Source organism: Micrococcus sp. FDAARGOS_333 (assembly GCF_002206575.2).
GTDB classification, from domain to species: domain Bacteria; phylum Actinomycetota; class Actinomycetes; order Actinomycetales; family Micrococcaceae; genus Micrococcus; species Micrococcus lylae.
Window position 1 is genome coordinate 2,279,248 of sequence record NZ_NJFJ02000001.1, and the last position, 56,044, is coordinate 2,335,291.

At 69.7% G+C, this 56,044-nt stretch carries 55 protein-coding genes, 2 pseudogenes and 1 riboswitch (2 of these 58 running past the window's edge); of the genes and pseudogenes, 33 read left to right on the top strand and 24 right to left on the bottom strand.

All coding sequences use genetic code 11. The features are described 5' to 3' along the window. On the top strand, positions 1–391 hold the 3' portion of the coding sequence (locus CEQ11_RS10050; protein ID WP_153052699.1) for an FAD-dependent oxidoreductase. The gene continues 947 nt to the left of window position 1, outside the view; 391 of the gene's 1,338 nt are visible here — the last part of the coding sequence; its start codon lies beyond the left edge, outside the window; it ends in the stop codon at positions 389–391. A gap of 44 nt (positions 392–435) precedes the next feature. On the opposite strand, the gene CEQ11_RS10055 is transcribed toward CEQ11_RS10050, so the two are convergent. The 5 genes and pseudogenes from CEQ11_RS10055 to CEQ11_RS10075 form a co-directional block, all read right to left on the bottom strand. Then, positions 436–765 (bottom strand): hypothetical protein, encoded by a 330-nt coding sequence (locus CEQ11_RS10055; protein ID WP_088478507.1) that lies wholly within the window; start codon positions 763–765, stop codon positions 436–438. 747 nt (positions 766–1,512) lie between these two features. Continuing rightward, positions 1,513–1,950: a hypothetical protein gene (locus CEQ11_RS10060; RefSeq protein WP_088478508.1), complete on the bottom strand. Its 438-nt coding sequence runs from the start codon at positions 1,948–1,950 to the stop codon at positions 1,513–1,515. 139 nt (positions 1,951–2,089) lie between these two features. Beyond that, on the bottom strand, positions 2,090–2,896 hold the full coding sequence (locus CEQ11_RS10065) for an AAA family ATPase (RefSeq protein ID WP_088478509.1): 807 nt from the start codon (positions 2,894–2,896) through the stop codon (positions 2,090–2,092). Then, positions 2,897–4,291 carry a Mu transposase C-terminal domain-containing protein gene (locus tag CEQ11_RS10070; protein WP_088478510.1) on the bottom strand — a complete coding sequence of 465 codons (1,395 nt, stop codon included), beginning with the start codon at positions 4,289–4,291 and terminating at the stop codon, positions 2,897–2,899. Position 4,292: 1 nt separating this feature from the next. After that, positions 4,293–4,892 (bottom strand): annotated as a pseudogene (locus CEQ11_RS10075) (recombinase family protein). 331 nt (positions 4,893–5,223) lie between these two features. Between CEQ11_RS10075 and CEQ11_RS10080 the strand changes: the two are divergent. The 4 genes from CEQ11_RS10080 to CEQ11_RS10095 all read left to right on the top strand — a co-directional run bounded on the left by CEQ11_RS10080 (position 5,224) and on the right by CEQ11_RS10095 (position 9,221). Beyond that, positions 5,224–6,723: an MFS transporter gene (locus CEQ11_RS10080; protein ID WP_088478512.1), complete on the top strand. Its 1,500-nt coding sequence runs from the start codon at positions 5,224–5,226 to the stop codon at positions 6,721–6,723. Between the two features lie 17 nt (positions 6,724–6,740). Beyond that, positions 6,741–7,313 (top strand): TetR/AcrR family transcriptional regulator, encoded by a 573-nt coding sequence (locus CEQ11_RS10085; RefSeq protein WP_088478513.1) that lies wholly within the window; start codon positions 6,741–6,743, stop codon positions 7,311–7,313. Next, on the top strand, positions 7,310–7,639 hold the full coding sequence (locus CEQ11_RS10090; protein WP_042329407.1) for a DUF3817 domain-containing protein: 330 nt from the start codon (positions 7,310–7,312) through the stop codon (positions 7,637–7,639). The genes CEQ11_RS10085 and CEQ11_RS10090 overlap by 4 nt, the downstream gene beginning before the upstream one ends. Before the next feature lie 511 nt (positions 7,640–8,150). After that, complete coding sequence (locus CEQ11_RS10095; protein ID WP_088478514.1) at positions 8,151–9,221, top strand: GNAT family N-acetyltransferase; 1,071 nt, start codon at positions 8,151–8,153, stop codon at positions 9,219–9,221. 24 nt (positions 9,222–9,245) lie between these two features. Here CEQ11_RS10095 and CEQ11_RS10100 read toward each other — a convergent pair whose 3' ends face one another. Then, positions 9,246–10,121 carry an ArgP/LysG family DNA-binding transcriptional regulator gene (locus tag CEQ11_RS10100; RefSeq protein ID WP_088478515.1) on the bottom strand — a complete coding sequence of 292 codons (876 nt, stop codon included), beginning with the start codon at positions 10,119–10,121 and terminating at the stop codon, positions 9,246–9,248. Positions 10,122–10,192: 71 nt separating this feature from the next. Between CEQ11_RS10100 and lysE the strand changes: the two genes are divergently transcribed. After that, positions 10,193–10,807: an L-lysine exporter gene (gene lysE, locus CEQ11_RS10105; RefSeq protein WP_036381373.1), complete on the top strand. Its 615-nt coding sequence runs from the start codon at positions 10,193–10,195 to the stop codon at positions 10,805–10,807. A gap of 29 nt (positions 10,808–10,836) precedes the next feature. On the opposite strand, the gene CEQ11_RS10110 is transcribed toward lysE, so the two are convergent. The 7 genes from CEQ11_RS10110 to CEQ11_RS10140 form a co-directional block, all read right to left on the bottom strand. Next, positions 10,837–11,424, bottom strand: a complete 588-nt coding sequence (locus CEQ11_RS10110) for a PIN domain-containing protein (protein WP_088478516.1) — start codon at positions 11,422–11,424, stop codon at positions 10,837–10,839. Continuing rightward, complete coding sequence (locus tag CEQ11_RS10115) at positions 11,424–11,936, bottom strand: helix-turn-helix domain-containing protein (RefSeq protein WP_088478517.1); 513 nt, start codon at positions 11,934–11,936, stop codon at positions 11,424–11,426. The genes CEQ11_RS10110 and CEQ11_RS10115 overlap by 1 nt, the downstream gene beginning before the upstream one ends. A 75-nt stretch (positions 11,937–12,011) precedes the next feature. Next, positions 12,012–12,353: a luciferase family protein gene (locus tag CEQ11_RS10120; protein ID WP_010080039.1), complete on the bottom strand. Its 342-nt coding sequence runs from the start codon at positions 12,351–12,353 to the stop codon at positions 12,012–12,014. 195 nt (positions 12,354–12,548) lie between these two features. Further along, entirely contained in the window at positions 12,549–13,580 is a 1,032-nt protein-coding gene (locus CEQ11_RS10125; protein WP_088478518.1) for a methionine synthase, read from the bottom strand. Beyond that, on the bottom strand, positions 13,577–14,623 hold the full coding sequence (locus CEQ11_RS10130) for a putative oxygenase MesX (protein ID WP_088478519.1): 1,047 nt from the start codon (positions 14,621–14,623) through the stop codon (positions 13,577–13,579). The genes CEQ11_RS10125 and CEQ11_RS10130 overlap by 4 nt, the downstream gene beginning before the upstream one ends. Continuing rightward, the gene (locus tag CEQ11_RS10135) at positions 14,620–15,930 is read right to left on the bottom strand and encodes a cystathionine gamma-synthase (RefSeq protein WP_088478520.1); all 1,311 of its coding nucleotides are present in this window, start codon (positions 15,928–15,930) and stop codon (positions 14,620–14,622) included. Before CEQ11_RS10135 ends, CEQ11_RS10130 begins: the two co-directional genes overlap by 4 nt. Before the next feature lies 1 nt (position 15,931). Then, entirely contained in the window at positions 15,932–17,284 is a 1,353-nt protein-coding gene (locus tag CEQ11_RS10140) for an O-acetylhomoserine aminocarboxypropyltransferase/cysteine synthase family protein (RefSeq protein WP_088478521.1), read from the bottom strand. A gap of 7 nt (positions 17,285–17,291) precedes the next feature. Next, a riboswitch (SAM riboswitch) is annotated at positions 17,292–17,404 on the bottom strand. A 306-nt stretch (positions 17,405–17,710) separates the two neighbouring features. Between CEQ11_RS10140 and CEQ11_RS10145 the strand changes: the two genes are divergently transcribed. The 14 genes and pseudogenes from CEQ11_RS10145 (at position 17,711) to CEQ11_RS13495 (ending at position 31,355) form a co-directional block, all read left to right on the top strand. Next, positions 17,711–18,088, top strand: a complete 378-nt coding sequence (locus tag CEQ11_RS10145) for a hypothetical protein (RefSeq protein ID WP_255397901.1) — start codon at positions 17,711–17,713, stop codon at positions 18,086–18,088. A 266-nt stretch (positions 18,089–18,354) separates the two neighbouring features. After that, the gene (locus CEQ11_RS10150) at positions 18,355–20,283 is read left to right on the top strand and encodes a nucleoside-diphosphate sugar epimerase/dehydratase (protein WP_088478522.1); all 1,929 of its coding nucleotides are present in this window, start codon (positions 18,355–18,357) and stop codon (positions 20,281–20,283) included. Then, positions 20,280–21,428 carry a DegT/DnrJ/EryC1/StrS aminotransferase family protein gene (locus CEQ11_RS10155; protein WP_088478523.1) on the top strand — a complete coding sequence of 383 codons (1,149 nt, stop codon included), beginning with the start codon at positions 20,280–20,282 and terminating at the stop codon, positions 21,426–21,428. Before CEQ11_RS10150 ends, CEQ11_RS10155 begins: the two co-directional genes overlap by 4 nt. Then, on the top strand, positions 21,425–22,459 hold the full coding sequence (locus CEQ11_RS10160; protein ID WP_088478524.1) for an ATP-grasp domain-containing protein: 1,035 nt from the start codon (positions 21,425–21,427) through the stop codon (positions 22,457–22,459). Before CEQ11_RS10155 ends, CEQ11_RS10160 begins: the two co-directional genes overlap by 4 nt. Beyond that, a complete protein-coding gene (locus tag CEQ11_RS10165) occupies positions 22,446–23,303 on the top strand; it encodes a sugar transferase (protein WP_088478525.1) in 858 nt (285 codons plus the stop codon). Before CEQ11_RS10160 ends, CEQ11_RS10165 begins: the two co-directional genes overlap by 14 nt. Positions 23,304–23,305: 2 nt before the next feature. Next, positions 23,306–24,616, top strand: coding sequence for an ATP-grasp domain-containing protein (locus tag CEQ11_RS10170; protein ID WP_193763017.1), 1,311 nt, complete (start codon positions 23,306–23,308; stop codon positions 24,614–24,616). A gap of 32 nt (positions 24,617–24,648) precedes the next feature. Beyond that, on the top strand, positions 24,649–25,614 hold the full coding sequence (locus CEQ11_RS10175) for an NAD(P)-dependent oxidoreductase (RefSeq protein WP_088478527.1): 966 nt from the start codon (positions 24,649–24,651) through the stop codon (positions 25,612–25,614). Next, positions 25,611–26,918 (top strand): glycosyltransferase, encoded by a 1,308-nt coding sequence (locus tag CEQ11_RS10180; RefSeq protein ID WP_102957519.1) that lies wholly within the window; start codon positions 25,611–25,613, stop codon positions 26,916–26,918. The genes CEQ11_RS10175 and CEQ11_RS10180 overlap by 4 nt, the downstream gene beginning before the upstream one ends. Then, complete coding sequence (locus CEQ11_RS13190) at positions 26,915–28,240, top strand: oligosaccharide flippase family protein (protein ID WP_088478529.1); 1,326 nt, start codon at positions 26,915–26,917, stop codon at positions 28,238–28,240. Before CEQ11_RS10180 ends, CEQ11_RS13190 begins: the two co-directional genes overlap by 4 nt. Beyond that, positions 28,237–29,739, top strand: coding sequence for an O-antigen polysaccharide polymerase Wzy family protein (locus tag CEQ11_RS10190; RefSeq protein ID WP_227718917.1), 1,503 nt, complete (start codon positions 28,237–28,239; stop codon positions 29,737–29,739). Before CEQ11_RS13190 ends, CEQ11_RS10190 begins: the two co-directional genes overlap by 4 nt. Positions 29,740–29,815: 76 nt before the next feature. After that, positions 29,816–29,926: pseudogene (locus CEQ11_RS13490) on the top strand (sugar O-acetyltransferase); the annotation flags it as partial. A gap of 317 nt (positions 29,927–30,243) precedes the next feature. Continuing rightward, entirely contained in the window at positions 30,244–30,417 is a 174-nt protein-coding gene (locus tag CEQ11_RS12945; RefSeq protein WP_193763018.1) for a hypothetical protein, read from the top strand. A gap of 3 nt (positions 30,418–30,420) precedes the next feature. Further along, positions 30,421–31,062: an amino acid permease gene (locus CEQ11_RS10200; protein ID WP_088478533.1), complete on the top strand. Its 642-nt coding sequence runs from the start codon at positions 30,421–30,423 to the stop codon at positions 31,060–31,062. A gap of 53 nt (positions 31,063–31,115) precedes the next feature. After that, a complete protein-coding gene (locus CEQ11_RS13495; protein ID WP_369804940.1) occupies positions 31,116–31,355 on the top strand; it encodes a hypothetical protein in 240 nt (79 codons plus the stop codon). A gap of 155 nt (positions 31,356–31,510) precedes the next feature. Here the strand turns inward: CEQ11_RS13495 and CEQ11_RS10210 are convergent, their stop codons facing one another. Together CEQ11_RS10210 and CEQ11_RS10215 are read right to left on the bottom strand one after the other, a co-directional pair. Further along, positions 31,511–33,019, bottom strand: a complete 1,509-nt coding sequence (locus tag CEQ11_RS10210; protein ID WP_127913488.1) for a phenylacetate--CoA ligase family protein — start codon at positions 33,017–33,019, stop codon at positions 31,511–31,513. Between the two features lie 86 nt (positions 33,020–33,105). Further along, on the bottom strand, positions 33,106–34,437 hold the full coding sequence (locus CEQ11_RS10215) for a polysaccharide biosynthesis tyrosine autokinase (RefSeq protein ID WP_088478535.1): 1,332 nt from the start codon (positions 34,435–34,437) through the stop codon (positions 33,106–33,108). Between the two features lie 319 nt (positions 34,438–34,756). Between CEQ11_RS10215 and CEQ11_RS10220 the strand changes: the two genes are divergently transcribed. Further along, positions 34,757–35,350, top strand: a complete 594-nt coding sequence (locus CEQ11_RS10220) for a low molecular weight phosphatase family protein (protein WP_088478536.1) — start codon at positions 34,757–34,759, stop codon at positions 35,348–35,350. Positions 35,351–35,407: 57 nt separating this feature from the next. Here the strand turns inward: CEQ11_RS10220 and galE are convergent, their stop codons facing one another. Further along, entirely contained in the window at positions 35,408–36,457 is a 1,050-nt protein-coding gene (gene galE / locus CEQ11_RS10225) for a UDP-glucose 4-epimerase GalE (RefSeq protein WP_088478537.1), read from the bottom strand. 174 nt (positions 36,458–36,631) lie between these two features. Here galE and CEQ11_RS10230 point away from each other — a divergent pair, with 174 nt between their 5' ends. Both CEQ11_RS10230 and CEQ11_RS10235 read left to right on the top strand, forming a co-directional pair. Then, the gene (locus CEQ11_RS10230) at positions 36,632–36,775 is read left to right on the top strand and encodes a CopG family transcriptional regulator (protein ID WP_088478538.1); all 144 of its coding nucleotides are present in this window, start codon (positions 36,632–36,634) and stop codon (positions 36,773–36,775) included. Next, the gene (locus tag CEQ11_RS10235) at positions 36,772–37,344 is read left to right on the top strand and encodes a hypothetical protein (protein WP_088478539.1); all 573 of its coding nucleotides are present in this window, start codon (positions 36,772–36,774) and stop codon (positions 37,342–37,344) included. The genes CEQ11_RS10230 and CEQ11_RS10235 overlap by 4 nt, the downstream gene beginning before the upstream one ends. Positions 37,345–37,475: 131 nt before the next feature. Here CEQ11_RS10235 and ychF read toward each other — a convergent pair whose 3' ends face one another. After that, positions 37,476–38,561: a redox-regulated ATPase YchF gene (ychF, locus tag CEQ11_RS10240; RefSeq protein ID WP_088478540.1), complete on the bottom strand. Its 1,086-nt coding sequence runs from the start codon at positions 38,559–38,561 to the stop codon at positions 37,476–37,478. Positions 38,562–38,606: 45 nt separating this feature from the next. On the opposite strand from ychF, the gene CEQ11_RS10245 reads away from it, so the two are divergent. The 7 genes from CEQ11_RS10245 to CEQ11_RS10275 all read left to right on the top strand — a co-directional run bounded on the left by CEQ11_RS10245 (position 38,607) and on the right by CEQ11_RS10275 (position 46,206). Further along, positions 38,607–39,092 (top strand): hypothetical protein, encoded by a 486-nt coding sequence (locus CEQ11_RS10245; RefSeq protein WP_227718843.1) that lies wholly within the window; start codon positions 38,607–38,609, stop codon positions 39,090–39,092. 81 nt (positions 39,093–39,173) lie between these two features. Then, a complete protein-coding gene (locus CEQ11_RS10250; protein ID WP_088478541.1) occupies positions 39,174–40,160 on the top strand; it encodes an ABC transporter ATP-binding protein in 987 nt (328 codons plus the stop codon). Between the two features lie 76 nt (positions 40,161–40,236). Beyond that, a complete protein-coding gene (locus CEQ11_RS10255) occupies positions 40,237–41,091 on the top strand; it encodes an ABC transporter permease (protein ID WP_369804923.1) in 855 nt (284 codons plus the stop codon). After that, the gene (locus CEQ11_RS10260) at positions 41,088–42,281 is read left to right on the top strand and encodes a sensor histidine kinase (protein WP_193763019.1); all 1,194 of its coding nucleotides are present in this window, start codon (positions 41,088–41,090) and stop codon (positions 42,279–42,281) included. Before CEQ11_RS10255 ends, CEQ11_RS10260 begins: the two co-directional genes overlap by 4 nt. Continuing rightward, positions 42,278–42,898 (top strand): response regulator transcription factor, encoded by a 621-nt coding sequence (locus tag CEQ11_RS10265; RefSeq protein WP_227718844.1) that lies wholly within the window; start codon positions 42,278–42,280, stop codon positions 42,896–42,898. Before CEQ11_RS10260 ends, CEQ11_RS10265 begins: the two co-directional genes overlap by 4 nt. A gap of 197 nt (positions 42,899–43,095) precedes the next feature. Next, entirely contained in the window at positions 43,096–44,352 is a 1,257-nt protein-coding gene (locus CEQ11_RS10270) for a DNA recombination protein RmuC (protein ID WP_088478543.1), read from the top strand. A 156-nt stretch (positions 44,353–44,508) separates the two neighbouring features. Further along, on the top strand, positions 44,509–46,206 hold the full coding sequence (locus tag CEQ11_RS10275; protein WP_070637637.1) for a DASS family sodium-coupled anion symporter: 1,698 nt from the start codon (positions 44,509–44,511) through the stop codon (positions 46,204–46,206). A 326-nt stretch (positions 46,207–46,532) separates the two neighbouring features. Here the strand turns inward: CEQ11_RS10275 and CEQ11_RS10280 are convergent, their stop codons facing one another. Both CEQ11_RS10280 and CEQ11_RS10285 read right to left on the bottom strand, forming a co-directional pair. Continuing rightward, positions 46,533–47,630, bottom strand: a complete 1,098-nt coding sequence (locus CEQ11_RS10280) for a 4-hydroxy-3-methylbut-2-enyl diphosphate reductase (RefSeq protein ID WP_088479013.1) — start codon at positions 47,628–47,630, stop codon at positions 46,533–46,535. Between the two features lie 54 nt (positions 47,631–47,684). Then, a complete protein-coding gene (locus CEQ11_RS10285; RefSeq protein WP_088478544.1) occupies positions 47,685–48,737 on the bottom strand; it encodes a hypothetical protein in 1,053 nt (350 codons plus the stop codon). Between the two features lie 102 nt (positions 48,738–48,839). Between CEQ11_RS10285 and xseA the strand changes: the two genes are divergently transcribed. Together xseA and CEQ11_RS10295 are read left to right on the top strand one after the other, a co-directional pair. Continuing rightward, on the top strand, positions 48,840–50,168 hold the full coding sequence (gene xseA / locus CEQ11_RS10290) for an exodeoxyribonuclease VII large subunit (protein WP_088478545.1): 1,329 nt from the start codon (positions 48,840–48,842) through the stop codon (positions 50,166–50,168). 95 nt (positions 50,169–50,263) lie between these two features. Further along, on the top strand, positions 50,264–50,587 hold the full coding sequence (locus CEQ11_RS10295; protein ID WP_088478546.1) for an exodeoxyribonuclease VII small subunit: 324 nt from the start codon (positions 50,264–50,266) through the stop codon (positions 50,585–50,587). Positions 50,588–50,730: 143 nt separating this feature from the next. Here CEQ11_RS10295 and CEQ11_RS10300 read toward each other — a convergent pair whose 3' ends face one another. From CEQ11_RS10300 to CEQ11_RS10320, 5 genes are all read right to left on the bottom strand, one after another. After that, positions 50,731–51,318, bottom strand: coding sequence for a type 1 glutamine amidotransferase domain-containing protein (locus CEQ11_RS10300; RefSeq protein ID WP_088478547.1), 588 nt, complete (start codon positions 51,316–51,318; stop codon positions 50,731–50,733). Positions 51,319–51,393: 75 nt separating this feature from the next. Continuing rightward, positions 51,394–52,317, bottom strand: a complete 924-nt coding sequence (locus CEQ11_RS10305) for a PPK2 family polyphosphate kinase (RefSeq protein ID WP_369804924.1) — start codon at positions 52,315–52,317, stop codon at positions 51,394–51,396. 31 nt (positions 52,318–52,348) lie between these two features. Further along, positions 52,349–53,590 (bottom strand): pyridoxal phosphate-dependent aminotransferase, encoded by a 1,242-nt coding sequence (locus tag CEQ11_RS10310; protein ID WP_088478548.1) that lies wholly within the window; start codon positions 53,588–53,590, stop codon positions 52,349–52,351. An 80-nt stretch (positions 53,591–53,670) separates the two neighbouring features. Further along, positions 53,671–54,918, bottom strand: a complete 1,248-nt coding sequence (locus CEQ11_RS10315) for a hypothetical protein (RefSeq protein ID WP_102957522.1) — start codon at positions 54,916–54,918, stop codon at positions 53,671–53,673. Next, complete coding sequence (locus tag CEQ11_RS10320; protein WP_088478550.1) at positions 54,915–55,397, bottom strand: NUDIX hydrolase; 483 nt, start codon at positions 55,395–55,397, stop codon at positions 54,915–54,917. The genes CEQ11_RS10315 and CEQ11_RS10320 overlap by 4 nt, the downstream gene beginning before the upstream one ends. Positions 55,398–55,645: 248 nt before the next feature. Between CEQ11_RS10320 and CEQ11_RS10325 the strand changes: the two genes are divergently transcribed. Beyond that, on the top strand, positions 55,646–56,044 hold the beginning of the coding sequence (locus CEQ11_RS10325; RefSeq protein ID WP_088478551.1) for a hypothetical protein. Its footprint extends 1,530 nt past the window's final position; only the first 399 of its 1,929 coding nucleotides appear in the window; its start codon is at positions 55,646–55,648; its stop codon lies off the right edge, out of view.

Sequence of the window (56,044 nt, forward strand, 5' to 3'; positions counted from 1 at the left end):
AATGCTCTCCGAACTCCGCCTGGCCCTGGACCCGGCCGTCGAAGCACCGTCCCAGCTGGGGCCGCTGATCGATCCCGAGTTCCACTCCTGCGGATCCGTCGAGCCTCACGGTGAGCGAGTCCTCGCCCACCCGGAGACGAACTTCTACATCGTGGGGATGAAGAGCTACGGCCGCGCCCCCACCTTCCTCATGGCCACCGGCTACGAACAGGTCCGCTCCATCGCGGCAGCCCTGGCCGGCGACCGCAAAGCAGCCGACGCAGTCCACCTCGAACTACCCGAGACCGGCGTATGCACCACCGACCTCGGTGGCAGCTGCGACGCCCCAGCCCCAGCCGGCGACGCCTGCTGCAGCAGCCCGCAACTGATCGAGCTCTCCGTCGGCCGATGAGCAAACAGCGGGACGGCACGACGTTCTGTGCCGCCCCGCTGGGGTTATACCCGCCTGGACGCCGCCCAGCCCGGCGCGCTCGGCTCGAATACCTGGAACTGCAATGCATCCAGGAGCACCGCCTCCAGGTCCCCCTCGCACTCGGCCAGACGCATCCCCAGGTCTGTGCGGTGCCCGATCGCCCCTCCCGGGTCCGCTGGGGACGGGCCGGCCTGCCAGGCCACCACCGTCAGCACACCCCCGCTCACGTCGGCGTCGAGGAGACGCGCGTGAGTCTCACGGCTGAAGTACCTCTGGACCAGTGCGGACATCACCCGGCGCACCTCAGGCGTGGACGGCAACTCTGAGGGCGGCAGGGCATCCGGTGCAGTCATCGCCCCAGGGTAGGAACGAGTCCTCGTACCCGGATAGCCCCTCTGGGGACAGCTGCGCCCTGGCGCCGGCCCCTTGCGGTTGCAGGCTCACTCACACCAGAACGGCGCCGGGCGGACTTCACACGCCTCTCGCTCCACCAGGCCGATCCCTCCCACCAGGACAGGCCAGGCGGCCAGCACCAACAGAGCAACCACCGCGGCCGTCCAGCCCCACCGAGAGCGAGGGGATCTGGATCGACGAACCGGACGCCGCAGACGGCCGCGCATGCGACGGCGAGGAGCTGCCCCACGCTGACGAGCAAGGAAGGCGCCCCCATGGGAGCGTGGCTGCCCTGGGCGAACTCCGCGACGGCGTAGGCGGCCATGAAGACGGCTATGGCCACGGGAACGATGAGCACCAGCAGCACGAGCCCCAGGACCACTTGCGGTGCGGACCGCCCCGAGACCCGGCCAGCTGGGGTGGATTCGATCATCGGGTGATCTCCGAAGCTCAAGGGCGGATGGGTTGGGCCCGAGAGCCCAGCTACGAGGGCTCTACGAGTACGCCAAAAGAAACCTAGACCACGACCGATCCACCGGCGACCCCTGCCCATGAAGACTGAAGCAGCACCCACACCCAGCGCCCCGGCACAAACGGTCATTTGTGGCAGACCGCAGCCCCGCCACAACGCTTGTCACCAGTACATGGTGCCGGGGCAGACAAGGCCCCCCCACCCTGCTCATACGGCCCACCGCCGCACGAGGCAGTCAGCGACTGGTCCGTTGCAGCGGCACCGGTTCTGGCCGGGGCTGCACCTCAGCCGTCGTCGTCGCCGCAAGGATGCCGTGCGCAGCCGCCGCCAGGACCGCGCCCAGCACCCCGGACACCACGGCCCGGAGCCCAGCGTCCCCGATGACGCTCAACACCAGGCCCGGAATGACACCGGCCCGCATCAACAGCAGCACCCATGCCGTGCTGCCAGCCCCAGCGTAGAAGACACTGCGTCGAGCCTGCGCAGGATTGACCCGGTGATGCACCCCCCGCAAGGCGACCAGCACCCCAAGGACCGCCACGGCAAAGAGCGTCAGCCCCCATGCGAGGCCGAGCTCCTGCCGCAGTCCCCCGACGACGCCGGCGGCCCCCACTAGTGCGGATGCGGCACCGACCCGCCACCGCCACGCCCGTTCAGTTCCCTTTCGCCTCATGTCTCCATCCTCCCTCACGCCCTTCACAGTCAAGCTGGCGCGTCTTATACGGTCGTTTATGACAAGGGGCCCCGCCATGCGCCGTGTGCGCTGTGAAGCTGATCAGTAAATGGCGTGCTTCTGGCGGGGGTGAGTGGCGTTAGCTGGTGATGAGGGTGCTGGCGGCTGCTTCGATGACGTCGTCGGTGATGGTGTCGAGTTGGTTGATCTTCAGGACGCGTCCGATCTGGGGGAAGAGGCGTTCGAGGAGGCGGAAGTTGCCTCGGGTGATGCGTTCGATCGCGGCGATCGCCTGGGCGTCGGTGAAGTCTTCGGGGTCGAGGGTGCGGCCGAGGCGTTTCCAGTGGCGGGTCAGGACGAACAGCAGTTCCTCGCGTGCGAGGGCGCGGTAGCGGTGGGAGAACCCGAGGCGGCTGTAGAGCTGGGGGTAGTGGCGGAAGCGTTGGTCGATGCCGGGCATGCCGATGAACATGAGGGCGACGTGGTGACGGTCGTGGAGGTCTCGGAGGAGTTCGAGTGAGGTTGGCGTGAGTCGTTCGGCTTCGTCGATGATGATCAGCTCGGTGAAGTCGATGGTGCGGGGAACGTCGGTGGTCGTGATCTTCCCGATCGCGCAGAGATGCTCGTAGATCAGCACTCCGACCTTCCCGCGGTAGAACTCGATGTCGCGCAAGAGATCGCGGTGCTTGGCGAGGACCTCGGGGGTGTAGAACACGGTGCGGGAGCGGTGGGCGGCGGCGTAGTGTTTCAGGTCGGCTTCGCTGCGCGGTCCCCAGGTGTGGATGAAGGGTTCGAGGGTGTCCCAGTGCGCGTACCGGCGGGCGGACTGCGTCTTGCCGACCCCGGCCTCGCCGTGGCAGATGCCGATCGTGACGTCCTTGCGGATGGCGCCGGCGAACTCTGTGAAGCGGCGGTGTTCCTTGGTGACGATGAAGTCGCGGTTCATCTACTCGTCCTCTTCGTAGGTCTTCAGGCGCTTCCTGGGCCGGCGTGCGGGAGCGGACGGTGTTGGTGCTTCGTCAGGGGGTCGTGGAGTCGTGGGGATTCGGTCGTTGATGTCCTTGCGCAGCTGTCGGCGGCGGGCTCGTCGGGCGGTTTCGATGTCGTGGAGGCTGTAGCGCTGGTTGGGGTGGGCTTCATCGATCGCTGTGCACACGAAGGTGTCGTGGTCGTAGACCCGGATCTCGGACAGGTCCCGGGGGTCGTAGCGGATGGTGACCGTGCGTCCGACGAACGAGGCGAGCGTGGGCGAGAGATAGCGCTGACCTTGGAAGCGGATCCCGTCGCGCTGGACGGTGCGATGCTTGGAGACCCGCAGAAGCAGCCCGTCGAGCTCCTCGAGACTCTCAGGGAGTCGCGGCAGCCATCCCTCAGCGATCCAGGCCGCCTTCGGGCTCGTGCGGATCGCAGTGTGCGTGCGCTGGTTGTACTGGCTGACGAACTCCCCGACGGCCCGGTCAAGACCAGGAAGGTCCAGCACCGGCACGGGGTGTGGGTGTCCAGGGGTGAGGCGCCCGGGCAGGGTCGCGAGCAGTTCGGTGTTGACGGTGTGGAAGAACCGCTCGATCTTCCCCCTGCCCTGGGGGCGGGCGACGGCGGAGTGGATGACGCGGATCTTCAAGGCGATCGCGGTGTACTCGAGATGATGGCTGGTGAAGTCGCTGCCGTGGTCGACGTAGAGGACGTCTGGGATGCCGCACATCGGCCAGGCGGGGTCGCTCTTGGGCCAGATCGCTTGGCGCAGCGCCAGTGCGGTGTTCATCGCCGACGGCGCGCCCTCGAAGACCATGTACCCGCAGATCGCCCGCGAGTAGTCGTCCATGACCGTGGTCAGCCAGGGCCTGGATGGTCTCCCGCTGGGGTCCTTGATGAGGATGTCCAGCTCGGTGTGGTCGACCTGCCACAGGGCATTGGGCCGCTCAGCGCGATGACGGAAGACGAGCTCGTGGCGATTCCGGTAGGACACTGGCCCCTCGAGCGCGAGCGTCACCATCCCTGGATCCAGCCCCTGCACGATCGACCGCACTGTCGCGTAGCTCGGCGTACTCACTCCTCTTCGTGCAGCCTCGGCTACGGCCAGGCGATGCAGCGTCGCGATGCTCGGGCGAGGCCTGGTCAAAGCCAGGTGCTCCACGAAAACCACCAGCTCAGGCGCGGTCCGCCGCACGCCGGCATCGGCGCGCTGCGCCCGCTCAAGAGCCGAGATACCGCCTGTCCGGTAGAGGCTGTGCCAGCGCGAGAGCGTTCGCTCTCCCACCCCGGTCTCCCGGGCGAGGCTCGCCAACGGGATACCGTCTTCGACGTGGAGCCGCAGGATCTTCCACTTCTGCGACCCGTCCACGTCACGCCTGCGCGATGCTCTCGCGAGCGGCGGCGTCCCGCTGGTGGCGGTAGAGCGTCGCCCTTGACCACCCCACCAGGCGCGCCGCCTCCTCAGCGGTGCGACCCTTCGCTCTCTCCTCGGCAGCGATCGCGAGCTTGCGATCCACGACCTCCGGGTTCACGGGCGGCCGGCCAAACTTCGTGCCCTGGGCCCGGGCTGCTGCGATTCCAGCGTTAACGCGCTCGGTGATCAGCTCGCGTTCATACTCCGCCAGCGTTGCCAGCATCCCGAGCATGAGCCGGCCCGATGGCGTCTCGGGATCGATCCCGTCGGAGACTGACTGGACCTTCACGCCGCGGTCCCGCAGCAGGTTCACGGTGTTGAGCACGTCGATCAGCGACCGGCCCAGTCGATCGATCCGCCAGACCACCACCGTGTCCCCAGGCTCCGCGTAGGCCAGAAGGTTCTTCATGCCCGGACGCTCCGCCGCGCTCTTCGCCCCGGACGTCACGTCCGAGAACACATCCCGCTTCTGCACACCGGCTGCAAGCAGAGCGTCAAGCTGTAGCGCCGGATCCTACCCCGCCGTCGACACCCGCGTGTACCCCAGAAGCCTCATCACCACATGATGCCTCACAAACCATCCGAGTCGGAAGATCTGAGACGAAACACGGTGCGACGACTTCACGAGACGCCGGGGCGCACTATCGACCCAGCGCGACACGGGCTCTCCGTCGCTAGACCGTGTGTCTCATAAAACTGTACCCAACTGAGGCACCAGCTCGTCCGGTTTTGCCTGCATCGAAGTGCCGCGCCTTCGCTCTAAAACCTTCCAAGCTTCGCCGCCCGCACGCCATGCATAGCGCGCGCCGTGAGTCTCTCCCTCCGTCGACTTAACTACACCATCCATCCGGTACAGTTATGTCGTTCACGACGAAGGGAAGACGCGCATGTCCGCGATGACGAAGAGGCGACGCTGGTCGCTGCTGGTGACGGTTGGAGCAGGTCTGCTGCTGATCACCTTGGATAACTCGATTCTCTACACGGCCCTGCCGACGCTGACTGAGGAACTGCAGGCTTCGAACACACAGAACCTCTGGATCATCAATGCCTACCCCCTGGTGATGGCGGGGCTGTTGCTGGGCAGCGGAACCCTGGGGGATCGCATCGGCCACACGCGGATGTTTGTTGTCGGTCTGGTGATCTTCGGACTGGCTTCCCTGCTGGCAGCGTTCGCTCCGTCACCCGAGGTCCTGATCGCTGCGCGTGCTGTGCTCGCTGTCGGTGCGGCAGCGATGATGCCGGCCACCCTGGCGCTGATCCGCACCACTTTCACGGTCGAGCGTGAGCGCAATATCGCCATCGCGGTCTGGGGAAGTATGTCGGTCATCGGGTTCGCCCTCGGCCCGATTATTGGCGGCACACTCCTTGAGTTCTTCTGGTGGGGCTCGGTGTTCTTGATCAACGTGCCCGTTGTGGTGCTGGCGCTGGTCGCTACCTGGCTGATCCGCCCGGCCAACGACCCGGATCCCTCGAAGCGATGGGATGCCATCTCCTCGATCTTGGTGATGATCGGGCTTGTCGGAACGGTGATGGCCATCAAAGAGATCGGCCACGCGCCGCCCTCGGCAACGACCACCATTGTTGCGCTGCTCGTTGCTGCCATCGGGTTCTGGCTGTTCGTGCGCCGTCAGCGAGGTATGGAGCAACCTCTGTTGGAGTTCTCCATCTTCGGCAACCCGGCGTTCACTGCCGGAGTGCTGGCCGCGTCGTTCGCGATGTTCGCGATCGGGGGCATCCAGCTCGTCACCACGCAGCGATTCCAGCAGGTCGCCGGATTCAGCCCGCTGGAAGCTGGGCTCTTGGTCGCCGCGAGCGCCGTGGGCACGTTGCCGACAGCGCTCCTGGGGGGCGCGTTCCTGCACCGCACCGGACTGCTCGCGCTCATCACCGGCGGTCTCGCCTTCGCCACCGGCGGCGTCGTGGTGACGGTCATCGGATTCCAGTCGTCCTTCGGCGTGCTGATCCTCGGACTGCTGTTGACCGGAGCTGGTATCGGAGCCGCCTTGGCGGTCGCCTCCACCGCGATTATCGGGAACGTGCCGGTGCGCCGAGCAGGCATGGCCGCCTCGATCGAAGAAGTCTCCTACGAGTTCGGCAGCCTCATTGCAGTGTCCGTGCTCGGGAGCCTGCTCACGGCTATCTACGGCGCACGCGTCGTTCTACCCGACGGCGCCCCGGACGCGGCTGGCAACAGCATCGCTGAGGCACAGGCTGCTGCGCAGGGTGACGCAGAGATCCTCCAGGCGGCGGCGACGGCTTTCGACTCCGCCTACCTCGTTGTGATGCTGGTCGTCGCAGTCGTTCTCGCGGTGGGCGCAGTCATCACCGGAGTGCTTCTGCGCCGGTACCTGCCTGGCACCCAGTCACAGCTGCACTCCGAGCACTGACCGAGAAAGGACCGCCCATGCGGACCAGTAGACGGGACACGATCCTCAAGGCCGCCCTCAGTGTTGTCGAGACCGACGGCGTCACGGCGCTCACGTACGAATCCGTCGCCGCCGCCTCCGGACTCACCAAAGGCGGGCTGCTCTACCACTTCCCCTCGAAGGACGCCATGATGCTCGCGCTGCACGAACATCAAGCCCAGCACTGGGACGAGGAGATGATCCACGCACTGGGCAAGGACCCGGATGAGGCATCGCAGGATGAGCGACTCGCCGCCTATGCCCGAGTCAGCGCCCGCGGCGCCACCGGCGCGGAGTTACTGCTTATGCTCGAAGCGAGCACCGACAGCGAGCTCAGCAAGCCGTGGAAACGAGTCATCACTCGCTGGGTCCCCGACCCCGCCAGCATCGACCCGACCGACCCTCGGGCACTGCAGAAGATGGTCGCCTACCTCGCTGCCGACAGTCTTTGGCTCAGCGAATCCGTCGGCGCGATCCCACTACCCCACCAGCTGCGCGCCGCGCTGGCAGAGCACCTCGCCCGCTCCGTCGCGGACGCAGACGAACTCCCGAGCAACGAGGCGAACCAATGAGCGCAAGCACCCAGCAGCGTTATGGACTTCCGCTTGTGGCAAGAGTCTCCATCGTCGCGGCCTTTCTCGAAGCCTTCACCTGGGCTGGTCTGCTCGCGGGGATGTTCCTCAAGTACGTGACGGGCACAACCGACGTCGGTGTCAGCATCTTCGGCGCCCTGCACGGCGGCATGTTCCTCATCTACCTCGCCATAGCGCTCATCACCGCCATCACCCTGCGGTGGCCATGGCGGGTCACAGCTCTCTCGATCATCGCCGCGGTACCGCCACTGACGACCATTCCCCTGGAGATCTGGCTACGTCGACGAGGACACCTCAGCTGCTGACGATGACACTGCCGCCCTCGCATCGGCGGCAGGACTCTCGACCACGGACGGCCAGACCACGCTTGTCATCGGTACCACCAACTAAAGCCGCCACGGAGCATCGACAGAACACCGCCATTTACCGGCGAAGGTCACATGTGCGCCCCCTCCGGCCCTGTCCGCCCGCCGCACGGCTCGCCACAACCAACCCGCCAGAGCGGCAGCCGCTCGTGCGTTTCTGGCGAGCCCTGGGGCGCGCGGGGGGCGCCCACCTGGACACCCAGTTTTCGCGCCGACCGGATCCCGCCCGATATGCGAAGAGTTCCCCGCGCGTCAGGTGGAATCCGCGCTGCATCTCGACGACAAAGGCCCTTGCCCACCGGTCCGGGTCGTGAAACAGTTCACCCCATGATGCAGCAGCAGTGACCCCGGGGGTCCGACGACCCACCACCGGCCTCCCCGCGCGCCCGTCTCGAGCACGGCTCGACGGGCGCCTCTGCGCCCGCCCCTTTCTTCAGAGAGCAGTCACCGCATGCCTGACATCATCGAATTCCCCCTGCCCGCCTCGTCGGACGACCCCCGCTGGCGGGCCTACTGCCAGCTCGGCAACGAGTACAACAACGAGCTGATCGGCACGACCGAGTGGGACGAGACCCCCACGGACGCGCTCATCCAAGCCGCCGCCGAGACCGACCACACGCAGCGCCGCTACCTGGCGTACGTCGACGGCGAGGCGGTCGGCTACGCCCGCGCCCTGATCAACCACGTCGACGACCCTGACGCGGCCGCCCTCAACGTCTACATCCACCCGCGGCACCGCGGACGCGGCCACGGCCGCGCACTGGCCGAGCGGCTCGTCCTGGACACCGCCGGCCTCACCCGTTTCGAGACCTGGCCGCTGACGCCGCGGCCGGTGGCCGGGCAACGGGCGCTCACCCCGCCCAACGGCGCCGGCGCGGTGCCCGCCGAGCATCCGGGTGTGCGTCTCGCCCAGTCCTACGGCTTCGCGCTCGTCCAGATCGAGCGGGTGAGCCGGTATGACTTCGCCGATCCGGGGATCGACCCCGCCGTCGCCCTGGCCGGGGCCGAATGCGTCTCGTCGGACTACGAGCTCCACGCCTGGGAGGGCGCGGCCGACGCGTCCCTGCAGGACGACCTCGCCATCCTCAAGGCCCGCATGGCCACGGACGTGCCCTCCGGGGAACGCACCGTGGTGGAGCAGGTCTGGGACGCGGCCCGCGTGCGTCGCATGGACGAGCAGATCCTCACGACCGGCCGGCTCTTCCGCGCGGTGGCGCGGCACCGTGCCACCGGCCGGATCGTCGCCCTGAGCGAGCTGGTGGCGCCCCGCTCGCGTCCCGACGGGCTCATCGACCAGTGGGACACCATCGTGCTGCCCGAGCACCGCGGCCACCGCCTCGGCATGCGCGTGAAGGCGGCGAACCTCATCGCCGTCCGCGACGCACTGCCCGAGGCCCGCGCGATCATCACGTGGAACGCCGAGGAGAACCGGCACATGCTCGACGTCAACGAGGCGCTGGGCTTCCGGCCCGTGCTGGTCGAGGCCTCCATGGAGGCGCCGGCACCCCTGCGACGTCGCTGACGGCCCGCGACCCGCGGCGCCGCCTCACCCCCGCTCGAGCGTCCGCTGGGCCGCCTCCCGCACCGCCCGCGTGAGCCGCACCAGGCGCGTCACGGGCAATGTGGCCGCCTGCCAGTACAGGGGCACGAGGACGTCGTCGAGCCCGGGCACGCGGACCAGCCGGCCGGCGCGCACGTCCTCGACGGCTTGGTCGTCCACGAGCATCCCCCACCCCAGGCCGGCCCGGACGGACCGGTGGAACCCATCGAACGACGGCGCCAGGTGCGTGGGCGGGGCGACGTCCAGCCCGGCGCCGCTCAGCGCGAGGCGCTGCAGGTCGTCCTTCGCGTTGTAGCGCATCATGGGCATCGCGCCGAGGTCGACGACGTCGCCCGCCGCGTGCCGTGCGAGCAGGGCCGGCGCCACGAGCGGGACGTAGCGCATGCTCCCCAGCGGCTCCGCCGCGCACCCCTGCACCGGCTGCGGCTCCGTGGTGACGGCGGCCAGCACCTCACCGCGGCGCAGCAGCCGGGCGCTGTGGTCCTGGTCCTCGACGTGCAGGTCCAGGACCGTGTCGTCCCAGTCGGCGGCCTCCGCCAGGACCGGCCCGAACCACGTGCCCAGCACGTCGGCGGGCACGGCCAGAGAGGTGACGCTGCGCCCGGCCGCCGTGCGGCCCAGCCCGGCCCACGCCTCCTGTTCGAGCACCCGCATGTGCCGGGCCACGCGCACCAGGCCGACGCCGGCCTCGGTCGGCTCGCAGGGCGCGCCGCGCCGGAGCAGCACCTGGCCCACCTCCCGCTCCAGGGCGCGGATGCGCTGGCTGACCGCGGAGGCGCTGACGCCGAGCTCGTACGCGGCCGCCTCGAACGAGCCCTCGTCCGCGATCGCACGCAGCGCCTGCAGCTGATCCAGGTTCATGAAGCAGAGCTTAGGTGCCTGCAGTTCTCTTCGTTTGGCTCAGGCCGGGCCGCGCCCTAGCGTCCTGATCCATGTGGACCCTCGCCGGCACCGGCCTGCTCACCGGACTCGCCCTCATCGTCGCCATCGGCGCCCAGAACGCCTTCGTGCTCCGCCAGGGCGTGCGCCGGGAGCATGTGGGCGCCGTCGTGCTGGTGTGCATGGCCTCGGACGCCGTGCTGATCCTGGCCGGCACCGCCGGGGTGGGCGCGCTCGTGCAGGCCGTGCCGTGGCTGCTCGAGGTGCTGCGCTGGGGCGGCGCCCTGTACCTGCTCTGGTTCGCGGTCTCCTCCCTGCGTGCCGCGCTGCGCCCGCAGGGGCTCGTGGCCGAGCAGGCGCCGCGCACCGCGGGTTCGGTCATCGCCACCACACTCGCGCTGACCTGGCTCAACCCGCACGTCTACCTGGACACCGTGGTGCTGCTGGGCAGCCTCGCCAACCAGCACGGTCCCGACGCGCGGTGGGTCTTCGCCGCCGGCGCCGTCGCCGCCTCGATCCTGTGGTTCACCGCGCTCGGCTACGGCGCGCGCCTGCTGGCCCGGGTGCTCGCCGACCCGAAGGCGTGGCGCGTGGTGGACGTGGTGATCGCGGTGGTCATGGCGGTGCTCGCGGTCCGGCTCATCGCCGGTTCCGGCGTGTGGGGGTGAGCCGATGCCGGCTCTGGCGTCGGGCTGAATCAAGGTCGCTCAACGTCGACCCGCCAGAGCTGGGCTCGTGCGGCCTCCGCGAACAGGGGTGCACCGCACGGCACCAGCCGCTCAAGGACGTCCCTGACGGTCAACGGAGGATTCCGTGTCGCGCTCGCTTGTGCTGCGAGAGCCGTCATCACTCGAGCGGGGTCCAGGTCGAGCTGGTTCATGAAAAACTCGTCCGGACTCTGCACCTCGATGTCGAAGGACCCAACGACCTCACGCGGGAAATCCTTCAGATTCGCCGTGACGATCAGATCAGCACGTCCCTGGATCGCGGCGGCGACCACATGCCGATCATCGGGGTCCGGAAGATCAATCCCGGGCACGAGCTGTTCCCACCCCTCGACCCGCGCGTCGTCGAAGGCGGCGTCCATGACCCCGGCACGGTGACGCGCCGCCCCCGACGCACGCATGTCTGGATGCATCGCCTCCAGTGTGCGCACTGTCTCGTCGAGGATCCGCCCGCTCCATACCGGCCGATAGAGGCCCGCCTCGGCCAGATGCAGCAAGGTGTCCGCTTGGGCGATGGGCACGAGGACGCACGCGTCGAGCACCGCGCTGAAGCGAGCCACTACCCGCGCTCACCCCGGAGGTCGGCGCGAGCCTGCCGCAACGCCTCGCGGTAGGACTCCGCATTCTGGCCGTAGAGCCCTGCAGACGAGGCCTCCCCTACGAGGTCGCTCAGCGCGGCACGCCGCTCCCCACGCTTCCGCCGCTGATAGGACACGACGTCTTGGAGCCGGATGCGTCGGTGCCGACCACCGGTCGTCCTCTCGTACGGCAACGCGCCCTCCTCGAGCAGCCTCACCAGCGTGGGACGACTGATGCCGAGGAAGTTCGCCGCCTCCTGCGTCGTGAGCAGCTGGTCGACGGGTGCCACCGTGATGGCCTTGCCCACCCGCATCGCCTCGACGACGTCCCGCAGGACGTTGAAAGCCTCTGGCGGCAGGGGAACCTTCTGCCCATCAGGGCCGACCAGGGCGGCCGGCTGCGTCAGGCCGTCGAGGAACCTGCCGACGTCGAGCATCTCCTCGAGGTCCGTCGGCGGCAGCACCGTGTGCTTGTCATTCACCGTCGCAGTCATGGAGCAAGACTACCCGCGAAAACGAAAAATTCGCAGCCCCCTCCCGCCTCCGCTTCCCCGCCCCGGGCCGCTGTGTCAGCCGCGCGCGTAGGCGAGCGACTCCTCGATGATCCCGACGACGACGGCCAGCTCCGCCTCGTCCCGCGGACCGTAGAGCATCCACTCCGTGCCGAAGTCCGCGTAGCCATGCGGTTCGAGCCATCCGAGCTCGGCCAGACGAACGCCGCGCTCGGGCGCCAGGACGAGGTGCACTGACGTGTCGTCCACCCCATGCAGGTGCACCGGCTCCCAGCGCCGGCCTGGTGAGAGGTTGACCTCCGGGGTGCGCTCCTCCGGCCGGCCTGTCAGGTGGACGGCGCGCGACGTTGCTGGCGAGACGGTGCTGTGGCCCTCCTCGACGCCGTCGAGGGCGAACACCGCAGCGATCAGACGGCCCCACAGCTCCGGCGACGATTGCTGATCAAGCTGTCGGTGGGGCCCCTCGGTCGACGTCGCGGGACGACCGCCCGGCCGGGGATCGTCAGCGGTGAGCCGGGCACGGGGGCTCGCATCAGGATCCATGCAGACGATCCTGACGAGGCCCCACCGGCCAGGCAAGGCCACCAGGCCCCCTCACTCCCCGCCCAGCTCCTCCCGGAGGATCCGCGCGCCGGCCACGAGCGCCGCCGTCTTGTCCCGCGCCACCGAGCGAGCCAGCGGCGCCATGCCGCAGTTGGTGCTCGCGATCAGCTTGTCCGCGTCCACGAACTCGAGGGTCTCCCGGAGGGTCGCCGCGACCTCCTCGGGCGTCTCGATCTCGTCGCTCGCCACGTCGATCGCGCCGACCATCACCTTCTTGCCGCGCAGCAGGCCGATGAGCTCCGCCGGCACCCGGGAGTGGTGCCGCTCCAGGGCGATCGTGTCGATCGTGGACTCGCGCAGCAGCGGGAACGACGTCTCGTACTGGCGCCACTCCTCCCCGAGCGTGGCCTTCCAGTCGTTGTTCGCCTTGATCCCGTAGCCGTAACAGATGTGCACGGCCGTCTCACACGTCAGGCCCTCGGCCGCACGCTCGAGCGTCGCCACGCCCCAGTCACGGACGTCGTCGAAGAACACGTTGAACGCGGGCTCGTCGAACTGCACGACGTCGACGCCCACCGCCGCCAGCTCCCGCGCCTCCTCGTTGAGGATGCGCGCGAACTCCCACGCGAGCTTCTCGCGGCTGCCGTAGTGGCGGTCGGCGAGGGTGTCGATCATGGTCATCGGCCCGGGCAGGGTCCACTTGATGGGCCGGTCCGTCCGCGCGCGCAGGGCCTTCGCGTCGTCCACGAACACCGACGACGGTCGGCCCACCTCCCCGACGACGGTCGGCACGCTCGCGTCGTACCGGTCGCGGATCCGCACCGTCTCGCGGCGGTCGAAGTCCACGCCGCCGAGGTGCTCGATGAACGTGGTGACGAAGTGCTGGCGGGTCTGCTCGCCGTCGCAGACGATGTCGATGCCCGCGCGCTCCTGGTCGGCCACGGCGAGGGCGAGCGCGTCGAGCTTGCCCTCGCGCAGCTGCTCCCCCTCGAGCTTCCAGGGTGACCAGAGCGTCTCCTCCTCGGCGAGCCAGCCGGGCTTGGGCAGGCTGCCGACGAGCGTGGTGGGGATCAGGGTGGTCATCGGGTCTCCTCGGTGTCTCGTGCGGCGTGGGCGGTGGCCCAGCGCTCCAGCAGGTCGCAGTGCGGTCCCACGAAGTGCTCCTGCGTGTACTCCCCCTGCTCCCGGCCGAGGCGGGCCCGCTCCTCGCGGTCGTAGGCGATCCGGGTCTGCGAGAAGTCGCCGTGGTCCAGGCACGGCCGGTAGACCTCGCCGGCCCTGGTGTTCGCGTTGTAGATCTCCGGCCGGTAGATCCGCTGGAAGGTCTCCATGGTGGCGATCAGCCCGGCCAGGGAGAGGTTCGCGTGGTCGTTGAGCAGGTCGCCCCGCGAGTAGAACGCCAGCGGCGCCACGGCCCCGCGCGGCAGGAAGCACCGGATCCCCAGGCCCATCCGGCCGAAGTAGCGGTCCGTGCGGGAGGGCTCGTCCTGGCGGTACTCGACCCCGAGCACGGGGTGCTCGTTCGTCAGCCGCCGGTAGGTGCGGCTCGTGGACACGCTGATGCAGATCACGGGCGGATGCGGGAACCGCTCCCGGTACGCCTGCGAGTCGAGCAGGTGCCGGAACAGCCGCCCGTGCAGGTCGCCGAAGCCATCTGGCTCCTCGGTCCCCGGCGACGTCGCCGCGTGCGCGGGCAGCACCACGGAGAAGTCGTGGTCGCGGACGTAGGAGGAGAAGTTGTTCCCCACACTGCGGCCGAGCACGGCGCCCGTCGCGCGCTCGACCACCCGCACGTCGAGCATCTCCATGAGCGGGAAGTCGACGTCCGCGCCGTCGTCGGCGGTGAAGTGCACGTCGATCGAGACGATCTCGATCCGCGCCGTGTAGCGGTCCCGCTCCGGGTTGTCCCAGGGGGCGAGGTCGTTGAGGCGCCCGTCGATCATGGCCAGGGCGGCGCGCAGGTTCTCCCGCCGGTCCGCGCCGCGGGCGAGGTTCGCGAAGTTCGTGGTGGCGCGCGTGCTGGTGGCGGGCGTGTAGTCCTCGTCGAACGGCGTGGTGTGGACGCTGAACGTCAGGTCGTCCACGCGGGTGGGCGCGGTGCTCGGGACAAGTGTGGCGTGGCTCATCGGGTCCTCTCCGGGGTGCGGACGCGGGTGGTGCGGTGGTGGGCGGGTGCGGGACGGGGCACCGCGGACGACGACGGCGCCCCGCGGCCGGCGGCGACGCGTGCGGCGCACTCGAGGCCGGCCTCGAGGTCCGCCTGCAGGTCGGCCACGTCCTCGATGCCGACGGAGAGCCGGACCAGGTCCGTGGGGACGGCCAGGGGCGTGCCCCGCACGGAGGCGTGGGTCATCTCGGAGGAATAGCAGAGCAGCGATTCGACCCCGCCGAGGCTGACCGAGAGCGCGAACAGCTCGGTGGCCTCGGCGAACGCGCGGGCCGCGGCCTCTCCCCCGGCCAACCGGATGGAGACGATGCCGCCGAAGCCGTCCATCTGCCGCGCGGCGAGCGCCTGGCCCGGGTGGTCGGGCAGCCCGGGGTAGAAGACCTGGGCGACCTCGGGGCGGCCCTGCAGCCAGCCCGCGAGCGCGGCGGCGTTGGCGCCGTGCCGGTCCATGCGCAGGCCGAGCGTCTTGAGGCCGCGGGCGGCGAGGTAGGAGTCCTGCGGGCCGGCGACCGCACCGGCGGCGAACTGCTGGTAGGCCACCGCCTCGGCCAGCGCCCGGCCGCGGAACTCGCGGTCGGCCACCACCACGGCGCCGCCGAGCACGTCCGAGTGCCCGCCGATGTACTTGGTGGTGGAGTGCACCACCACGTCGGCGCCGAGGTCCAGGGGCCGCTGGAGGTAGGGCGAGGCGAACGTGTTGTCCACGACCAGCAGCGCGCCGGCGTCGTGGGCGATCTGCGCCCAGGCGGCCAGGTCCGCGATGCCGAGCAGCGGGTTGGAGGGCGTCTCCACCCACAGCAGCGCGGTGCGGCCGGGGCGGACGGCCGCGGCGACCGCCGTCGGGTCGGTGATGTCCACGGGGGTGTTGGACACGCCCCACGGCTCGAGGACGGTGGTGATGAGGCGGTGCGTGCCGCCGTAGCCGTCACCGCCCATCACGATGTGGTCGCCGGGGCGCAGCACGGCCCGCAGGAGGGCGTCCTCGGCGGCGAGCCCGGAGGCGAACGCGAACGCCCGGTCGCCGTGCTCGAGGGCGGCGAGCTGGGTCTCGAAGCCGTTCCGGGTCGGGTTGGAGCCGCGGCTGTACTCGTGCCCGGCGCGCAGCTCGTTGATGCCGTCCTGCACGAAGGTGCTGGTCTGGTAGATCGGCGGCACCACGGCGCCGGTCAGCGGGTCGGGCTCCTGGCCGGCGTGCACCGCGGTGGTGGTGAAGCCGCGGACGGCGGGACGGGAGACGGAGCGGGTGGTGTGGTGGACGGCGGTCATCTCAGCGCACCTCCTGGGTGACGGCGGTGGTCTCGGGGACGGCGGCGGGCGTGGTGGCTGGGACGGCCGGCCCGGCGGCGGTCACCACGGCCAGGGCACGGTCCAGGTCCGCGATCAGGTCGTCGGGACACTCCAGCCCGATGGAGAGCCGGACGGTGGTCTCGGCGATCCCGGCGGCCTCGCGCTGCTGCCGCGTCAGGCGACAGTGCGTCATGGTCGCCGGGTGCGAGACGAGGGACCGGGCGTCGCCGACGTTGACCACCAGCTGGAACAGCTCGAGCGCGTCGAGGAACGGGGCCACGGCCTCGGGACCGCAGGCCAGGTCGAAGGAGAACACCGATCCGACGCCGTCCGGGAAGTCGCGGGCGGCCAGCGCCGCGCTGGGATGCCCGGCCACGCCGGGGTGGTGCACCCGCGCGACGGCGGCGTGCCCGGCCAGGTGTTCGGCCACGGCCAGGGCGGTGGCGGTGTGGCGGGCCACGCGCAGGTCGAGCGTCTCGAGCCCCTGGATGAACTGCGCCGCGCTCGCGGGGGCGAGGGTGGGGCCGAGGTCGTGCAGGAACTTGCTGCGGGCCAGCGTCAGGTAGGCGCCGCGGCCGTGCCGCTCGACCAGCGTCTGCCCGCCGTAGCGGGCCTTGGGTCGGGCCAGCTGCGGCCACCGGTCCGGCGCCGCACCGTAGTCGAACGTGCCGCCGTCCACGATCGCGCCGCCGAGCACCGCTCCGTGCCCGCCGAGGAACTTGGTGGCCGAGTGCACGACGACGTCGGCGCCGTGCTCCAGCGGCCGGTAGAGGGCCGGCGTCGCGAGGGTGCTGTCCACCACCACGGGCACGCCGGCAGCGTGGGCGAGGTCCGCGAGCGCGGGCAGGTCCGGGAGGGTGGCGAGTGGGTTGGTGATGGCCTCGAGGAAGAACGCGCGGGTGTCGGGCCGGACCGCGGCCGCCCACGCGGGCGGGTCCGCCGGGTCCGCGAAGGTGACCTCGATGCCGAAGTCCGCGAACGTGTCCGTCAGCAGGTCGACGGTGCCCCCGTAGAGCTGGCTGGAGGCGACCAGGTGCTTGCCGCCCTGCAGCAGCGCCAGCAGGGACAGCGCGACGGCGGCCTGGCCGGTGGCCGTGGCGATCGCGCCGATGCCACCCTCCAGTGCGGCGAGGCGGTTCTCGAACACCGCGACGGTCGGGTTGCCCGTGCGGCTGTAGGTGAAGCCGGGGGTCTCGAGCCGGAACATCGATGCCGCCGTGGCGTGGTCCGGGAAACGGAACGCCGTGGTCTGGTGGATGGGCGGGACGACCGGCCGGTGGGGTGCGGCGGGCTCGTAGCCGGCGTGGACTTGTTGTGTGGCATGACGGGGCATCTGCTCTCGTCCATCGGTCCTGGCGGTAGCACCGGGCCTGCCGTTCCCGTGAGTCCGGGGTCGGCGGGCTGGTTGCTGCGGCGTCGTCGAGCCAGATCTCTCGGCCGCTCTGGATGGGTGGTGCGCCCATCCCACGCGGTGGGCCGCCGCGAGTCCAGCGGAGGTCCGGTCAGCACGTCACAAGGACGGACTCGCCGCCACCCGGAACCTGTCGGTGCCGTTCGCAGGTGCGGCGAGGTCCGGGTGACCCGTTGTGACGGCCCTGCGACCGGTACCCGTCATGCCGGCGGTGCCGACGCCACCGCCCGACGGTGGGGACCGGCACGTGACGCCACCCGTCGGCGGGTTGGGACGGACCCGGGGCGGATGCCTACGGTCGCCCCACCCGCCCACGGTGCGGCCCCACGGCCCGGTGACGATCCTCAGGTGCTACAGGTGGTGGGTGAGCTGGAGGCCGCCGCGTTCGGGGCGCAGGCGGCGTTCGACGCCGTCGTCGGGCCCCTGGATCGTGCGCTGCGGGCCGAGGCGGCGGGCGCACCCCTGGCCGAGGCCGAGGTGGACGCGGTGTACACCGCCGTCTACGCCGCCCAGCAGGTGATCGCTCGGGCCGCCCTCGACGCGGCGACCGGCCTGTTCGAGGTGGGCGGGGCCTCCGCGACCCTGCGCACACGCGGGCTGGACCGGCGCTGGCGCAATGCGCGCGTGCTCGCGAGCCACAACCCGCTGATCTACCGCGCCCGGCTGCTCGGCGACCGGGCCGTCAACGGCACGCCGCTCGAGCGCCACTATCGGCTGGGCGGCTGAGACGCAGGACGGCGTGGCACCGAGTCACGGGGACCCGGCGCCACGCCGGGCCAGACAGTCGCCGAAGACACCGGACCGCATCGATGCTTCCCGCAGGCCCTTCTGTTTACCGAAACGTCATCCACACCGGATACACTTCTCAGAGTTCTCAGGCCACACCCACCATTCTCCGGCGCAGGGACTGGTTCCCCCGTGAGGCCGAGAGACCTGAGAAACAGCACTATGCTACGTGTGAGTGACATTTCCCGAAAGGAACTCCTGATCCGATGACGGCAACATCAGCGCGCCCGAGGTTCGACCGCCTGCCTCCCCTGGCCCGACATCTGCTGTTGATCCTCTGGGACAGCCTCTCCTGGGTCCTGGCGCTGCTGGCCTTCCTGCTGGTGCGGTACGACTTCGGCCTGTCCAACACCCAGTGGAACTGGGTCCTCCTGTTCACCGGCATCGCCGTGGTGCTACAGGTGGGCGCCGGCCTGGTCACGCAGAACTACCTGGGGCGCAACCGCGTCGGCAGCTTCTCTGACGTCGGGTGGACCGGCGTCCTCGTCACCGGCATCGCCCTGGTGATCGGCCTCGCCCTGAGCGTCGTCTCCGAGAACTTCCCCCGCGGCGTCGCGCTCACCCTGCCGCCGCTGGCTCTGCTGTTCATGCTGGCCGGCCGCTTCACAGTCCGCAATGTCACCGACTCCGGTCCCCGCGCCGACGTGAAGGACGCGGTCCCCGCGCTCGTCTACGGCGCCGGAAACGCCGGGCACCAGATCGCTCAGCTGATGCGCCAGGCCGAGGAGCCGCCCTACCGGATCGTCGGCTTCCTGGACGACGACAAGGGCAAGGCACGCCTGCGCGTCCACGGCCACAAGGTCCGCGGTCGCGGCAAGGACCTCGCCGCCGTCGCCGAGAAGCAGGGCGCGGAAGCGGTGATCTACGCGATCTCACGGGCGGATGCGGCACACGTGGACAACGTGAGCAAGGTCTGTGAGGACAAGGACCTCGACCTGATCATGGTGCCCCCGCTGCGCGAGATGGTGGGCGGCCAGGTCACGCTCGGATCCCTGCGTCACCTCAACGTCACCGACCTGCTGGGCCGCCGGCCCATCAAGACCGATCTGACCTCCATCTCCGACTACGTGACGGGCAAGGTCGTGCTGGTCACCGGCGCCGGCGGCTCCATCGGCTCCGAGCTCGCCGTGCAGCTGCACCGCCTGGGCCCGAAGAAGCTCCTGCTCCTCGACCGCGACGAGTCCGCCCTCCACGGCGTCCAGCTGGACATCTACGGCAACGGCCTGCTGGACACCGATGACATCGTCCTCTGCGACATCCGCGACACCGAGGCGCTCCAGGCGGTCTTCGAGCGGCATCGTCCGGAGGTCGTCTTCCACGCCGCCGCGCTCAAGCACCTCCCGATGCTCGAGCGCTTCCCCCTGGAGGGATGGCGGACCAACGTCCTGGGCACCCGCAACGTCCTGCAGGCTGCGCACACGGTGGGCGTCGAGCGCTTCGTGAACGTGTCCACGGACAAGGCGGCCGCACCCACGAGTGTCCTCGGAGCCACCAAGCGCCTGGCCGAGCGCCTCACCGCGTGGTACGCCAACGAGTACGGCGTCCCCTACCTGTCCGTGCGGTTCGGCAACGTCCTCGGTTCCCGCGGCTCGGTGCTGATCTCCTTCCGCAACCAGATCGAGAAGGGCGGGCCGGTCACCGTCACCCACCCGGAGGTCACCCGCTACTTCATGACGATCCCCGAGGCCTGTGAGCTCGTCCTGCAGGCAGGCGCGATCGGACGTCCCGGAGACGTGCTCGTGCTGGACATGGGTCAGCCGGTGAAGATCCTCGACGTGGCCAAGCGCATGATCGCCGAGTCCGGCCAGGACATCGAGATCAACTTCACCGGCCTGCGGCCCGGCGAGAAGATGCACGAGGTGCTCTTCAGCACTGCCGAAGCAGGAGCCACCAGCGAGCATCCGCTGATCAGCGAAGTCCAGGTGCCTGCTCTGGATCCTGTCGAGGTCGCCGCGGTGCCAGACGGCAGGCACGCGGTGCTGGGCATGATCACCGAAGAGCCGAACGCGGATGCGACGCCGGCCCACAAGGCCGCAGATGCGACACCGGCGGAGAAGGCCGCAGACGAGCCCGCCACCGCGGACCACCACGAGACCGAGACGACCGGAAACGACCAGACAGGACTGCGCCCGTGAACGACCGCATCTTCCTCTCCTCTCCCGACGTCACCCAGGCGGAGGAGGACGCCCTCGTCCGGGCGTTCCGCTCCGGATGGATCGCCCCACTCGGCCCGGAGGTCGACGCGTTCGAGACCGAACTGGCCGAGTACACGGGCCGCCGGCACGCCGTCGCCCTGTCCTCCGGCAGCGCGGCGCTGCACCTCGGCCTCCTCAACCTCGGGGTCGTGCCCGGCGACGTGATCCTGACTTCGTCCCTCACCTTCGCCGCCACCACGAACGCGATCGTCTACACCGGGGCCGAGCCGGTGTTCGTGGACGCTGATGAGACCGGCAACATGAACCCGGACCTGTTGGAACGGGCCTTCGCCGAGCTCGAGGCCGAGGGTGTGCGCGTGAAGGCGGTCGTGCCCGTCGACCTGCTCGGAAAGGTCGTGGACCACGAGCGCATCGGACAGATCGCCGAGTCCCACGGCGCCAGGGTCCTCTCCGATGCCGCCGAGTCCCTCGGCGCGACGCGCAACGGACGCTCGTCCGGCGCATACGGCGTCGCCGCCGCCGTGTCCTTCAACGGCAACAAGATCATGACGACCTCGGGTGGCGGTGCCCTCCTGACCGACGATGAGGACATGGCTCAGCGGACCCGCTACCTGGCCACGCAGGCCCGCCAGCCCGTCGTCCACTACGAGCACACGGACATCGGCTACAACTACCGCCTGTCCAACATCCTGGCCGCGCTGGGCCGGGCACAGCTGGCTCGCCTCGAGGACATGATCGAGCGCCGTCGTGCCCTCCGCCTCCACTACCGGGAGCTCTTCTCCACCGTGCCCGGCGTGGACATGTTCGGTGAGCCTTCGGGTGCCGACGGCGGTGACACGCAGGACAACTTCTGGCTCTCGTCCGTGCTGGTGGATCCTCAGGAGGCCGGCTTCACCGCCGAGGACCTGCGCGCGCACCTGGCGGACCAGAACATCGAGGCGCGCCCGCTGTGGAAGCCCATGCACCTGCAGCCGGTCTATGAACAGAAGCGGGCCTTCACGGACGGCACCGGAGAGCGCCTGTTCAACACCGGCCTCTCGCTGCCGAGCGGCTCGGTGCTCGACCAGCAGCAGATCGCACGCGTCACCGAGTCGATCACGAGCTTCCTGGAGGCGCGTGCATGAACATCCTCCTCTCCTCTGTGGGACGTCGCCCCTACCTGGTGCGCTGGTTCCGGGACGCACTGGCGGAGAACGGCGTCGAGGGCAGGGTGATCGCCGCCGACGTGGACCCGTTCGCCCCCTCGCGGCCCTTCGCCGACGCCTTCGTCCAGGCGCCGACGGTCGTCGACCCCTCGTATGAAGCCTGGCTGCGGCAGACGTTGGTCGACCACGACGTCGATCTGGCCGTGTCCATCAACGACTTCGAACTCTCCACCTGGGCCATGCTCCCGGACTCCGACGACTGGTCTGCCCTGGTCCGGTTGGACGCGGACACCCAGCGGCTCATCGAGGACAAGTACTCGACGAGCCAGGCGCTGTCCGAGGCGCAGGTGCCGTCCCCGGTGACCTGGCTCGGCAGCGAGCCTCCCGCCGAGGGCGACGCCGCCGGACCGTTCGTCACGAAGGGGCGCTATGGCAGCGCCTCCCGTGGGCTGAGGTTCGTGGACCGCGCCGGCCTGGCGGATGCGCTGCGGGAAGCGTCCCAGGAGGTGACCACCCGCCAGGGGGTCCCCGCCTCCCAGCAGGACGAGGTGGCACCGGAGGAGCTGCTGGTCATCCAGGAGAAGATCGAGGGCGTGGAGTTCGGGCTCGACGTGGTCTGCGATCTGGACGGCCGCTTCGCCGGCGTACTCGCCCGCCGCAAGATCGCCATGCGCAGCGGGGAGACCGACCGTGCCGTCTCGGTCGATTCGGCGCCCTTCGAAGAGCTTGCCCGCGGCATCGCGGAGGCGATCCCCCACCCCGGAACCATCGACGTGGACGTGTTCGTCGATGACGACGCGAATCCCTTCGTGATCGACATCAACCCGCGGTTCGGCGGGGGCTACCCCTTCTCGCACATGGCGGGTGCCCGCGTCCCGAACTGCTATGTCGCCTGGAAGCTCGGCCGAGAGCCGGCCGAGCAGTGGCTGCGCAGCCGCGCCGACGTCGTCGCCGGAAAGTTCGTGGAGATCGCTGCAGTGAACGGGGAGGACACGCGTGCTCACTCCTGACTCGTCCTATGAAGAGAAGTTCTCCGCCCTCAACCAGCGGATGCGGTGGGAGGTGGCGGACGAGCTGCGCGCGGCGAACCTGGACCACGTCAACCGTCTGCACCCGGTGGTGGAACCTCGGGACACCTTCTACACCCGGTACGGCAAGAGGGCCCTGGACATCGGCCTGTCCGGTGGCGCTCTGCTGGCCTCCTCCCCCGTCATCGGGGCCCTGTGCCTCGTGACCCTGAAGGACCTGGGGCGACCGATCCTGTTCACCCAGGAACGGCCCGGTCGCCTCGGCAAGAAGTTCCGCATGGTGAAGCTGCGCACCATGCGCAACGCGTATGACGATCAGGGCAAGCCTCTGCTCGGAGAGCTCCGGGTGACGAAGATGGGGCGTCTGATCCGTCGGGCATCCCTGGATGAGCTGCTGAACTTCTGGAACATCTTCAAGGGTGACATGTCACTGATCGGCCCCCGCCCGCTGGTGCCCGAGTACGTGGAGCGCTTCAGCGATCGCCACCGCCAGCGCATGGCCGTCAAGCCGGGGTTGGAGTGCCCTACGCCCCGGCCGCCCAAGGGGCCCATGTCCTATGACGACCAGTTCGAGAACGACTGCTGGTACGTGGAGAACGTCTCGCTCAAGACCGACGCCTGGCTGATGTTCCGGGTCCTGCAGACGGCCCTGGACCGCCGGCAGAACAAGGCGAGGGGATCCTCCTCACGCGGGTCCTTCATGGGCTACGACCGCGAAGGGCGCGTGATCACCACGGCGGCCCTGCCGGACTGGGCCCTGGACAAGGTGCTGATCCGCCACGGACTCATGACGGCCCCCGCCCCTCACGCTCAGCAAGGAGCATGACCATGGACCTGAACTCCAAGCCACTGGCGGGAAAGAAGCTCCTGCTGCTGGACGGTTCGCGCAAGGCCATTGAGATCATCGACGAGGCCCACCGTCTCGGACTGCATGTGATCGTCACGGACTACAACACGCCCGAGCAGTCCCCGGCGAAGTTCGCCGCAGACGAGCACTTCCAGGTCAGCACCAGTGATGTGGCGGCCGTGGTGGAGCTCGCCCAGCGCGAAGGCGTGTCCGGGATCCTCGCCGGCTTCTCCGACCGGTGGCTGCCCGCCTATGCGGAGATCTGTGCCGAGGCCGGCCTTCCCTGCTACGCCACCGTCGATCAGATCAAGCTGTTCACGGACAAGAAGCGGTACAAGGAGCTCCTGCACGAGTTCGGCGTGCCCACGCTGCGGAGCTACTCGGTGGAGGAGGCGACCTCGGGCGGCATTCCCGCCGCGCAGTTCCCCCTGATCATCAAGCCCTCCGACGGAAGCGGCTCCCGCGGCATCAGCATCGCGCAGACCCAGACGGACCTGGAGGAGAGCCTTGCCGTCGCCCGGGACTACTCCTGGACCCAGGACATCGTGATCGAGCGCTTCATGCCGGGGGAAGAGGCCACCGTCTACTGGGTCTTCCAGGACGGAGAGTGCCACGTCTGCCTGATGTGGAACCGGCACATGCATGACTTCGGACCGGACCTGCGCTACCGCCTCCCGGTCGCCTACTCGTCTCCGAGTTCGCTCCTTCCCCGGTACCTCGAGGAGGTCGCCCCGCGCGTCGTGGAGATGATGAAGTCGGTCGAGATCACGAACGGCATCATGTTCATGCAGGGGCTGATCCACGACGGCGTCTTCCACACCTACGACATCGGCTACCGTGTCACGCCGACGCAGGAGTACCGAATCGTGGAGCAGCTGTGCGGGTACAACCCGCTGGCCATGCTGCTCCACTTCGCTGTCACCGGCTCCATGGGCGTTCCCGAGCTCGGCAGGCTCGCCCGTCCCCGCCATGACGGCTTCGGGTACAACGTCTCCATCCTGGTCCGCCCCGGCACCGTCGGGGTGTACCAGGGACTGGACGCCGTGGCGCAGCTGCCCGGGGTCCTCTCTGTGGGAACCTCCCTCTCCGAGGGAGAGACACTCCCCGAAGAAGGCTGGGGACAGCTGCGCCAGATCGCCGTTCGCGTCATCGGCGTCAGCGACACCGTCGACGGCATGCGCGAGAGCATGACCACGATCGCCGACCTCGTGGACGTGAAGGACACGTCCGGGGAATCCATGGTCATTGCTGACACGGTCCCTCCGGGCGACCTGGCAGAACGAGTCCTCTGAAGGTACAGACAGACGTCAACGTTGGGAGAGACATGCGCTTTGTGGTGACCGGTGCAGGCGGATTCCTGGGCAGCGCCCTCGTGCGAGAGCTGTTGTCCACGACCGACCATGAGGTGGTGGCGGTGAGCTCGCAGGGGCCGGCGGAGATGAAGGAGCTGCTCGAGCGGACTCCGTTCCCCCCGCTCTCTAGGACCCCGCACGTCCACGCCCGCGAGGAGCTACTCCAGGAAGGATTCCTGCAGAGCGGGGACGTCGTGGTCAACTGCGCCTTCCCCTGGAACCGCGGCGGGACGGCCATGGCCCAGGGCCTGGAGTACCTCACCATGCTCTTCAAGACCGCCGCGTCCGTGGACCTGCACAGCTTCGTGAACGTGTCCTCCCAGAGCGTCTACTCGCAGGCACGCACGGAGCCCGCTACTGAGGACAGCCCCATCGAGTGCGACACCCCGTACTCGACCGGCAAGTACGCCATGGAACTGGCCGCCGCGCTGGTGCTGAGCCCGCAGGTCCTGGTCAACGCCCGGATGTCCAGTCTGATCGGCGTGGGCTATGACGTCCGGATCGTCAACCGGTTCATCACGAAGTTCCTGGCCGGTGACACGGTGACGATCCAGGGCGGGGAGCAGACGTTCGATTTCATGGATGTCCGTGATGCCGCACAGGCGCTCATCACGGTCGCCGTGGCCGGTCCTCGTCCCGAGGGCCCGGCACTCAACATCGGGAGCAACAATCCGCTGACGTTGAAGGAGATCGCCCAGACGGTCGCGAACGTCGTCCGTGCGGAGACAGGTCATCCCGCGGAGATCTCCTGGGAGGCTTCGGCCGGCGATGACCGGACGCTGGGCCTGGACTCGGGCCTGCTGCGTCGAGAGTACGATTTCGCGCCTCGTCACTCCCTCGAAGACTCGGCTCTGAACATTCTCCAGGCGATGGCGACTCCCCGGCTCACCTCGGTGCGCGAGACACCCACCGGCCCCGTCGAGGGAGGCCGCCGATGACTCGCCGCCTGCTGCTCTTCGCCAACTCCTTCCCCTATGGGAAGCAGGAACCGTACCTGATGCGGGAATGCCACTACCTGGACGCCTTCGACGAGGTCTATATCTTCTCGCTGTCGCTCCGCAAGCATCAGATGGATCACCGGCGGGATCTCCCGCTCAAGCAGGTGACGGTCGTCCCCGTCCCGTTCAAGTCCCACCTGTTCTACGCCGCCGTCTCGCCCAGGGCTCTGGTGTCCCGTGCCTTCGTCACCGAACTTCGTCAGCTCTTCAAAGACCGTCGCTTCACCGTGGCCCGAGCTGTCCAAGCACTGTCTCAGTTCAGCCGTGCCGAGCACGAGGCGTCCGTGATCGGGCGCTTCATCCGTGACAACATCACGCCGAGCTCCTCCGACGAAACCGTCTTCTACGCCTACCGTTTCCTCTACCAGCCGTACCTGATGAGCAGACTGGCGGCGAGGTTCCCGTCGAGCCGACTCATCGGGCGTGCCCACGGCATCGATCTCTTCGAAGAGCGCCAGCCGACGGACTACCTTCCGGGCCGCGCGATCAACCTCGGTGTTCTGGACGAGCTGCACAGCGTCTCACAGGCCGGCGCCGAGTACCTGCGGGCGCGGCATCCGGATTTCGAAGAGAAGATCCAGGTGTCCTACCTGGGGACCGAGGACCATGGGGTCCGCCCCCCGCGGTCCTCCACTCAGGTGCTCCGGCTCGTCTCCTGTTCCGACGCGGCTCCCGTCAAGCGACTTGAGCTCCTCGTCGAGGCACTGAGGGGAATCTCGGACACCGTCCAGATCGAATGGAGTCACTATGGGGATGGCCCGGACATGGACCGGGTGCGCGCCATGGCCTTGACCCTGCCAGACCACGTCTCCGCCACCTTCTACGGCTGGACTCGCAACGATGAAATCCTGGAGGCCTACCGCTCCGGACGGCACGACGTGTTCATCAATGTCAGCAGCTCTGAGGGACTGCCTGTGTCTATCATGGAGAGCAGTTCCTGCGGGCTTCCCACCATCGCCACGGACGTTGGCGGCACCGGAGAGATCGTCTCTGACGGCGTGAACGGCCGGCTCCTCTCAGCCGACCCGACGCCGCGGGAGATCGCGGCCGCGGTCGAGGAGTTCGCCCGGATGGCTCCCGTTGCCTTCGCCCGCCGGTCGGTTGCTGCCCGCGAGACGTGGAGTACGCACTTCGACTCCGACCGGAACTATCGACAGTTCGTCGCGAAGATGCTGTCATCACCCGTCAACGTCGGCCGCTGCGCACACCGCGACCAGGCCAGGAAGGAACTTCACAGCCCGTGACGTCCTTCTTCCGCCGTCTTCGCAAGAAGGCCGTAGGCGACGGCCGGCTCCTGCGTCAGCTCCTCACCGTGCTGTCCGGGACGACGATGGCCCAGCTGATCACCATCGTCGGAATGATCCCGTTGGCTCGTCTCTATTCGCCCACAGACTTCGGGTTCTTCGCGATCGCCCAGTCGATCGTGCTTGCCGGGTCGATGGTCGCGGCCCTCCGCTATGACATCGCCCTCGTTCTTCCCGAAAGCCAGTCGGCCGCACGCTCGGTCCACCGATTGGCCTCACGGATCATCATGGTGACGTCCACCGTTCTCGCCGTCGTCCTGTTGCTGGCCCATCGGAGGGTCAGCGAGCACTATGAGAACCCCTCCTTCGGCATCTGGCTCACCGTGACAGCGCTCATCGTCTACGCGATGGCGCAGATCTTGAACACGCAGAACTGGCTGATCCGGATGAAGCAGTTCGGCCTCATCGCACAGAACCGGATGCTGGCAGCATTGCTCATGCTGACGGCGCAACTGGTCTGCGCACCCCTGGTGGGTGGGTTCGAGGGGCTGCTGATCGGCATGCTCGTCGGACAGGTCGTCACCCTCCTCATCCTGAATCGGCGGGTCCCGGAACTGCACACGTCACTCCCAGAGGACGCCCCTGCAATCCGGGAGATGGCCGTGCGCTACAAGAAGATGCCGCTGCTTAATGCCCCCAACGTGCTAGTGGACGCTGTCCGGGACGCCGGGATCAACATCCTGATCGGCAACATCGCGCTCGGAGGCCTCGGGCAGTACTCCTTGGCGAACAAGGCGACGAATGCTCCGGTCTACCTGATCCGCGGCGCCATCGCCCAGGTGTTCTTGCCACTCATGGCCCGCGCCCGCCCCGGTGAGCTGGCGCCGCTGGTGAAGCGACTTCTCATCCGCCTCGGCTTCGTGGCCGCCCCGGTGTTCCTGGTCTTCTACTGGCTGGCACCCTGGCTGTTCCCCCTGTTTCTGGGAGACCAGTGGGGCCAGGCAGGCCTGATCGCCCAGGCATTGATGCCGTGGCTCTTCATGAACACCTTCACCTCGCCGCTGGCCAACGTGTACGTCACCACGGAGCGTCAGGGGTGGCTGTTAGGGTTCGCCGTGGTATATGCGGCAGCGCCGTTGATCTTCCTGTCGACCAGCACGCTCCCGCTGCTCCCCCGGGTACAGGTCATGGCATGGATCATGGCCGCGGCCTTGATGTGCATGCTGGCCATGACCTTGATCATCACTCGTCAGTTCGACCGCCGTGGTCAGGCAGCCGAGGTCGCCTCGGACGTGGCACGGCCGACGAAGGAGCAGTCATGAAGAGCGCCCGGAAACCCGCAGCCCCCGGCGGCACCGGACTGGTGATCGCCCCGATCGCGGTGGCGGTGCTGGTGCTCGCCGCCGTCGTTCTCATCGATCCGCAGATGCGGGCGTGGTCCATACCGGTGAGCCTCTGGATCGCGGCGGTCGGCTTCGCAGCCGCTCGGCTCCGCGACCGCATCATGCTGCTGGCTCTGTTGGCGACCTACGCCTTCTTCCTGCTGGGCAAGCCGGTCATGATGGGCTATTTCGGCTACGAGGGCCTCGGCTGGTATGCCGAGGTCGAGGACCACCTGATTCTCACGCTGTCCCTGGGCCTGCTCGGCATCGTCGCGGGGTATCTCCTGTACCCCCGGTCGATCATCGCCCTCCTCGCCCACCGTCGCCGACAAGCACGATCGACCGCGCACGAGGAGGCCCGGCGGCAGTTCGCTGAACGCTTCGCCTCCGCAGCGGAGCTCGCGTACTGGGCGACCCTGCCCTTCGCTCTCGCCTATCTGGTCACCAACATCCGCACGGCCAGCCAGGCCGGCTACACGGGCCTCTACGTCAGCGGGCAGGGCGGTTTCGCTTCCATCTCCGCCTATGGCGACTTCGCCAACACCGTCGTCTTCTGTGTCTTCCTTGCGACCCTGGCGTCACCACGGCGAACCTGGGTCGTGCTGATCACCGCCTTCACCGCGCAGGCCCTGATCATGGTCACCGGCGACCGCGGCGACTTCGGCACCTTCATATTGATGGTCTTCGCCTACCTGGTGTACCGGGCCCGGCATCAGGACACGGCGCTGATCCCGTTGCGCCGGCTGATGCTGATCGGCGGCGCGGCGGTGACCGTTCTGGTCCCCGTTTTCCTCCTGGTCGGGGCGAACCGCGAAGGTGCAGAAGGAAGCGACACCCTGTCCGGCTTCCTCTACGGACAGGGCTCCAGTCTCAACGTCATCGAGTACGGCCTGCGCTACGAGTCACGCCTGCCGGAGGGCCACTACCTCATGACGTTCGCCAGTCAGGGACTCCTCCGACTGGTATTCGGGGGAGACGGCGGACTCGCCGGCAACACCGTGGCGTACGCGCAGTCCGGCACGTCTCTGAGCCACTCGCTGTCCTACATCACCCTCGGCGACGTCTACCTCACCGGACGCGGTGTGGGCTCGTCCTTCCTCGCCGAGGGCTACGCGGACTACGGTTACGCTGGCGTCCTCCTCGTCGCCGTGGCCTACGGACTGTTGGTGGCCTGGATCGACGCCTTCGGTCCCGGTTCCGTGGTGGCCAATGCCGTGCGCCTGCTCAGCATCCCCGCCATCGTGTTCGCACCTCGTGGCAGCGCTTCCGGTTTCCTCGCCGACGTGCTGTCCCCGGTGACCTTGGCCGTACTGCTGGGCACTTGGTTCGTTGCGCTTCTGCTCAAGGACCGCCGGCGTGAAGACACCTCACGCGTCTCGCCGCGCGTCGTCTCGCCGACAAGAGTCGCGCAACCGCCCCATCTGACTTCGAGTCGATAGGGCCACATCTCTATGTCCAAGCTCCGCGTGCTCTCCCGAATGCTCAGGAATGGCCGGTTCATGTTCATCGTTAGCGGTGGCGATCCCGCCCGGCGTGCGCATCGGCACGCGTGCGATCATCGCCGCCGGGTCTGTAGTGACCAAGGACGTGCCGCCAGACTCCATCGTCGGGGGCGTCCCGGCCAAGCGGCTGGGCGAGTTCTCTGAGCTGGAGGCACAGCGCCTGACGGACGCGGGATGCTTCGACGGCATGACACGCGCCCAGATCGACGACGCGCTCTGGGAGCGCTTCGACGCCGCACGCGAATCTGCGGTCACCCGCTGACCCGCTCCCCCGCCTCAGAGCCGACCAGACGAGGAACCTCATGACCGCCCATCCCCCACCGGCTCCGGCCGGGACATCTCCACGCGCACTCCGCCGCAGGCTCACTCCCGCCTGGGCGTTCGCCCTCGCGATCGGCTCGGAGGTGGGGTGGGGGGGCCTTCGTCCTGCCCTTCGACTGGTTGCAAGGCGCCGGGCTCGCCGGGGTGGTCCTGGGCTTCGGCGTCGCCACCGTGCTCATCCTCGTGGTCGGCCTGGTATACGCGACCGCCATCCGAGCCCTTCCCCGCACCGGCGGCGGGGCGCTCTTCGCACTCCTCTCGGCCGGACGGATCCCCGGATTCATCGCGGGCTGATCTTTGGCCCTGGGGTACATCGGGGTCGTCGCCATGAACGCCTCGGCGGTCACCCTGATCTTCCGTATGACCTTCCCGGGGCTCCTCTCCCACGGCAAGCTCTTCGACGTCGCAGGGTGGGAGGTCTACCTTGCGGAGGTCCTGGTCACGATTCTGTTCATCTGGGTCTTCGCCCTGCTGAACATGAAGGGGGTGGAGTTCACCGGACGGTTCCAATTCTGGGCGGTCATCACCATGCTCACCTGCATCACCGCGCTCTGCGTGTCAGCCGTGTACGCCTTCCTGACGAAGGACATCGAGCTGCCCGCAGCCGTTCCCCCGGGTCAGTCGCTGCTGACCAGCGTCTTCGTCATCCTCGCGATCGCGCCGTGGGCTTTCATCGGGTTCGACACCGTGCCACAGATGGCCGGGGAATTCGGCTTCGCCCCGCGCAAGCTCTTCGGGCTGATGGTGACGGGCATCGTCACTGCAGCGGTGGTGTACATGCTCATGTCACTGGCGACGGCGATCGCGGTGTCCTCTCGGGCCACGGACTACAGTGACAGCTCCCGGCCGCCGGCGGAGGCACTCACGGACCTGCTGGGCCCCATGGCCATGGTCCTGGTGGTGGCGGCGGTCTCCGCGGGCGTGCTGACCGGGGGCTGAACGGCTTCATCGCGGCATCCTCGCGGGTGCTGTACACCATGGGCGAGGCCAAGATGATCCCACGGACCTTCCGCTCGCTGTCCCGGACCTCCGGCACTCCGGTGTTCTCCATCCTGGTCATCGCCACACTGTGCTCGACGACCCCGGGGTTCGGCAGGGCCGCCTTGAGCTGGCTCGTGGACATGACCTCGGCCGGCATCACCATCCCATACTTCTTCGCCTCATCTTCGTCATCTCCCTCGCCTCCGTCAGGCTCCGGTCGGCGGAGGCGATGGCTCCCTCCGCCGGACTGAAGGTCCTGGGCATCGCCGGCGCCTTGATCGCCGTCCTGTTCCTCTCGTTGTTGCTCGTCCTCTCCTCCCCGGGGCGTTGGGCACCGAGTCGCTCTTCGCCCTCATCGTCTGGGCCGTCCTGGGCGGTGCACTGCTGGGCTTGAGTTGGCCGCGCTTCAGAACGACGGACATCGACGCGCTCCACCGGGAGTACACGGAGGCTGGACAGCAATGACAGGCCCCATGTGAGCCGTGCACACGGCTGCCATGGCCACCTGCAGAAAGAGGCCGGCTCGGGGAGGACATCCCCGGGCCGGCCACGTTCTTGGGCCCCGAGAGAGACGACGGCGCGCTCCCGTCGTCAGCGGCCCCCCCTCGACAAGGGCTGACGGATCGTCGATGTCACTCACGAAGGGCTTACGCTTGCCCGACGCCAGCACCGGCATCTCGTCGACGTACTCGAAGCGGCACTCGACAACGTCGCCGACCCGCTCGTCCAGGATACGGCGCAGGGTGCGCTCGATCTCTGTCGACGGCTCTGCGTTGAGGAGCCATGTGAACCGCCCGATGTCGTGCTGGCGCAGCTGGAACTGGCGGAGCTCAGAGATTTCCCCGGCAACGGCCCAGATGGCCAGGGCGTGGAGCTTCCTCGGCGCCGCAGCGGTGCCTCCCACCAGCACATCCAGTCGACGACCGTGCAGGTCGACGATCGTGTTCCGGACGGCCTGACCCTGGTCGTCGAGCTTGAACCGCGCCATGTCACCCGTGTCGTAGCGCAGCAGAGGCATGGCCAGGTTATGCAGATCGCTCACCACAAGGCGACCCAGCTCCCCCGGTGCGGCAGGCTCGTCGGAGTCCTCCTGCAGGATCTCCACGTGGTACGAACTGGTGTCGACCTTGTAGGCGCTCCAGTCGTCTCGGTCTGAGATGCTCATGGCTCCGACCTCCATGCTGGAGTACCGGGCATGGGCCTGGACGCCGAAGAGGCGACGTGCCGCCGCGAAGAAGTACGGGGTCGGTGCCTCCCCTGAGGAGATCAGGGTGCGGACATTGCCCGGGGCGAACCGCGCGCCTTCGGCCTCGAGGGTGCGCATGACCATCTCCAGGTACGACGGATAGCCCAGGAACATGACGTCTTTGCGCTTCTGCACCCAGGCCTTCAGCGGCGCGATGTCCGCGGGGTCGAAACGGTCCCCATGCGCTGGGTAGTGTTCACGCAGGATCTGCACGGCACGGCTCCTGGCCGAGATACGGACCCACTGACGCGCCCGCACGATGGGGGCGAACGGGTCGGCTCCGACGTACGTGAGCGATGCCGCCACCCCGGCCTGGTTGCGCCGGGCACGAGAACGGTCCAGGTAGACCGTCATGGGAATGCCGGTCGACCCGGACGTCGTCCGCGACACGAGCTGGCTGCGGTCCACCCCTGCGCGGAGGAAATCCTCGACTCTGCTCTTGACCATCAGTTTGTCCACCACGGGCAGGTCCTCGAGGGACGAGGCCTGAGCGGAGTGGCGGTTGTAGAACGGCACGTTCCGCACGGCGTGTTCGACGATCCGGTCGATGCGTTGCGGTTCCGCGGCGCCCACCGGCTGTTCGAGAGCGGCGAGGATCTCGGACTCGATGTCGTCGAACGAGCCCTTGGTCAGGGCTCGGGCCGCCATTCTGCGCAGTGCAGACTTCATGGATGATCCTCCACTTCAAAGGGCTGGAATGGGGCCTCCGGCAGGGCGCAGAGAGCGCCGCTCCCACGTGGGAGGAGGCCTCCACCTCAGCCATAGTACTGGAAGTATCCGTCGATCTGCGACACCGGGACGTCGTTGAGCACGATGCCGTACACGGACGCGTCGGCGGCCTCGAGAGTCGACAGCGCCTCCGTGAGCTGGTTCTGGCGCGCAACCCCCGAGCGTGCCACCACGACGGCGCCGCCGGCCTGGTGGCTAAGGATTGCCGCGTCGGTCACGGGCAGCAGTGGGGGTGCATCGAGGATGACGTACTCGAAGTGCGTCTCGAGGAGGGCGAGCAGTTCCGCCATGGCCTCCGACCCCAGCAGCTCAGACGGATTCGGGGGAACCGTTCCGGCGGTGAGGACCGACAGGTCGTCCACGGACAGCATCACGTCGTTGAGGTCGGCCCGGCCGGTCAGCACGTCGGACAAGCCCAGCTCGTCGTCCAGGCCCAGTCTGGCGCCCACCTGCGGGCGGCGCAGATCCGCGTCAACCAACAGGACCCGCGCACCAGCCTCGGCCAGGACCTTGGCAAGGTTGGTGGAGGTCTCAGTCTTGCCCTCACCCTGCACAGACGAGGTGACAACGATGGAGGAACGCCGTTCACCGCCGAGAGCGACGAAGCCCACGGCGGTGCGCAGTTTCCGATACGACTCACCGCTGGCCCGGGCCATGCCGCGGCCGGGCGTGGCCTTGCTCGGCCCCTTGTGATGGACCACGGAGGCCAAGACCGGTGCGTCGGTGATGTCCTCCAGGTCATCCCTCGTTCGGATACGGGAGTCCAGCAGGCGCCGCACCAGCGCCTGGCCCAGGCCCAGGACGAGGCCCGCAATCAATCCGAGGGCGATGTTCAGGACGGGACGCGGTGACACCGGTCGGGACGACTCCGTCGCCGGCTCCACCACCGTGACGGTGACAATCTCGTCCCCGTCAGGACCGGTGGGCACGACGTCGCTGGTGACGTTCTTGAGGCTTGCCGTGATCGCGTTGGCGATCTCGCTCGCACGTCCGGCATTCGTGTCCGTGACCGTGACGTCGACGATGGAGGTGCCTGCGGGAGCCGACACCGAGACGCGACTCCGCAAGGCCTGTGGTGTCACGTCCAGACCCAGTTCATCGATGACCGGCTCGAGCACGAGGGCGCTGTCGGCGAGGGCGACGAAGGAGGAGACCTGCCGCTCGGCGTAGATGGCGCCGGAGGACAACTCACCGGCTGAAGCCGCCGTGTCCACCGCGATGAGCGCCGACGACGTGGAGCTGTACTTCGGCGTCTGCACGTACGTGAACGCGACAGCCGCGCCCGTGCACAGCAACAACACGGCCAGGGTGCTACGCCAGTACTTGCGGAAGGTCTGTAGGTACTGCTGAAGATCCATCACGTTCCCTCGATCGAGACTCCTATGAAGTTCGCCACGATATGGACCTACCAATGGCAGCGTGACGTTCGCGGCGCCTGTTGCCTAGCGAGAGCCTCACCGGTCAGCCGCGGGCTGTCCATCCCGCATGCGAGCTCGGTCTACCTTATCCCAAGTTTCGGACAAGGAAGGGCAAAGTCTCGGACAGGGAAGGGCAATCCGTGGGGGACCCTACGGCCTGATCACCCGATGCGGCGGAGACCACGCGGGTATCTTGTGTCCCGAGCGCTCCAGTGGGGAGCGTACCCCGGCGCGTCCACGACGATGAGGAGCCGAACCGATGACACGATTCACGTTGACGACACGATTCCCGTTGCAGTCCGGCGATGGAGATCGTCTAGCGCTCAGACACGAAGGTCCCTTCAAGGTCCTTTTCGTCTGCACGGCCAACATTTGTCGTTCCGCCTACGCCGATGTGACCAGTCGCGCCCGCGGCATCCAGGGCGTCGAGTTCGGCTCGGCAGGAACGCGCGCGCTGGTCGAACATCCCATGGATCCGCCCATGGCCGCAGAGGTTCACGCCGCCGGAGACCCGTCCCAGCACGTCGCACGCCAGCTCACCCGAAGTCTCCTGGAGGAAGCGGATCTCGTGCTGACCATGGGTCCAGACCACCGGCGATGGATCCTCGACGCCTGGCCCCAGCACGGGCGCAAGGTGTTGCTGCTGTGCCAGGCGGCCCGAATCATGTCGGACCTGCCCCCAGACCTGGAGCTGGACCGCCTTGTCGCACACCTCTGGGCGCATCGCTCCGCCGATCCGAGCGACGAGGTGCAGGATCCATACAAGCGGGGCCCAGAGGCCATGGCGACCGCCGCACGGCAGATCGATACGGCCATGGACGTCATCGCGCCCGCGCTGGAGCACATGTCCTAGGGCTGACGTGTCCCACAGCGAGCGGCCGCGCGGCTGCGTGGGGCGTCCGTCTCTGCGTCAGTGAGAGTCCCCCGCGTAGCCCGAGGGATTGGCCTGCTGCCACGCCCAGAGATCACGCACCATGGCGTCGGTATCACGACAAGCCCGCCACCCCACGGTCTCAGCGATGGCATCCACAGACGCGCATGACGCAGCGATGTCACCGGGTCGGCGCTCGACGACCTGGAACGGCACCGGGCGGCCGGTAACGCGTTCGAAAGCCTGAATCATCTCGAAAACCGTCACGCCTTCCCCGCGGCCGATGTTCCAGACCCGCACCCCGACCTCTTCCCCGGGCCGGGCCACCATCCATTCAAGGGTGGCCACGTGGGCCTCCGCCAGGTCCATGACGTGGATGAAGTCCCGCACGGCGCTGCCGTCACGTGTGGCGAAATCAGCGCCGAAGACGTTCAGTTTCTCGTATCGCCCGCCCGCGACTCGCGCCACGAACGGCATCAGGTTGGCGGGAACGCCCTGCGGGTCCTCCCCGAGACGACCGGAGGGATGCGCCCCGACGGGGTTGAAGTAGCGCAGCACAGCCACCCCCATGTGACGCTCCGCCTCGTGCATATGCCGGAGCACCTGCTCCGCCATGAGCTTGGAGTGCCCGTAGGGGGTGACCGGCGCGACAGCGGCATCTTCCCCCACCGGCACCGGCGCTTCATCCCCGTACACCGTGGCGGAGGAGGAAAAGAGGAAGGCGCGGACACCAGCGGCACCCGCGACCTGGGCGACTGCGGCGGTACCGGCAACGTTCACCGTGTAATACGATGCCGGATCGGCGAGTGACTCCGTAGGCGATTTCAGTCCGGCGAAGTGGACGACGGCATCCGGGCCGAATCCCTGCACGGTCTCCCTATAGGACACGGGCTCACGTACGTCGGCTCTGTGAAACCTGAGGCGCGGTCCTCCGAACGTCACACCAGCCAGCTCCGCCACCCGCTCCAGGGGAACGATCGTGCTCGAGACCAGGCTGTCGAGCACGAAGACATCGTGACCGGCGTCGAGCAGGACACTGACGGTGTGGGAACCAAGGAATCCGGCGCCGCCGGTGACAAGTACGCGCATGGGGCCGATTGTATCGGCCGGCCTGCGTGCCGTCGTCGTGCTGCTCGCTCGCTGGTGAACACTCGGGACCGCCGGGGTGCTCACAAGGCATCAGGGCTGCGGTCACGGCTCGCATGACCACCTACACCAGGCCTGCGCGCCCACCCCATCACCTAGTTTGCTAGCATCCTATCCATGTCCGAGAAGTCCCAGTTCAACGTCTACCTGCCGCGCGAGCTCGTCACCCGGGTGAAGCACCGCGCGGTGGATGAGAACACCAGCCTCTCCGCGCTCGTGGAGAAGGCCCTGACCGCCTACCTCGAGGAGGACACGAAATGATCGTGCACCCCATCGTCACCACCCCGCACCCCGAGCGGTGGGTCGCCCTGGCCTCGGCGCTCCGCGCCACGGTCCGGCACCACGACGACGGCACTCACCTGGCCGAGTTCGCCGGCGGTCGGCTCTCAGTCGCCTCCGGAGACGCCCCCGGCGTGGAGTTCGGCCTCGAGGAGGTCCGAGGTGAGCTGCCGGTGAAGAGCGGCGCCGTGCAGGTGGCCCCGCTGCTGTGCACACCGCAGGTCGAGGAGACCGCACAGATGCTCGCAGGCCAGGGGCTGCAGAGGCGGCTGACCTCGGACAGCGGCGACTGGGCCGACCTCGCCGGTGACGGCCTGGTGGGCGTGCACGTGGGCGAGGACGAGTCCACGGTGATGGCCTTCGAGGCCACCGACGTGGAGGCGCTGAAGGAGCCGCTGGAGCAGGCCGGCTTCCGCGTGGCACTGGTGGACGAGGCCTATGGCCGCACCCTGCGCGTGGAGCGCCCGGACGACCCGCGGCAGGAGGCCGAGCTCTGGATCAACGAGACCCAGACTGATTTCTACGGGTATAGGCGGCACGCGGAAAGCTGAACGCAGTCTCCGCGTAAAGCCGTGAGGAGCCCCTCCTTCCCAGCGAAAGCCATCAACCGCGGCGCACAACGGCCGGCCCCGGAAGTGTTCCGGGGCCGGCCGTCGTCGAGAAGCCCTCAGGGGGCAGGGACTCACACGTTGAACCGGAACTCGACCACGTCACCATCCCGCATGACGTAGTCCTTGCCTTCCATGCGCACCTTGCCCGCGGCCTTCGCCTCCGCCATTGACCCCGCAGCAACCAGGTCGTCGAAGCTCACGATCTCGGCCTTGATGAAGCCGCGCTGGAAGTCGGTGTGGATCACGCCGGCAGCCTCGGGCGCCGTCGCTCCGACGGGAATGGTCCAGGCGCGCGTCTCCTTCGGCCCGGCCGTCAGGTAGGTCTGCAGGCCCAAGGTGGAGAAGCCCACGCGGGCCAGCTGGTCCAGGCCGGACTCCTCCTGACCGGCCATCTCCAGCATCTCGGCGGCCTCCTCCGCGGAGAGATCCACGAGCTCGGATTCGAGCTTGGCGTCCAGGAACACGGCCTGCGCTGGGGCCACAAGCTCGCGCAGCTCGGCCTGCCTGGCCTCGTCGGCCAGCACGGCCTCGTCCGAGTTGAACACGTAGATGAAGGGCTTGGCGGTGAGGAGGTTGAGCTCGCGCAGGTGCTCCAGTTCCAGCCCGTCTTTCGTCACGCCGGTGAAGATGGTGTCCCCGCGCTCGAGGACGGCCTGGGCGGCCTTCAGCGCGTCCAGCTCGGCCTGGGTGCGCTTCTTGCCCTTGACCTCCTTCTCGATGCGCGGGATCGCCTTCTCCACGGTCTGCAGGTCCGCGATGATCAGCTCGGTGTTGATGGTCTCCATGTCCGAGGCCGGGTTCACCGTGCCGTCCACATGCACCACGTCGCCGTCCTCGAAGGCGCGCACCACCTGGGCGATCGCGTGGGCCTCACGGATGTTCGCCAGGAACTGGTTGCCCAGCCCCTCGCCCTCGGAGGCACCCTTCACGATGCCCGCGATGTCCACGAAGGACACCGTGGCCGGAAGGATCCGCTCGGAGCCGAAGATCTCGGCCAGCTGCGGCAGGCGCTCGTCCGGCAGGTTCACCACGCCCACGTTCGGCTCGATCGTCGCGAACGGATAGTTCGCCGCGAGGACGCTCTGGCGGGTGAGTGCGTTGAAGAGGGTCGACTTGCCCACATTGGGAAGTCCCACGAATCCGATAGTCAGTGCCACGGTGGACCATCCTACCGGCGCGCCGGGACGGGTAGCGTGGTCCCTGTGAACCAGAACACCTCCCCCATCGGCAGTCCGCTTCCCGACGACGGCACCTCGCCCTCCGAGGGCACCTCGCCCGAGGGCGTGGTCGGCCCCTCGGACGAGATGGTCCCGCTGATCGGCCTGGCCGTGGAGCACGGGCTGGACCTGATGGGCCGCGGAGAGGACCTCGAACCCACCGTCTTGGCCATGACCGCGGACGGCATGCGCGGCATGTGGACGAGCCCGGAGATGACCCCGGAGGACTCCGCCGGCTTCGTGGCGAAGATCGACCCGCGCCCGGCCAAGGCGGTGGCCGTGTTCCACGGCGGCGTGGAGCAGGAGGACGGGCTCGCCCCGGCCTACTTCGTGGAGTCCTTCGAGGCTGGCACGGCACAGTCCGTGCGCCTGGTGTTCCTGCACAGCGTCGGTGACCAGGAGACGGGCGAGGCCCCGCAGACGCTCGGCGAGCCGACCGTGGTGGGCAACGGACCCAATCCGCTGGCCTGAGCCGCACCCATGACATCCGTCATGGCGAAGTGGTGACGCCCGGCAGATCCGTTCTCCACCGCATCCGTCGAGGCTGGTCACATGACCAGCCGACAGCAGACCTCAGCCCCCGAGACCACCGCCCCACCCACCGCGACGACGTCCGCCGTCCCGGCCGCCGACGAGCGCCCCGACCTCGTCATCGCCGCCGAAGACGTCCACCGGCACTTCGGGAAGGTGCGCGCCGTGGACGGCGTGGACCTGTCCGTCCCGCGCGGCGAGGTGATGGCCCTGCTCGGGCCGAACGGCGCCGGCAAGACGACCTTCCTGGACATGGTGCTGGGCTTCACCGTCCCCTCCTCCGGCCGCCTCGAGGTGTTCGGCTGCAGCCCCCGTGGCGCCGTGGCCGACGGCCGAGTGGGCGCCGTCCTGCAGACCGGCGCGCTGCTGGACGACCTGACCGTGGCGGAGACGCTGCGCTACATCGCCGGCTGCCATCGCCGCCATCTCCCCGTGGAGGACGTGGTCGAGCGCGCCGGGCTCGAGCGGATCGCCGCCCGCAAGGTGAAGAAATGCTCGGGTGGTGAGAAGCAGCGGCTGCGCTTCGGCCTGGCCCTGCTCACCGACCCCGAGCTGCTGATCCTGGACGAGCCCACCGCCGGCATGGACGTGTCCGCCCGCGCCGAGTTCTGGGACGCCATGCACGCGGAGGCGGACCGCGGCCGCACGGTCGTGTTCGCCACCCACTACCTCCAGGAGGCCGCGGACTTCGCCGACCGCATCGTGCTCATGCGTTCCGGCCGCATCCACACCTCCGGCACGGTCCACGAGCTCACCGCCGGCGCCCCGCGCACGGTCTCCTGCACCTGGGCCGGCCCCGGCTCGCCCGCCGAGGTCGCCGGCCGCTTCGGCGCCCTCCTTCCCGACGCCGGCTCCCGCGCCTCCGGCGAGCGCGTCGCCTTCTCCGTGGCCGACGGAGCGGACGCCTCCGACCGCCTGGTGGCGGCCCTGCTCTCTGAGGGTCTCGGCCGGGACGTCGAGGTGGAGCGCGCCACCCTGGACCGCGTCTTCCTGGACCTCACGGCCTGACGGCCGCCGCCCCCGATCCTGCCGCCGCCCGTCGCCCGGCGTGCGGCCCAGCCCTGTCCACAGATAGGACCACCCCATGACCTCCCCCTCCTTCACCGCAGCCTCTGCCGCCGGCACCGCCGCCGGGTCCGCGAACCCCGGCCTGTCCTCCGTCCGCGGCCCCGCCTCGCGCCTGGCCTCCTTCGTCCGGCACGACCTCGTCCGCCAGCTGAAGATGGTCGAGTCGATCTTCTTCATCGCCGTGCTGCCCACGGCGCTGTTCCTGATGTTCGGCGCGCTGGCGGACTGGGGCGACGTCCGGATGGAGAACGGCAACATGGTCGCCCACACGATGGTCTCCATGGCCCTGTACGGCGCCGTCACCGCCACCACGGCGATCTCCGGCTCGGCCGCCGTGGAACGGCAGCTCGGCTGGGGTCGCCAGCTGTCCCTGACGGCCCTGTCCGGCACCTCGTACATGGTCGGCAAGGCGCTCGTGGCCGTGTGCATCGCCGCATTGCCGGTGGCGCTGGTCTACGCCGTGGGCGCCGTCACCGGAGCCGAGCTGGACGATGTCTGGCGTTGGGCGGCCTCGGCCGGGCTGACCCTGCTGGCCGCCGTACCGTTCGCCTTCTACGGCCTCGCCGCGGCCCTGCTGTTCCGCTCCGAAGCCGCTGTGTCCGCCGCCTCCGGCATGCTCGTGGTGTTCGGCTTCCTCGGCAACCTGTTCATGCCGCTCAACGGCGTGCTGCTGGACATCGCTCGCTTCACCCCGCTGTACGGCTCGGGCGTCCTGGCCCGATGGCCCATGATGGAGGGGCAGGTCGTCGCCGTCGACGGCAGCGTCACCACGGATCCGCTGTGGGCGGCGGTCCTGAACGTGGCCGCATGGACGCTGGTGTTCCTGGCGATCTGCCTGCTCGCGAACCGACGGAGGACCTCCCGCGCATGAGCACCGTGCACACCGACCCGGCGCAGGCCGAGCCCGACGACCGCCCCGCGCGCACCCTGCCGCGCGAGGAGTGGCCGGCGGTGCTCGGCTTCGCCGGCGTCTGGCTGGTCTTCCTCCTCATGGCCGTCGCGTCCGTGACGGTAGACCGGGTGCGGTCCGGGGACGCCGTCGGCGCGCTGGTCTCCGTGGGCTCCGGGCTGGCCTTCACCGCCGTCTACCTCACGGCCTTCGTCGCGCCGCGTCCGTTCCCGTCATGGCCGCGCCCGGTCAACGCCGCCGGCTACACGCTGCTGCTCGGCGCGGTCACCGCCGTCTTCGCCACCGTCGCCGGGACCGCAGCGCTGAACGTGCTGCCCTACTTCTCGGCGGTCTGGATCTTCTCTCAACGGCGCCGGATCGCCCTGGTGGCCGCCGTCGTCGTGGCGGTCATCGGGGTGACGCTCGCCCAGCTGCTCACCGACGGCGAGGGGCGGACATGGCTGACCGTCTCGGTGACCGTGGCGACGGCCGTGATCATGGCGGTACGTCTGGCCGCGGACAGCGAGGACTCGATGCGCGAGGTCAGGCACGAGCTGGACCTGTCCCGCCAACGCGAGGTGCTCGCCCGGGACGTCCACGACGCCCTCGGCCACTCCCTCACCGCCGTCCACGTGAAGGCTCAGCTGGTCGCCCGGCTGATCGACGCGGACCCGGCCCGGGCGAAGGACGAGGCCGAGCAGATCGCGGCCCTGGCCCGCACCGCCATCGGCGAGGTCCGCTCCACCGTGGACGGCCTGGCGGCCCCGCAGCTGGTCACCGAGCTCGCCGGCGCCCGCCGCGTCCTGTCCGACGCCGCCATCCGCGCGGACGTCCCCGGCATCGAGGCCGCCGCCGAGGTCCCGGAGCCGGCCGCCGGACTCTTCGCCTGGGCCCTGCGCGAAGCCGTCACCAACGCCGTGCGTCACTCCGGGGCCGACCGGGTCCGGGTGCGGCTGGCACCGGACCGCCTCGTCGTCGTGGACGACGGCGTCGGCCTGGACGGCACGGTGAGCGGACAGTCCCAGGCGAGCGGGCCGTCGTCGGGAAGCCGCCGCGGCACCGGTCTCGCCGGGCTGCGGGCCCGCGCCGAGGCCGCAGGAAGCACACTGGTGGTGCGCCCGGAGCACCCGGGCACCGAGCGTCCCGGCACCCGAGTGGAGGTCACGCTGTGAGCACCGACGCCCCGCTGCGCCTACTGCTGGCAGACGACCAGTCCCTGGTCCGCGCCGGCCTCGCCGCGCTGCTGGACCTGGAGCCGGACATGCAGGTCGTCGCGCAGACAGACTCCGGCGCCGCCGTCGTGGACCTGGCCCGCGAGCACGCCGCAGACGTGGCGCTGCTGGACGTCGAGATGCCCGGCGTGGACGGTATCGAGGCGGCCGCGGCGCTGAAAGCGTCCGGGCTGGGCTGCCGCGCGCTGATCGTCACCACGTTCGGCCGCCCCGGCTACCTCTCCCGCGCCCTGGAGGCCGGCGCGGACGGCTTCGTGGTGAAGGACGTGCCGGCAGAGGAGCTCGCCGACGCCGTCCGCCGTGTCTCCCAGGGACAGCGCGTGGTGGACCCCTCGCTGGCGGCCGAGACCCTCTCCCTGGGCGGCAGCCCCCTCACCGGCCGCGAACAGGACGTGCTGCGTGCCGCCCTGGAGGGCGCGCCGGTGCGTCAGATCGCCGCCGCCCTGCACCTGTCCCCCGGCACCGTGCGCAACCACCTCTCCAGCGCCATCGGCAAGACGCACACTTCCACCCGTGCCGAGGCCGCCGCCGTGGCCCGAGACCGCGGCTGGCTCTGAGGCTCCGGGCCGGTCAGGCGCAGGGGACCGGGGCCGAAGAGGAACGGTGGCCCGCGGCCTGTCAGGCGCGGCGGACCAGGGCCGGAGGGAGGCGGCGGCCCGGGGCCGGAGAGGAGCGGTGGCCCGAGGCCCGCTGCGCCGCCCCTGACCGGCGATGACGGACTATCCTGTCCGCCACGGGTGGCACCCTGGGAGGCATGGACGTCTTCTCCCTGCTCCTGGGCCTCGGCCTGGGCCTGGTACTCGGCGCCGGGCTGGCCGCCTGGCTGCTCTCCTCCCGTGCCCGCCTGCGTGAGGAGGAGCTGCGCCGTCGCTCCGAGCGCGCCGCGGACGAGGCCGCGCAGGCCCGCGAACGGCTCGCCCGCGCGGAGACGTCCGTACGGATGCTCGAGCAGGGCCGGCAGGAGCAGGAGGACGCCCGCCGGCGGGACGCGGACGTGCTCAAGGCCCTGGCGCCGATGGGCGAGCGCATGCGCCACCTGCAGGAACAGGTGGCCGTGGTGGAACGGGACCGCGTGGACCAGTTCGCCGCCCTCGGGGAGCAGCTGCGCCAGGCGGCGCAGACGGACTCGGCCCTGATGCACCGGACCACCGAGCTGCTCTCCACCCTGCGGTCCACCACCGCACGCGGCCACTGGGGCGAGGTGCAGCTGCGCCGCGTGGTGGAGGCCGCAGGGATGGTGGCGCACACGGACTTCTCCGAGCAGGTCACGCTCTCCGGCGCCGACGGGCAGCGGCTGCGCCCGGACCTGCTGGTGCATCTGCCCGGCGGCAAGGCCCTGGCCGTGGACGCCAAGGCCCCCGCCGCAGACGGCGTGGCCGCCCAGCACCTGGCGGACGAACACGACGACCAGGCCCGCGAGCGTCGGGAGCAGCTGCGGGCCAGTCACGCCGCGGCCGTGCGCCGCCACGTGGACGCGCTCGCCCAGAAGTCCTACTGGTCCGGGCTGGAGGAGAGCCCGGAGCTGGTCCTCTGCTTCCTCCCTTCCGAGTCCCTGCTGGCCACCGCACTCGAGGAGGACCCCGGACTGCTGGACCACGCGTTCTCCCGCGGGGTGGCGCTCGTGGCCCCGGTGTCCCTGCTGACCGCGCTGAAGTCCGTGGCGCATGCCTGGCGCCAGGAGCGCATCGCCGAGGACGCCCACCAGGTGGTGGCCGCCGCCCGGCAGCTCTACGACCGCCTCGGCACGCTCGGCGGCCACCTGACGAAGCTGGGCTCCTCCCTGGGACGGTCCGTGGAGCACTACAACCGTCTGCTCGGCACCCTGGAGAGCCGGGTGCTGCCGTCCGCACGGCGGATCCAGGAGCTGGACCCGCAGCTGGAGCCCCCGCTCTCCGGCGCCGCGCCGGTGGAGCAGTTACCCCGCCCGCTCTCCGCGCCCGAGCTCACTGCGCAGCAGGGCGAGCTTTGGCCGGACGGCACTGAGGGCCAGGAGTCCGACGGGCGGCGCTGACCCGCACGGGCTGGACAGGCAGGACCGAAACGCGTGACACAGAGCACATTCCCGGCTGTCGCGCTGTTACCTTGTGGGCAGGAACGTCACAGGAGGACCACATGCCCTCCGCCGACACCGCCAGGGCACCCCGCCTGACTGCACAAAGGAGTGGCCATGTCATCCTCGTCGCCACGGTCCACCGTCCACGGTGACCACCTCAAGAAATACGATCCCCATACCAGGGCCAAGGACTTCGCCCAGGAGCTCTCGCCCGGCATGCGCGCCGAGGCCGTCCCCGGGGGCACCGTCCGCAACCGCATCATCGGCCTCCTGCTCGGCCCCGCCCTCGGCCTGCTGCTCTTCTTCCTCATGCCGGCGGACATCGGCGTGTGGCCGCGCCTGATCGCCGGCACCGCCGTGCTCATGGCGATCTGGTGGATGACCGAGGCCATCCCGATCCCGGCCACCTCGCTGCTGCCGCTGGTGCTCTTCCCCGTGTTCGTCCCCGCCGCGGAGACCCCGGAGGGCGAAGGAGTGTCCGTCTCCGCCGTCGGTGCCTCCTACGGCGCGGACACGATCTTCCTCTTCATGGGCGGCTTCATGCTGGCCCTGGCCATGCAGCGCTGGAACCTGCACCGCCGCATCGCGCTCTCCGTGCTCGCCACCATGGGCTCGAAGACCGCGAACCTCATCGCCGGCTTCATGATCGCCACCGGCTTCCTCTCCATGTGGGTGTCCAACACCGCCACCGCCGTGATGATGCTCCCCATCGGCATCTCCGTGCTCATGCTGGTGCAGCGGTACGCCACCGGCGCCGAGGCCGAGGCCGTCGAGGCGGACCTCTCCGACGAGGAGCTCGAACAGGACCCGGCCGAGATGGACGACCAGCAGCTCCAGAAGCTGACCAAGTCCAACTTCGGCACCGCCCTGATGCTCGGCATCGCCTACGCCGCGTCCATCGGCTCCCTCGGCACGCTGATCGGCACCCCGCCGAACACCCTGCTCGCCGGCTTCATGCGCGAGACCCACGATGTGAACATCGGCTTCGCCCAGTGGATGCTCGTCGGCATGCCGGTGGCGATCCTGCTCATGGTCGCCTGCTGGTTCGTGCTCACCAAGCTCCTCTTCCGGCCGGAGATCGATCAGATCGAGGGAGGACAGGACCTCATCCGGGAGGAGAAGGCCAAGCTCGGCCCCATGTCCTCCGGCGAAAGGCGCGTGCTTGCCCTGTTCGTCCTCGCCGCCCTGGCCTGGGTGGCCGTGCCGCTGGTGTCCGAGTACGTCCTGGGCCTGGACTCCGCCCCGATCGCAGACGCCGGCATCGCCATCGCCGTCGGCATCCTGCTCTTCCTGCTGCCCGCCGGCGGCGACGCCCAGCGCGGCGTGCGCCTGCTGGACTGGGAGTCCGCCATCCAGCTGCCGTGGGGCGTGCTGCTCCTCTTCGGCGGCGGTCTGGCCCTGTCCAAGCAGTTCAGCGACTCCGGCCTGTCCGAGTGGATCGGCGAACAGGTGGCCGGCCTCGGCGGCATCCCGGTGATCGTCCTGGTGGCCGTCGCGGCCGTCGGCATCCTGCTCCTGACCGAGATGACCTCGAACACCGCCACCGCCGCGACGTTCCTCCCGGTCGCCTCCGGCGTGGCCATGGGCACCGGCATCGACCCGCTGATGCTGTGCGCCCCGGTGGCCCTCGCCGCCACCTGCGCGTTCATGCTCCCGGTCGCCACCCCGCCGAACGCCATCGCCTTCGGCTCCGGCTACGTGACCGTGGGCCAGATGGTGAAGGGCGGCGTCTGGATCAACCTGATCGCGACCGTGCTCATCATCGCCGCCTCCATGACCCTGCTCGTCTGGGTCTTCGGCCTCACCTACTGACGCCACCGTGCCCCGGGGCGGCGCTCCCCGGGGCACGAACGCGCCGGCGCCGAACTTACGAACCAGAAGAAACGGCGGCGCCGAACCAGAAGAACTGGTCACTTCAAGCCACCATCAACCAGCCAAACCTTCTGGCTCGCCACCGAGGCACCGAACCAGAAGAACTGGTCACTTCAAGCCACCATCAACCAGCCAAACCTTCTGGCTCGCCACCGAGGCACCGAACCAGAAGAACTGGTCACTTCAAGCCACCATCAACCAGCCAAACCTTCTGGCTCGCCGCTGGGACCGTGCCAAACCTTCTGGCTCGCCGATGGCGGCCCCGCTCAGTCGCGGCGGCGTCCTCCGAGGTTGCGGTCCTCGTCCCCGATCCGCTTCAACTCGGCGCGCAGCTCCTTGGGCAGGGAGAACATGATGTCCTCCTCCGCGGTGACCACCTCGTCCACGTCCGCGTAGCCGTAGTCCGCCAGGAGCGCCAGGACGTCCTGGACCAGCACCTCCGGCACGGACGCACCTGAGGTCAGGCCCACGGTGGCCACGCCCTCGAACCAGGACTCGTCCACCTGGTGTGCGAAGTCCACGCGCTCGGCACGGGCGGCACCGTACTCGAGGGAGACCTCCTTCAGGCGCACCGAGTTGGAGGAGTTCGCCGAGCCGACCACGATCATCAGGTCCACCTCCGGGGAGATGACCTTCACCGCGGCCTGCCGGTTGGAGGTGGCGTAGCAGATGTCGTCCGACGGCGGGTCCTGGAGGTTCGGGAAGCGCTCGCGCAGCACGGAGACGATCTCCAGGGTCTCGTCCACGGACAGGGTGGTCTGGGACAGCCAGATCAGGTTGTCCGGGTCCTCGACCTGGACGGTGCGAGCCTCCTCCACGTCGTTGACGACGATGGTGTGCTCCGGGGCCTCGCCGTAGGTGCCCTCGACTTCCTCATGACCCTCGTGGCCGATCAGCAGGATCTGCTTGTCCTGCTTGGCGAAGCGCACGGCCTCGCGGTGCACCTTGGTCACCAGCGGGCAGGTGGCGTCGATGGTCTGCAGGTTCCGCTGCGCGGCGTCCGCCACCACGGCCGGGGACACACCGTGGGCGGAGAAGACGGTGACGGCACCCTCGGGCACCTCGTCCAGCTCGGAGACGAACACCACGCCGCGCTCGGACAGCGAGTCCACCACATGGCGATTGTGCACGATCTCCTTGCGCACGTAGACCGGGGCGCCATGGACCTCGAGGGCCTTCTCCACGGCGATCACGGCACGGTCCACGCCGGCGCAGTAGCCGCGCGGGGCGGCGAGCAGGACACGCTTGTGGCCGGTGACGGGTGCGGCGGCCTCGATCTCCTCGCGGCTGCGGCGCACGCGAGGCACATGAGGAATGCCGAGGCCGACGGAGACGGGGGCGGATGCAGTGGTGGGGGTGGACATGCCCACCACTCTATCGGTCGGGTCCACCCGACGGGGCGGCCCCTGCCGAGGCCGTCAGGAACGCCGGCGACGCTCGGCGAGCGCCGCCCACAGCAGCCCCACGACGACGGCCGCTCCCCCTCCGTACAGCAGTCCCGTCGTGCTCGGGCCGAAGGAGTCGGCCACCGCGGACCGTACGACCCCGTCGACAGCCTCGGTGAGGTCGGCCAGGGAGCGCGGGGCGTCCTCCGGGACGGAGAGGCGGACCAGATCCGGGGAGGCCACCGCTTCAGGGATCGCCAGTGCCCCGCCGACCAGCAGCAGGCCGACCACGGCGATCGCGACGCCGCGCCATCGGCCGGGGCCGAGGATCACGGCGGCCAGGCCGAGCACGGCGGCGGCGACCGCGGCCCAGACCCAGTGGGCCGAGGCCCGCATCAGCGCGGGGGCGTCGGCGAGGGACGAGGAGATCGAAACGAGGGCGTCGTCTCCGCCTACGTGGACGAGCACGGAGAGCCGGTCCTGCCCGGCGAACTCGCGGATCCCGTCCCGGGCGCGGTCGAACAGGACGGCCAGGTCCGTCTCCGGCATCTCCACACCGAACATGCTGCCGCCGGGGACGACGAGGGAGCCGTCGTCGTTGCCGAGCAGGTCGGCGGTGCCGTCGGCGAGGTCGTCCACGAGGCCGACACCCACGTGGGAGACGACCGGGCCGAGCGGGACGGTCAGCGTGCCTGCTTCGGAGTCGTCCCCGGAGCCGCTGTCGGACTGCACCTCGCCGGCGTCGAGCCGGTCCGCCCAGTCCGCACGGGCCTGCTCGGCGGACTCGAGCACTCCCGCACGGACGCGCTCGTCCTGCAGCGCGGCACCGGTGCTGTGGTCGGTGACCTCCCGGATCAGGTCGCCGGCCACCAGGGAGATCTCCCGCGGCAGGGCTGCCTCCACCAGGTCCAGCACGAAGCGGGGGGCGGCGTCCTCCACGTCCGGATCCTCCATGACGCGGTCCACGGCGGTATGGGTCAGCTCGGGTGCGCGGATCGCCTGGTCGACGGCGGCACCGACGACGGCGAGTACGCCGGCGAGGCCGGCCAGGACGGCCAGCAGCAGGGACACGATACGACGGGCCACGCGGCTCCTCTTCGGGTTCGGCCGGGTGACCTCCACACCCGCGCTAACGTGTCCCACAGTACTGATAGTCAGGACGAGACCCAACAGAGCGGAGGCAGACGCATGGAGCAGATCCCGGACCTCGCCGGCGACGGCCCTGCCAGCGTGCCCGAACGCGCCGCGGACACGTCCCCGGACAACCCCTGGCCGCTGGCCCGGCTCTCGGAGAACCTGAAGCGGCACATCGAGCGCGCCCCGGCCACCTGGATCGAGGGGCAGCTGATCGAGGTCAAGAACAACCGCGGCAACGTGTACATGACCATGCGGGACCTGGACCAGGACGTCTCCCTGCCGGTCAACGCCTGGCGCAACGTCGCCGCGACCTTCGGTGAGGGCATCACCCCCGGAGCCCGCGTGGTCGCCCGCGTGTCCCCGAACTTCTGGCTCAAGGCGGGCCGCCTGTCCATGACCGTCAGCCACATGCGCCCGGTGGGCATCGGAGACCTGCTCGCGCGCGTCGAGCGCCTGCGCCGTCGACTCGGCGAGGAGGGCCTGCTGGACGTCTCCCGCAAGCGGCCGGTTCCCGTGCTGCCGCAGTGCATCGGCCTGATCACCGGCCGTGACTCGGATGCGAAGAAGGACGTCCTGCGCAACACGCACCTGCGCTGGGAGGCTGCGCAGTTCGAGATCCGCGAGGTCGCCGTGCAGGGCCCGAACGCCCCGCGCGAGGTCGCCGCGGCGCTGGCCGAACTCGATGCCCTCGACCACGTGGACGTCATCGTGATCGCCCGCGGCGGCGGGGCCCTGGAGGAGGTCGTCCTCCCGTTCTCGGACGAGCAGCTCGTCCGTGCCGTGGCCGAGGCCCGGACCCCGGTGGTCTCGGCCATCGGCCACGAGGCCGACCGTCCGGTGCTGGACGATGTGGCGGACCTGCGCACCTCCACGCCCACGGACGCGGCGAAGCGGATCGTCCCAGACGCCGCCGTGGAGCGCCAGGGCATCGCGGAGATGCGCCTGCGCCTGGCCCGGGGGGTCGAGCGGCGCGTGCTCACCGGCGAACAGGAGCTGGCCCAGCTGCGCTCCCGCCCTGTGCTGGCCCGCCCGCAGGTCATGGTGGACTCCCGTGCCGAGGAGGTGTCCGGCCTCACGGAGCGCGTCCGGCGCAGCCTCGGACTTCGGCTGGACCGCGAGGCCGACGCCGTGGACCACCTGCTCGCGCGTGTCCGATCCCTGTCCCCGCAGCAGACCCTGGATCGCGGCTACGCGGTGGTCCGGCACGGCGACGCCGTGGTCCGGGACGCCGCGGACGTGGCCGTCGGCGCGGATCTGGACGTCCTGGTGGCCTCCGGCCGTCTCGACGCCCAGGTCACCGCCGTCCATCCCCTGCCCGCCCGCGGGACCGGGTCCCTCGACGGCGGGGACGCCGCCACGGACACCGTCCCGCACACCTGAACCACCACGCCCGACGACGACCGCCGCCGCACGGCGGAGGGCACCGTCCCGCACACCTGAGCCGCCACACCGACCACCGACTCCGAGGAGACCCGATGAGCACCGAGAACACCACCCCCGAGACCGCCGGCGTGGAGGGCTTCAGTTCCGCCGACGTCTCCGACGTCCAGCGCATGAGCTACGAGCAGGCCCGCGCCGAGCTGGTGCAGACCGTCTCCCGCCTCGAGGCCGGCGGCGCCGGACTCGAGGAGTCCCTGGCCCTCTGGGAGCGCGGTGAGGCCCTGGCCGCCCGCTGCCAGGCCTGGCTCGACGGCGCCCGCACCCGCCTGGACGAGGTCCGCGCCGCCGCCGAGTCCCAGCAGGCCGCCGAGTCCCAGCAGGCCGCCGAGTCCCAGCAGGCCGGCGAGGACGACGACTGACCGGCCCGAGTGCCGGCCCCTCGTCCGGCTCGCCCCGGCCGTCGGCCGGGGCCCGGACACAGCGCACGGCCCCGCACCTCCACGAGGTGCGGGGCCGTCGTCGTCCCTGCCGCCCTGCGACGGGCCGGGCATAGACCGCCGGATCAGGCGCCCATGTGCTCCACGACTGCGGCGCAGAAGGCGTCCAGATCATCCGGGGTGCGGGAGGTGATGAGGTTCCCGTCCACCACCAGCTCCTCGTCCTTCACGGTGGCGCCGGCGTGCTGCAGGTCCAGGCGCACGGACTCGTAGGAGGTGAGGGTCCTGCCTTCGACCAGGCCGGCGTCGATGAGGACCCACGGAGCATGACAGATCGCCGCGACCGGACGGCCTGCGGCGTGCACGGCGCGGACGAACTCCTTGACGTCCTCATCGCCGCGGACGGCGTCCGCGTTGAGGGTGCCGCCCGGCAGGACCAGCCCGGCGTAGGCCTCGGCATCGGCGTCGGCGACCGTGGAGTCCACATCGAAGACCTCGGCGTGCTCCCAGTCGCCCTCCATCGCCTGGACGGTGCCGGCCTGCAGGGACAGCAGGTGCGGGGTGCCTCCGGCGGCCACCACGGCCTCCCAGGGGCGGGTCAGTTCGGACTGCTCCACGCCGCGGGTGGCGATGAAGGCGACCTTGCGGCCGGCCAGCGGGGCTGTGTCCGGGGTGTCAGAGATGGTGTTCACGGGGTTCGCGGTGTCGTTCATGGCAACCACGCTACGCCCGCTCCCCCACCCCGGCGCCAGGGATCGGACACGCAGAGACATCTCACAGCGCGGCCGTCACAGCGCGGCGAGCCTCGCCTTCTCCGCCTCCGCGTCGATGGTCGAGGCCGGCCAACGCAGGTCCAGGTCCTCGAGCTCGGCGATGAGGATCTCCTGCACCGCCAGGCGGGAGTACCACTTGCGGTCTGCCGGGACGATGTACCAGGGAGCACGGTCCGAGTCCGTCTCGACGATCGCGATCGCGTAGGCCTGCTGGTACTCGTCCCACTTCGCGCGCGTGTCCAGGTCCGCAGGGTCGTACTTCCAGTGCTTGTCCGGGTTCTCCAGGCGGGCCAGCAGGCGCTCGCCCTGCTCCTGCTTCGAGATGTGGAGCATCACCTTCACGACCCGCGTGCCCGCGGCGACCGCGGCCTCCTCGAACTCGCGGATCGCCCCGTAGCGTCGGTCGACCTCGGCACGGGGCGACAGGCCCTCCACCCGGTGGACCAGCACGTCCTCGTAGTGCGAGCGGTCGAAGACCACGATCTGCCCCGGCTCCGGCATCTGCTGCTCGATGCGCCAGAGGAAGTCGTGCTCGAGCTCCTCCTCGGTCGGCCTGCCGAAGGCGGCGGTCCGCACGCCCTGCGGGTCCATGGCACCGGCCACGGTGCGCATCAGCCCGCCCTTGCCCGCGGTGTCCATGCCCTGCACCACCACCAGCACGCTCGGGGCGGCCTCCTGGTCCACGCGGCCGGCGGCGTAGAGCAGCTCCTGCAGCTCGGCCAGCCGGGCGGAGCGGGCGGACAGCGCGGCCCGGCCCTCGGCCTTGTTCCCCTCGAAGCCCGGCGTGCCGTCCGCGTCCACGTCCGGCGGGGACAGCACCTCCCCGGCCGCGGTCCTGGCCCGCAGCGCCGTGCGCACGTCCACGCTCAGCGGGCTTTCCTCGGAGGAGAACACGTCCTCCACGGCCTTCGCCGCCTTGGCGTCCTTCTTCTTGCCCACGGTCTCTCCCTACCTCTCTCGATCCGAGTGGTCACACGCGGCGCTCGCGCCAATCCGCGAGGAAGTCCTCGAGACGGTCCAGGGCGATGCCGAGGTCCTCCACGCTGGGCAGGGTGACCAGGCGGAAGTGGTCGGTGTCCTCATAGTTGAAGGCGCGGCCGTGCGAGACGAGGATCTTCTTGGCCCTGAGCAGGTCCAGCACGAACCCCTCGTCGTCCTCGATCCCGTAGACCTCCGGGTCCAGGCGCGGGAACAGGTACAGGGCACCCATGGCCGGCTGGCAGGTCACGCCCTCGATGTCGTTCAGTCGCCTCTGGGCCAGGTTCCGCTGCTCCAGCAGGCGGCCTCCGGGCAGCACCAGGTCGTCGATGGTCTGGTAGCCGCCGAGGGCGACCTGCACGGCGTGCTGGGCCGGGACGTTGGCGCACATGCGCATGTTGGCCAGCAGCGTCAGCCCGTCCAGGAAGTCCTTGGCGCGGTGCTTCGGCCCGGAGGCGGCCACCCAGCCGGAGCGGTAGCCGGCCACGCGGTAGGCCTTGGACAGGCCGGAGAAGGTCAGGGTGAGCACGTCGTCGGACAGGCCGGCGGCGTTGAGGTGCTTGGCGCCGTCGTAGGTGATCTTCTCGTAGATCTCGTCCGCCATGAGCACCAGGTTGTGGCGGCGGCAGATCTCGACCATGCCCAGAAGGGTCTCACGGGAGTACACGGCTCCCGTGGGGTTGTTCGGGTTGATCAGGACCAGGCCCTTGGTGCGCTCGGTGACCAGCGACTCGATGTGCTCGAGGTCCGGCTGCCAGCCCTCCTCCTCCACGCACCGGTAGTGCTTAGCCATGCCACCGGCCAGGGTGGTCGCCCCCGTCCACAGCGGATAGTCCGGGGACGGGATCAGCACCTCGTCCCCGTCGTCCAGCAGTGCGGTCAGGACCATGGAGATCATCTCGGACACGCCGTTGCCGATGAACACGTCGTCCACGCCGATGCCCCGGATGCCGCGGGACTCGTAGTACTGGGAGACCGCGGTGCGGGCCGAGTAGATGCCCTTGGAGTCCGAATAGCCCTGTGCGTGCGGCAAGTGCTGGATCATGCCCTGCAGGAGGGCGTCCGGGGCCTCGAAGCCGAACGGGGCGGGGTTGCCGATGTTCAGTTTCATGATGCGGTGGCCGGCGGCCTCCATCCGCTGGGCCTCCTCCAGGATGGGGCCGCGGACGTCATAGCGGACGTCCAGCAGCTTGGAGGACTGGCGGATCAGACGGGGGTCACCGGTGGAAGACATGCCCCCATCCTTCCACCGGCCGGGCCGTCCGCCCAGCACGTGTCAGGTGCTTCCGCCCGAGTGTCCGCTGTGGTCCCGGTTCAGAACCACCCCGGCCGCGGCACGACCCAGTCCTCGGGGGCGTCCTCGAGGCCGCGGTCCACGAGCCAGTACTGGGCGGCGTCCTCGGGGCTGAGCGCGTCCGGGCCGGAGACCAACTCCTGCAGGTCGGTGAGTCCCTCGGCGTCCATCCGGCCCATCACCTCGCGGATCTGGTCGCGGGTGGCCTTCGGGATGTGCTCGGCCTGGCCCAGCACGGAGATGCGGCCCTCCGGGAGGACGCGGCCGGAGTCCTCCAGGGCCACGAGGGCGTCGTCCTCCACAGCCGGGTCGATCCCGTAGGCGAAGCCCAGCTGGGCGCGGTCGAAGACCAGGTCACCGGTCACGGCGGAGTACGCCGGACGCCATTGATCCGGCCGGCAGCCGGAGAGGCGGTCCAGGCGCTCGCGCAGCAGGCGCGTGGCTTCCGGGCGGGACTCGCTGTTGACGTCCACGCGGGCGGCGGCGACGAGCGGCTCACACCGCACGTTGAGATCGTCGATGGTCTCCAGCTTCAGGCGGGACGCCGTGGACGCCGTGACCAGCGCGGTCAGGCGCAGGGTGCCTGCCGAGGGCGCGAACACGGTCACCTCATCCGAGGGCTCGGCGGAGGCCGAGGGCGTGCCGCCCGCCTCGGTCCCCGCGGAGCCGGCGTCCTCGGACGGCGTGGCAGAGCCCGCGGCGGCGCGGCGCCGCTCGGCCTCCGCCGCCAGGTGCTCCTCGATCAACCGGTCCACCTTGTCCGCGCCCATGGCGGACTCGCCGTTCGGCAGCGGGGTGGGGGTGGGCGTCCGGCTCTCGGTGCTCGACGCCGCGGCGGACTCCACTTCCCCGTCCTCGGACGGGGACGGGGACGGCGAGCCGCCGCCGGAAGGCGACGGGTCCGTCGTCGTGCTCTGAGCCGATGCAGACGGGGAAGCGTTGAGTGTGGGTTCCGGAGGCTCCGGCATGACCTGCTCCGGCGCCACCTGCAGGGCATAGGCCAGGGTGTCCACCACGGCGACGGTCGTCTCGTCCGTCCGTGCCCACGGCTGCGGCACAGGGTCGGACTCCGCGACCTCGTGGCCTCGATTGCGCAGATGGCGTTCGACTACGGCGGCCACGGCCTCGGACACCACGGCGTCCGTGTGGGCCACCGAGATCGGGCCCTGCGGGGCGGGCGGTCCCGTCGGCTCGTCGTCCCCGGTGCAGGCGGTCAGGCCGAGGGCCAACACGCAGGCACTGGCCAGGATCCGCAGGCGGCGGTTCATGCGTCCTCCTCCGTCGGCAGGTGGCCGCCGAGCCGCAGGGCCCGGGTCAGCCAGGGGGAGGTGAGGACCGAGTCCAGCTCGTCCAGACCGAACCAGCGGGCATCGTGGGACGAACCACCGATCTCCGGACGCAGGGTCCCGCCGGTGATCTGTCCGCGGTACAGCACCTGGACGGTGAGCAGGTCCACCCGCTCTCCACGCAGGCGCCTCGCGGCGGGGATGTGGCCCGTGGTCACACCGAGCAGCCCGACCAGGCGGCAGTCGTGTCCGGTCTCCTCCCAGACCTCGCGCACACACGCCTGCTCCGGACTCTCCCCCAGCTCGATGCCGCCGCCGGGCAGCGTCCAGTAGACGTCGTCGGACGGGCTGCGCCACGCCGAGAGCAGGACCGAGCCGTCCTGCACGATCAGCGCATAGGCGCCGGCGCGCGTCTGGAACGGGACGGCCGCGGCGGGCACGGTGCCGGTGGGCTGGGACACGTCGGCTCTCCTGTGAGGGGCGCGGGGTCGGACGGTTCCCCAGTCTACGGGCGCACACGGTGGCCGTGGCGGTGGCCTGCGCACCGGGCCGGCGGCGGAGGGGCGGCGGCGCCGCGCGGAGGCGCCGGGGCCGCGCGGAGGTCCCGCCGACCGTGAACACGCCCCGCAGCGGACGCGTGCCCTGGGATACTGGTCGGACCCGGCGGCAGCCGCCGCCCCGCCTCGTCCGGATGGAAAGGAGTGTCCCCGTGCACCACCACGACGACGGCCCCGCACCCGGGTCCGACCACCCCGCCTCGGACGTGGCCTCCTCCGCCGCCGAGGCCGGCGCGGCCCCCGAGGTGCCGGCCGCCGGCCGGAACGAGCTGCGGCTCGTCGGTGCGCTGAAGACGGCGCGCTCGGCCCGGCTGCCGGCCCCGGACCGCGCGGACGACGCCCTGGGCTGGCTGGATGTGGCCGTGGAGGCTGCCCTCGGCGACGACGGCGCCCGCGCCGCCGCTGCAGCGCACGCCGGCCTCGATGCCCCGGGCAGCGGTGCACCGGACTGTGCGCTGGCCCTGTGGCGTGCCGCCGCAGTGGCCGCGGACATCGCGCAGGACGCGGACGCGCTCTCCACGGCGCTCGAAGCCCGCGCCGCGTTGCTGCGC

Coding starts and splice junctions, on each gene's coding strand:
- CEQ11_RS10275 (WP_070637637.1), top strand. CDS start 44,509: ATGTCATCCTCGTCGCCACGGTCCACCGTCCACGGTGACCACCTCAAG.
- galE (WP_088478537.1), bottom strand. CDS start 36,457: ATGCGCGTACTTGTCACCGGCGGCGCCGGATTCCTTGGTTCCCACACC.
- CEQ11_RS10055 (WP_088478507.1), bottom strand. CDS start 765: ATGACTGCACCGGATGCCCTGCCGCCCTCAGAGTTGCCGTCCACGCCT.
- xseA (WP_088478545.1), top strand. CDS start 48,840: ATGGAGCAGATCCCGGACCTCGCCGGCGACGGCCCTGCCAGCGTGCCC.
- CEQ11_RS10270 (WP_088478543.1), top strand. CDS start 43,096: ATGGACGTCTTCTCCCTGCTCCTGGGCCTCGGCCTGGGCCTGGTACTC.
- lysE (WP_036381373.1), top strand. CDS start 10,193: ATGTGGACCCTCGCCGGCACCGGCCTGCTCACCGGACTCGCCCTCATC.
- CEQ11_RS10130 (WP_088478519.1), bottom strand. CDS start 14,623: ATGAGCCACGCCACACTTGTCCCGAGCACCGCGCCCACCCGCGTGGAC.
- CEQ11_RS10315 (WP_102957522.1), bottom strand. CDS start 54,918: ATGAACCGCCGCCTGCGGATCCTGGCCAGTGCCTGCGTGTTGGCCCTC.
- CEQ11_RS10300 (WP_088478547.1), bottom strand. CDS start 51,318: ATGAACGACACCGCGAACCCCGTGAACACCATCTCTGACACCCCGGAC.
- CEQ11_RS10260 (WP_193763019.1), top strand. CDS start 41,088: ATGAGCACCGTGCACACCGACCCGGCGCAGGCCGAGCCCGACGACCGC.
- CEQ11_RS13495 (WP_369804940.1), top strand. CDS start 31,116: ATGATCCCACGGACCTTCCGCTCGCTGTCCCGGACCTCCGGCACTCCG.
- CEQ11_RS10140 (WP_088478521.1), bottom strand. CDS start 17,284: ATGCCCCGTCATGCCACACAACAAGTCCACGCCGGCTACGAGCCCGCC.
- CEQ11_RS10060 (WP_088478508.1), bottom strand. CDS start 1,950: ATGAGGCGAAAGGGAACTGAACGGGCGTGGCGGTGGCGGGTCGGTGCC.
- CEQ11_RS10170 (WP_193763017.1), top strand. CDS start 23,306: ATGGACCTGAACTCCAAGCCACTGGCGGGAAAGAAGCTCCTGCTGCTG.
- CEQ11_RS10135 (WP_088478520.1), bottom strand. CDS start 15,930: ATGACCGCCGTCCACCACACCACCCGCTCCGTCTCCCGTCCCGCCGTC.
- CEQ11_RS10280 (WP_088479013.1), bottom strand. CDS start 47,630: ATGTCCACCCCCACCACTGCATCCGCCCCCGTCTCCGTCGGCCTCGGC.
- CEQ11_RS10180 (WP_102957519.1), top strand. CDS start 25,611: ATGACTCGCCGCCTGCTGCTCTTCGCCAACTCCTTCCCCTATGGGAAG.
- CEQ11_RS10190 (WP_227718917.1), top strand. CDS start 28,237: ATGAAGAGCGCCCGGAAACCCGCAGCCCCCGGCGGCACCGGACTGGTG.
- CEQ11_RS10310 (WP_088478548.1), bottom strand. CDS start 53,590: ATGTCTTCCACCGGTGACCCCCGTCTGATCCGCCAGTCCTCCAAGCTG.
- CEQ11_RS10235 (WP_088478539.1), top strand. CDS start 36,772: ATGATCGTGCACCCCATCGTCACCACCCCGCACCCCGAGCGGTGGGTC.
- CEQ11_RS10255 (WP_369804923.1), top strand. CDS start 40,237: ATGACCTCCCCCTCCTTCACCGCAGCCTCTGCCGCCGGCACCGCCGCC.
- CEQ11_RS10160 (WP_088478524.1), top strand. CDS start 21,425: ATGAACATCCTCCTCTCCTCTGTGGGACGTCGCCCCTACCTGGTGCGC.
- CEQ11_RS10215 (WP_088478535.1), bottom strand. CDS start 34,437: ATGGATCTTCAGCAGTACCTACAGACCTTCCGCAAGTACTGGCGTAGC.
- CEQ11_RS10125 (WP_088478518.1), bottom strand. CDS start 13,580: ATGACCACCCTGATCCCCACCACGCTCGTCGGCAGCCTGCCCAAGCCC.
- CEQ11_RS10115 (WP_088478517.1), bottom strand. CDS start 11,936: ATGACTGCGACGGTGAATGACAAGCACACGGTGCTGCCGCCGACGGAC.
- CEQ11_RS10250 (WP_088478541.1), top strand. CDS start 39,174: ATGACCAGCCGACAGCAGACCTCAGCCCCCGAGACCACCGCCCCACCC.
- CEQ11_RS10175 (WP_088478527.1), top strand. CDS start 24,649: ATGCGCTTTGTGGTGACCGGTGCAGGCGGATTCCTGGGCAGCGCCCTC.
- CEQ11_RS10090 (WP_042329407.1), top strand. CDS start 7,310: ATGAGCGCAAGCACCCAGCAGCGTTATGGACTTCCGCTTGTGGCAAGA.
- CEQ11_RS10220 (WP_088478536.1), top strand. CDS start 34,757: ATGACACGATTCACGTTGACGACACGATTCCCGTTGCAGTCCGGCGAT.
- CEQ11_RS10295 (WP_088478546.1), top strand. CDS start 50,264: ATGAGCACCGAGAACACCACCCCCGAGACCGCCGGCGTGGAGGGCTTC.
- CEQ11_RS10150 (WP_088478522.1), top strand. CDS start 18,355: ATGACGGCAACATCAGCGCGCCCGAGGTTCGACCGCCTGCCTCCCCTG.
- CEQ11_RS10065 (WP_088478509.1), bottom strand. CDS start 2,896: ATGAACCGCGACTTCATCGTCACCAAGGAACACCGCCGCTTCACAGAG.
- CEQ11_RS10100 (WP_088478515.1), bottom strand. CDS start 10,121: ATGAACCTGGATCAGCTGCAGGCGCTGCGTGCGATCGCGGACGAGGGC.
- CEQ11_RS10230 (WP_088478538.1), top strand. CDS start 36,632: ATGTCCGAGAAGTCCCAGTTCAACGTCTACCTGCCGCGCGAGCTCGTC.
- CEQ11_RS10080 (WP_088478512.1), top strand. CDS start 5,224: ATGTCCGCGATGACGAAGAGGCGACGCTGGTCGCTGCTGGTGACGGTT.
- CEQ11_RS10095 (WP_088478514.1), top strand. CDS start 8,151: ATGCCTGACATCATCGAATTCCCCCTGCCCGCCTCGTCGGACGACCCC.
- CEQ11_RS10085 (WP_088478513.1), top strand. CDS start 6,741: ATGCGGACCAGTAGACGGGACACGATCCTCAAGGCCGCCCTCAGTGTT.
- CEQ11_RS10210 (WP_127913488.1), bottom strand. CDS start 33,019: ATGAAGTCTGCACTGCGCAGAATGGCGGCCCGAGCCCTGACCAAGGGC.